The organism is [Flexibacter] sp. ATCC 35208 (assembly GCF_001975825.1).
Taxonomy (GTDB): domain Bacteria; phylum Bacteroidota; class Bacteroidia; order Chitinophagales; family Chitinophagaceae; genus Chitinophaga.
In genome coordinates, this window is the sequence record NZ_MTKN01000069.1 from 1 (window position 1) to 43,725 (window position 43,725).

Genomic DNA, 43,725 nt, shown 5'->3' on the forward strand with positions numbered 1-43,725 from the left:
CTTTCTTCCTACTCGATTTTTGGCTTATTTCAGTAATGGCTTACTACAAAATTTTTACGGGCATAATGGGATGGATACATATATTTCAAAAGCCTGCAAATTAACAGCCTGATTCAAAACTCCCCAAATCCAACCTTCTCATTTCAATATCAGCACCGGCACCTTCGCATTCCTGCATATCGCCTCACTAATACTCTTATTCGTCAAATAATACAGGAAACTGTGTTTCCCCGGCAATGAAATGATCAACTGAAAATCATTTACATTCGTATACTTTATAATCCCATCAATAATATTCTTCTCATTACTATAATTAATGTCATGCTTAAAGTTCTGCAGATAACTATGCAGATGCGCCTCCAGGTTTTTAAAATTCTCATCCGGATTTATATATCGCTCTTTCGCATCCACATTCAGCACATGTAACTGTATTTCCTTCGCCATCGCAGAATCCTTTGGGTCATTCAGTTTCGCCAGATTTCCCATCATCCTGTAATCACAAGGCAGCAACACATCATTGATTGGACGGAAACTATAATGAGAAGGAACCACCAATACCCGAACAGGAGAGATCTTTGCTATACTGATAATATTCCCCGCTATAAAACTGTTACTATTTGACTGGCAACTATCACTACCCAGCAGCACCATATCCACACTTTCCTCCCTGATCGTTTCATTAATAGCCCTTAACAAAGGCGCCTCACTCACCGCCGTCAGAACCGCCATATCATCTTCCATCCTGGCACTGAGCTCATCCGCCATATGATCCAGTTTCTCCGTACTCTCTTTCCGTTCCTGCCACCTGAAATCCTGGCTTACTGGCGCATATTCCGCAGATACTGCGATATTGTCAAAAACTGTATCATAAAAGGTCTTTAACAAAATAATCCGATCGTATCCAAACCGGTGTGCCCACTCACTTGCAAAACGAATCGTATTTTCATTTGTAGCCGTGAAATCAACAGGAATAAGCATCGTTTTCATAATACAAAATTTTGATCATTCAATTAAGGCTTCAGCCTTATACGTTGTAATAAATTTAAGCAAAAAGCGTGCGGAGGAATATGATTTTAATCGTTAAAACAGCTGTAAACAATCAGTGGAATCTTCTATCTAAATTTACATTATTTTTAGCCTGCCTCAACAATTTTTTCATGTGAAAAAAGTTAAACATTGTTTAACTTAACAACCGTTTAAACTGTAGCCCGTTATGAAAATATGCCATTTATTATGCTGGCTGTTGCCCATTGCCACCCAGGCCCAGGTAGATACTACCCAGCGTCCTGCCTACCACTTTACTGCTGCGAAAAACTGGATCAATGATCCTAACGGCCTGATATATATCAACGGTCAATATCATCTTTATTACCAGTACAATCCATATGATACCAAATGGGGACATATGAGCTGGGGGCATGCCGTGAGCAAAGACCTCCTGCACTGGAATCACCTGCCTTTAGCCATTCCGGAAATGGTAAAACCTGATACCACCACCTGGATCTTCTCCGGTTCTGCTGTGCTGGACAAAACCAATACCAGCGGTTTTGGCAAAAACGCCATCGTGGCAATTTACACCGCCGATCAGCCTACCCAGCAAAAGGAATCCCAGTTCATTGCCTATAGCAATGACGGCGGATTAACCTACCAGCAGTATGTGGGCAACCCGGTGATCGACCTGCATAAAAAGGACTTCCGTGACCCGAATGTCATCTGGCTGGAAAAGGAAAAACACTGGTTGATGACAGTCGCGCTACCCCATGAGAAAAAGGTACAGTTTTATACATCCACTGACCTGAAACATTGGACATTGCTCAGTGAATTTGGGAATCAGGGCGATACCCGCAAGATATGGGAGTGCCCGTCTCTGACTCCGATGTATGTGGATGGAGACCCTAAAAAAACTAAATGGTTACTGATGGTTTCCTCCGGCAATCAGGACGGGGAAACCGGGCTACAGTATTTCACCGGGGACTTTGACGGAAAGGAATTCAAAAATGATAATGATGCAGCGCATCAACAATTTGTAGACTACGGCCCTACATTTTATGCCGCCATTCCATATAATAATCTGCCTGATGGTAGAAAGACGATGATAGGATGGCTCATGCCTTCCAACCAGCCGGCTTATCCATGGACAGGGCAGATGTCTATACCAAGAGATCTTGCATTGAAAACAACCTCTCAGGGCGTGCGGTTATTCCAGCAACCTGCGAATGTGATCAAATTACCTGCAGGTAAGTTGGAAAAACAGGATCTGGTAGTCAATGACCAGCCTTTTAAATTACGGCAGTTTGAAAATAACACGAACTGGATAGATGTTACTTTTGGAGAAGGTACCGCTACTGCTTATGGCGTAAAATTGCCGCAGGCAGAAATCACTTACCAGCAAGGGGAATTAGTAATAGCCTGGAAAGATGGAAAGAAGACACTATCTGTACCAAAGGGAGATGTGAGATTACAGGTTTTACAGGATAAATCTTCGGTAGAAGTATTTGTAAATGGAGGTGCACAGGTGATTACGTTTCTGGTGTACCCTCCTAAAGAGGAACATGAAGTATCCTTATTTGCAAAAGGGGGAAATATAAAAGTAAAAACACTTAAAGTGTGGCAATTATGATCATCAACAAGAAACGCTTATGTCGAAAAAGACGTAAGCGTTTTTTGTTGATGAGTTCAATATTATTTTATTTACGATTTCAGGTTCTCATTCATTTTCTGCACCATTGCCAGTGCCATATCTATCGCCCCGGCGTCAATCCCCTCCACTGACTTATCATACAACCCCGCTACCCACTTACCAGCGTACTTCTGTGCAGATCTGTCTGCCGCGTCACAAAGGTCGAGATCAATGCCACCCCAAAGGCCCCCCAGCTGTCGCAACATTCCGGAGAAGGCAGCACCCTGAGCTACTCGGTGTTCTTCACGACGATATTGTAGGTGATATAATCATCAATTACATAAGTTCCGTCGGCAGCAGCGGTTTTAGTGATAGTCAGGTTTCCTTTTGACGCTCTGACAGGCACGCTCGTTACCGTATCGCAGGTACCATATTGCGGATCACATCCGTAAGTAGGTATATTGTTGATACCGTCAGATACATATGCCGTGTTGTTGATCCAATCAACGCCATCCAGATTTTCATAAGTTTTAACCTGGAAGGTCACTTCTGTTACGCCGCCAGGAGACAGCTTAGCGATAGGGAAGCTCACGATACCGCCAGAGAGTATCCAGCCACTTTCCCAGTTGGTATTGGTTGGGATTTTGTCAGTGATGGTCAATGGTCCGATGGTGGTAGTGCTGGTATTCCTTACGTAGATCTTTTAGGTGATGATATCACCAGGTTGAACATAACCATCTACATTGTTCGCTGGCAGACTTGCTACTTTCCATGCCTGGAAGGTAGCTAGGTCATTATCCTTGATGTTGGCAGTAGTGGTGTAGTCAGCGCTCAGCTGGAAGGTGTTTGTACCTCATCGGGTAGTGGTGATGCCGTCTGTGGCATAATACGCGTAATTGTTTGCAGTTACGCCGGAAGAATTCACCGCCTTTCCCAAAGCTAAGTCTGTAGTACATTGAGCAAATGAGACATCAGTTACGAAAAATAGCAAAAAAACAACCTTCGATATGCCGGCTAATAACTTGTTTACCAGCAACTTGTTTTGTTCACGCATTCTAAAATGTTATGGTACAAAAAGGAAACACACGGGCGTTTCAGCTCCAATTTTATCCGAACCTGGTTGTAAGGTATAGGGATGTTAGCCTGCGTATTACATTAATTTATAATGTAAAGTTATTGAATAAATCCGCTATTTATGACCGATGTGCTGAATTTACCTGGCATTAACAAATGGTACATGATTATCAATGGTATAACAAAGCATTCATGAAAAGCGGGGATTCACCAACGGGAATGAAACCATTTTCAAAGAAAAAAGCCTCTGCGAATGCAGAAGCTTTCAAAAAAAACAATATGTAAATCTATATCACTCTACTTTCAAACTTTTCACCGGATTTGCTACTGCCACCCTCAATGTCTGCAAGATAATCATCACACTGGTAAGTATACCTAATGAAAGGATGATCATCATGATTGGTAAAGCAGTGATTTCCACATGGTATTCGTAACTATTCAACCAATATTGCATCAGGTAATATGCTACGGGACAAGCCACTACGCTCGCCACTATCATTACCGCTATAAAATCTTTTATAAACAAACTAATGATACTATTTACTGAAGCCCCCAGTACTTTGCGGATCCCCATTTCCCTCGTACGCTTCTGTACCGTCAGAGACACCAAACCGATCACGCCTAGCAACACAATTACCAAAGCCAGCACGGTTGCTGTATACGCTGTCTTCTTCAACTGTAATTCCGTCTGGTACATCTTCGCTAAACTATCATCCATGAATTTATATTCAAACGGTGCTCCCGGCATGAGTGCTGCCCATTGCTGGTGTAGCGTTTCAATAGCCTGTGGCACATTTCCGCCTTTCAGTTTGATCGCAAAATATCTGAAAATATTAAACACCTCTATAGGGAAAAATACCATTGGTTGTATAGATTGCTGCATGGATCCAAAATGAAAATCCTTTGTCACTCCGGCAATGGTATACGTATCCTGTAGCTCTGTAAATTTCACCTGTTTCCCTACTGCATCTGCGGGATCTTTGTATCCCAATGCCGCTGCCAGTCTGGTATTGATCACCATTTTATGTACGTCAGTTGGCATTCCTTCCCTGGCTAAAAAAACACCTGCCGCCATGGGTACCTGGAACGTTTTTGCAAAGTGCATATCCGTACTCAATTGAAAAGCGGTGATCGCCGAAGTAGCATCGGCACCCAGCGGGAATATACTCAAACTCCCACCATTGTTGCCATTCATGATCTCGTAAGTTAGCGTCACATCCTTTACGACTGGGCTTTCTGCCAGTTGTTTCCTGATGCCTTCCATCTTTGCCACACCTGCCGGTGACCAGTCTCTCGGTACCTGTGCACTAACTACAAATTCTTTGTCATACCCAATTCCTTTACTAAAAAAGAACTGTACCTGCTTTGTCACAATAAACGCTCCGATCAGGACTACTAACGCTGTGAAGAACTGAAACGCTACCAGCGACTTTCTTAATAGTATATTTTCCTTAACAGACTTTAAACTCCCTTTCAAACTGCTCAATGATGGCAGGGCAGATAATACAAACGCCGGATATAATCCAGCAGCCAATCCTATCAGCACGACAAATAATAGCGGATATCCTACAAAATAGACAGGGAACTCACTCAGCGCAGGCAATGGTTTACCGACCAACTGTGCAAACAAGGGGCCTAGCAACAAATAACAGCCAAATGCCAGCAGGGTTGCGATACAAACAATAATCGTTGACTCAATTAAAAACTGCCATACCAGCTGATGCTTTCTTCCGCCCATTACCTTTCTCATACCAATCTCCTTCATCCTTGATCCGGCGCGGCTTACAGATATATTGATAAAATTGATCACTGCCATTAATAATATAAACAGCCCAATACCTGACAGGGTAAACAACATCCTTTTCACTAATCCATTATTTTGTTCCAGGTAATTGTCCCGTAAATTGATGACCTGTGGTGTTAGGTTTGCATATACATTCGGAGGGATATTCTCTTTTAATAGTTTTGAAATAGGGCCGTTTAACTGACTGGGATTTATGCCTGGCTGCAATTCCACATACCCTACGATGAACATATTTTTCCAGTTATCGATCGTTCGTCCAAAGTAGCTAATGGAACTTTCGGGCAAAATAATTCCGTTACTGTAGTTGTTAATCAGGTCCGTCACCCCATTATCGCGCGCTACCCTGATCACGGCCGTCAGCATAAAGGGCTGTCTTTGTCCAGCCATATTTTCGATCTCCACCGTTTGGCCAATGGCATTGACCGTACCGAAATATTTCTTTGCCACGGGCTCTGTCATGATCATGGAGTTTGGTGTAGACAACGCATTGGTGGGATTACCGGCCAACACCTTGAATCCAAACATATCCAGCAGGGTACTATCGCCAATCTGCACCTCTTCCTTAAAGTCTTTTTCCTTTCCATGAACGGTGAGCGTCAACCCATCCCACCTGTAAAAGTTCTTTACCAGCGTGGGATATTGTTCTTTCAGCGCTTTGGGCAAGGCCCCGGAGGTCGCCAGGTCAAACCCCATATTCTTGTCCTTCCACTTGCTTTTGATCACATACTGCCGGTCTGCATTTTTGAGTTCCGTATTTACCTGCAGCTCATTCCACACATGTGCCATGATCATACCGGTAAAAGCAATGCCTATGGCAAGCCCGGCAATGTTGAGGATTGCATGAAATCGGTTCTTTTTCATATTCCGCCAGGCAATCAGGATGTAGTTCAATAGCATAAAAGTGGGTTTGGGCACCCAGGTTCAGACAAAGAAAATGCCGTATACCTGCCTTATTGAAAACTAAGCAATTATACTAAGATAAGGGTCGGATATGTTCGCTAATGGTACATTATATGTCCGGAAATGGGCAAATCATAGATTGATTATTAATACTTTTTAACATAAATTGCGAAGCGTTTCCGAGAGCGCCAATAAACTTAATGTGGTTATGAATGAATAATGTACAAACAGGCCTTAAACGTGTTGTTTTCCCAAACATCATCCATTTCATTAATCGAATATTAAATACCGGGGTACACGAAGCAAATGGCATTGCACGCAACCGTCAGATCAGAACTGTGAATATAGCCGGGGTTGTTGGAGGAACGGTTTCCCTGATGTTTAGTTTGATCAACACCTGCCTGGGCAATTACCTGCTTGCACTGATCAATATATGCACGATGGCCTGCCTGTACAGCATGGTGTACTTCAATGAAAAGAAGAAGTACGATCTGGGGCCGATGATCACCATGCCTGTCTGTGCATTGCAGTTGTCTGCCAGTGCATTGATCTATAACGACAACATGGAGTTGTACCTGTTGCTGGTGGTATGTCTTTCCCTGATACTTCTGAACAATAAATGGGTGATGCTGGCCCTGGGTATTTTCAGTGCCATTCTGTTGGGTGTTACGCACCGTTTGGCCCCACATACCGTCATTCACCAGGCTACTGAGGCCAGGAGGATCATGAATGCGGTGATCTGGCTCATCATGTTATTGTTCTGCTTATATTATTTTAGGTTGCAGATCATGGCGTATACAAAGGAGCTGGAAGAATCCAACCGCCAACTGAATGTAGCTAACAAGACCCGCGAGAAACTGATTTCTATTCTGGCTCATGATATGAGTTCGCCGATCAATACGCTTTTTTTTATGCTGGATCTGTTGCAGGAAGATATGTTGTCGGGTAAGGACTTTGCCGACTCCTCGCGACTGCTCATATTGCAGGCCAAGAACCTGCAGGAGAATATGGATGGTCTGTTGCAATGGTGTTATACCCAGATGAAAGGAATTGCACCGCAGCCGGTAAATTTTAATCTCGTCGTTTTGATAGAAGAAGTAATTACATTTTTACAACCCCAGTTGCAAAAGAAGCATATCCAGTTACAAAATGATATTGCACAATATACCTGTACCATTCATGCGGACCAGGAGCATGTACGCCTGATTATCCGGAATCTACTGAGCAATGCGATCAAGTTTAGTTATAATGAAGCTACGATTGTTATTAGTATGGAAGACAAGCGTGAAGAAGTGATCATTTCAGTGGAGGATTTTGGCGTTGGGATTGCGGCCAATATCCAGGAGAAGATCTTTGCAGCGGATAATATTTATTCCACACCGGGTACGGGCAATGAGAAGGGGATAGGATTGGGGTTGAGTCTTAGCCAGGAGTTTGCGCAGAAGAATAATGGTTTTCTGTCAGTATTGAGTGAAGAGGGGAAAGGGAGTACGTTTAGTTTGCACCTGCATAAATAAATTTGCCAGCTTTCTATTGGGGAGAGTGTAGGCTTCGCCAGTACACAAACGAAAATGGCAGATATCTTTAATAGGTATAGGGACCAGCTAAGACAGACCTTCATTGCTCACGCAATATCTTTTAGCTGATCCCATTATTTTTATGCATGTGCGGCAGCTTTCTTCTTGCTGGTAGCACGTTTTGCGGTAGTTCTTCCGGAGGCTGGTTTTTTAGTCGTAGTTTTTTTAGCGGCAGTCGCCTTTTTAGCCGTCGCTCTTTTTGCAGTTGCTTTTGGAGCTGTGGTCTTTTTTGCAGCAGTTGCTTTTTTAGGTGCGGCTTTTTTCGCTGTTGCTTTTTTAGCGGTAGTGGTCTTTTTCGTTGTTGTTTTCCTGGTCGTCGTAGCCTTCTTAGTAGTGCTTGCACCCGCCTTCTTCGGCACTTTCGCACCTTCCTCTCTCGCTTCTGACAATCCTATTGCTATTGCTTGTTTTGGATTCGTTACTTTTTTGCCACTTCTTCCGCTTTTCAACTTTCCTTCATGCATTTCATGCATTACTTTCTCCACTTTTTCGCCGCTTTTTCTTGAATACTTTGCCATTGTGAAAAAATTTAAGGATTAATAAATAACGTATATCGTAATAGGGACGAATACTATGCCAACAGTTATTTATGCATTACAATAAAATCCCTATACTCAATTCTATCTGTCATTTCCCCCGATGAGTTTACCAGTACTCAGTTTCTTTGTGGGATGTGTCCTTTTTTGCACACACTGTTGTAGAATTTTTATATTTTACGCCCAAACCACAACGTCATAGTGAATTTTACAGCCAACATCCGACACATCCTGCTACTAATCTTATTCTCCAACGCCGCTGGCGCCCAGGTAAAATCTCCGGTAGCATATGTCAACCCATTCATCGGTACGACCAAAAGTGCAGTGCTGACTAAATGGGGGAATGAGGGCGGCTGCTATCCCGGTGCTGTGGCTCCTCACGGTTATTACCAACTGACACCGGAGACGAGAAGGACGGGGGCTAAAGGCTATGACTACCAGGATAGCTCCATTTGTTATTTCACCTGTGAGGATCACCATAGTGGTTTTCCCGGTGGATCGGCGGGGAGCGTATTCGTAATGCCTGTCAGTAACAGCCAGTCATTTGATGCTGATCACTATAGCCGTCGTTTTTCTCACAAGGATGAATATGCGGAACCGGGTTATTATAAGGTCCTTTTCAGAGATGACCAGACTTTAGTAGAAATGACGGCCTCTTGTGATGGTGGGGTTTTTAGGTTTACATTTTCGGATAAGGGCACGCCTGAGGTCTTTCCTGATAAAGGCACTTCTAAGAATATTTCAGCTAAGGACAAGCCTGCGAACTTTTCAGCTAAGGGCACACCTCACATCTTTACAAGCACCCCACTTCAGTTTAACATAAAGCCCATTGAACAGCAAGTCTTAACCAATGGCACCGTCTATACATTTCCAAAAGGTACAACTATTGTTGAAGCACGGATCGGCAATGAACAGCGTTTCTTTGATGCTGTCAGAGCAGCTACTTATAAGCAATGGAACGACCTTTTATCAGTCGTAGAGATCAATGATGACAATGAAAAAGGCAAAGCCATTTTTTACACCGCCCTTTATCATTCCCTCTTATTACCATGGCTGAATGAAGGTAAATACAGTGGTTTTTCCCCATGGGATACTTTCCGCACTTTGCACCCGTTGCTCAGTCTACTATATCCTGATCTACAGGCAGCCATGATCCGCTCTATGCTGGACGTTTATCACAGCACCGGTCATTTGCCTACAGAGAGTATGACGGGCAATCATTCCATCCCTATCATTACCGATGCTTATTTCAAAGGCATCCCGATGGATAAGGAAGAAGTATACAAGGCGATGCAAAAAAGCATCAATGACACGCCTTACCTGCAAGCAGATATGCCTGCTTATCACGAACTGGGTTATGTACCATCTACCTATCCTGAATCTGTGACCCGTACCGTAGAGTATGCCTACGATGACTGGGCGCTGAACCTGTTTGCAAAAGAAGCAATGCATGAAAAAGTGAGTGACGACAGGAGCTTAGCCTTCCAACAATTATTGCACATCCCTTCGTTATTCCTGTTGCCACGCAATAAGGATGTGTTCAAACTCAATCCCGGTAATACCGGTTATAAAGAAGGTGATCAATGGGTGTATTCTTTCTTCGTACCGCAGCACCCCCGTGAATTGATCAATAGGATGGGGGGAGATGAGTTATTTTCTCTCAGGTTGGATACGGCCCTTGAAAAGCAACATATCATCTTTGACAATGAAACCGTTTTCCATGTTCCTTACCTTTTCAATGATGCCAACAGGCCAGACCTGACCCAGTTGTGGGTAAGGAAGATCATGAAGGATCGTTTTTCAAATACACCGGGTGGGTTGCCAGGGAATGATGATCTGGGTTCAACTTCCAGCTGGTACATTTTCAGTGCGATGGGATTGTATCCTGTGGCACCCGGTAAACCCCTGTATGCATTGGGTATCCCTGCTTTCCGTGAAATGAAGATCCACCTGAAAGAGGGGAAGGTACTGACCATCAAAAGCAATGATACGCATGCGCCTTATGTACAACAGGTGCGACTGAATGGTGTGGCGTACAAGGGGTTGAATATGGCCCATGAGTTCATCAAACGGGGTGGTACTTTGGAATTTGAAACAGGTGTTGTACCGGTAGTAACCCGCGACAATGTCAACCGTACTGTCATCAGACTGACGGAGATAAGTATGGATTCGGTTGCTACGCCTGATCAACCTTTTCCAATTGGGTTTACATTAATAAACAATGGGGATGCCGGGGTATACAGGATCAAAGTGACCCTTAATGGTAAACTATATGGATCAAAGAATTGCCTGATCGGCAAAGGGGCGAGGCTCCGTGATTCGATTCAGGTATACCTGTACAAAGCAGGGGAGAACATATTGCAGTTGAATGAACAGGCGGAACGTACCGTACAGCTCAAAGTGCCTTTGGCGAATGTAGCGCCGGTTATTTCTGACCTGGTATTAAAACCATTGATTAAGAAGGATAGCGTGCAACATATTGTCTTTGCTGTGATGAATAAGCAAGGGGCTAAAAAGGCTTTTACAATTCCCGTGAATCTGAATGGGAAAGCATTTTATACAGCTAAGCTGATATTGGAGCCAGGAGAGCAAAAGGTAGTGACATGTCAGGTAAAGGCGGTAGTGACTGGGTGGCAGACGGTGAGTATTGGAGGGATCAGCGAAAGATTTAAGGTGTATAAGGATCCAATGGAGTCTTTGTTATTGTCTTTGGAAGGGACGAAGGATGTGTCTGGGTTTGAGAATGATGGTCAGGTAATTAGATCTGAAAATTCGAAGGAAGGGACAGGCAATGGTCAGATTATTATTGCTGAAAAATCACAGCATGTTACTGCCACTGGCAATACTGTCGCTTCTGACAACTCTCAAAGTATTTCTGCCTCCGGCAATTCTCCCAAAGCTGCAAATCCCCTCTTTGGCCCGGACTATTACATCGAGGTCCCTAACGCCCGCTCTCTCGATGAATTAGGCACCACTCTCACCATGATGGCCTGGATCTACCCAACTGAACAACCCCCCGGTCTTGTCGATGTATTCTCCAAAGGAGACACCCATGTTCTCCAGATTACTAACGGCAGAATGTTAAGTTTTTTTGCCGGGGGTTGGGGCAGGGGAGATATTACCGTACCTTTGCCGGAACATTGGTTGAACCACTGGCATCATATTGCCGGAGTATGTGATAAACAGGGGCTTAAGTTATATATCGACGGCGTTTTGAAAGGAGAGACAGAACTGGACACGCCAGTTAACCTGTCCGTAGGGAATAAATGGACGTTAGGACGTAATGAAGAATTTCCCGGAACCCGTATTTTCAAAGGTTATATTCAACAAGCGAAAGTTTTTTCTGATCCTATTGAAATAACTGATTGTAAATGTATTGGAGAAATTCCTATGCGATAAATCAAAGTTTTACTGAATCCTGTTGAAAAACTAATTTTATATGCATGGGAGATACTCCTGTGGCTATAAGCCAAAGTTTTACTGAATCCTGTTGAAAAACTAATTTTATATGCATGGGAGATACTCCTGTGGCTATAAACCAAAGTTTTACCGAATCCAATTGAAAAACTAAGTGTTCATGCATTGGATACTGCTATGCCATAAGTCAAAATTTTACTGAATCCAATTGAAAAACTAATTTTATATGCATGGGGGATACTCCCGTGCCATAAGCCAAAATTTTACTAAATCCTGTTGAAAAACTAAGTGTTCATGCATGGGATACTCCTATGTCATAAACCCAAATGTCTAACCTGATGAAATAATTACTTAATAATATATAGGGAATATTCCCGTGCTATAAAACCAAAAATGACACCCTATGCCAAAGGCAAAATTCCTGTTATTAGCAGCTATTATCACCTGTCTGATAGGGACAGGATGCGGTAGTAGCTGTACGAAAACTACCGCCATTTCCACCGGCGAGCTTTCCAGTCACTTCGATGGTAACTGGAAGTATGAAAACAAAGAACTGGGTTTCTCCTTAAACCTGCCCAACGGATGGTACTTACAAACTTCCTTAGGAAGGATCCAGTACTACGTACCCCTGAGTAAAAATGCACCCGAAGACATGGTCCGTCAAAAGACCCTGACCCTTGCAGATGCTCAGGCCAACAAAGGTGCTCTCTTCACCATCCGTGACGTAATGCCCGAAGAAGGTGCCGGTGCTGCCATCAGCTTCGCACTGACCGATTTACAACCTAAAGGAGAAGAAAACGGAGAACTCACCATCGGCTCCGAACACCTGAAAGGCGCTTCTGCCAAAACAGCCAGAGGTACAACTACTATAACTGTCTTTAAAAACTACGGTTGTTTTGACCTGAAGATTTTTGTAGAGTACACCACACCAGAACAGTTAGAAAAAATAAAATCATTACTGGCTACTGGAAAGATATAGGGCTAAAAGAATCGCTACTTTAATCACATAAGTGCTTTATCTGAAGTGCTTTCTTTAAAGCCTGAAGTACTTTCTTTCAAAGCCGGCCGCAGGCCTCGCTCAAATAAAAAAGCTTTTGCCTTTGGCAAAAGCTTTTTTATTTGCTGGTATATTTTTATTTGCTAGTATATTTTTTTAAGGATTTCCCGATACTTATGATGTATCTCCTTCGCCACTCCAACCGCATCACCCCTCGTCACCACAGGGTATACTTCCTTCGCATTCACCCAATTCCATTCCCAATCCTGCATCTTCTCCTCAAACCCTTTCAAATCCATTTGCTGACCTGTCTTCAAACTCTCTCCCGCATAATCAAAGAATTGCTTCCACCTTGCCGCATAAAAATTCTTCACCAACCCTGACCACTGTCTTGAGCTATACTCATGCAATGGGCTCTTCTTATCTCCCCACAACGTAATCAAATCCCTCGCATTCATCTCATACAGTGCTTTTTCCTGCTGATTCGTTCCCCAACTCTTCGCATCCGCCAGCCATCTGCCCAACAGGAAATCTTTCCTCGTCGCCAGCAAACGATCCATATCATCCAGCAATACCAAAAACTCCGCACTATATTTCTTAAAGTGTTCGCCATCCTTTGCCTTATAAGCCTTTGCCACCTGCTGTTGCAAAGAATCCGCATAGTTCGCCAACACCTGTCTTGTCACATCCACAATATCATATCTAAATCCATCACTTCCTTTCAACACATCTGCGGCTGTAATCAAATGATCCCATGCCGGCAACAAATTGCCCGGTGCATAATTCAAATGTGTCAATGTACGATGTGCCACTGTATCAAATGTAGGTCTGCCAGTCAGAATACTCTCTGGCGTACCTTCCGTCAATCCACCATCATACACTGTTTTGTGTAAGATCGCCCATGCCGCATCTGCATCTGCATTCTGCCTGCCATAACGGCGCCATGCATATGCTTTTAACCAGCTATCCAGCTCAATCGGCTGATCATTCCATACATTATCCATCATCAATGCATACATGGCAGGATTCTGTTCTATCGCTTCCGGTGTACAACCAATACCTACCAGGTTCCCCGCTGTAGAGTCATGCAGGGCATTTGCCGGATCGTGCGCTACATGATCCATCCTGCCATACATCCCAATATTACCACCAAAGTTCTGCAGCATACACCAGATCCATTGCTTACCATAATAAGCATTCGTTCTGTTCCACACAGGGAAGTTATCACTAAACAGATCGAGCACGATCATCCTGTCATCCGGCGCTGCCGTGAGCAAAGCCCTGATCTGAGCCGGATGCCAGAAATCTTTTTGATAATGGAACATCCATCCCTGCATCACCCAGATAGCCTTAGAATCTGCATCTATCATGGCCTGGAAGATCTTCTTACTGATTGTATGCAGGTAAGTAGAATCGTTGGTAGGAGGTAAGTTCTCATTAAAAGTATCAGAAGAGTAAAAATGGTCAGTACCAAAAGTCTTTGTCTCTTCTTCAATAAATTCCTGCCCGATCTTTGAGAACATCGGATCTTCCGGTTCTAAGATATATACATCATCAAAACCCGCATCCCAGTTGGTTTTCTTCACCTTTGCATTTGGGAATTTTTTCTTGAATGCCGGTGGCACATGCCCTGTAAATGCAGGGAGTACAGGCTTCATACCTAATGATCTTTCGCGTGCAAGAATTTTTTTCTGCAGGTCTTCCTGGTCTTTCATAAACTGCTGTGGCAGTGGACCGCCCCATCCATCCAGGTTTCCCATCCAGAACCAGTTAAAGAAACAAGGTCCGCTAAAGAAACTATTCAGGTCATTATCCGTGAATCCCATTTTCTTGTACACCCGGCTCCACACCGAGTTCTGGCCTGTCAGTGCCAGTGGCATATTCACGCCATTCAGCGCCATCCAGTCAATCTCCCATTGCCAGCGCTCCCAGTTCCACCAGCTGATGGTATAGTTGAACGTACAATAGTTCAGGTAGTAACGATATTGATAAGGTGTTCGTTTATGCACTTTTGTTGGCACCTTTGGCAATGGATCTGGCAGGTCCATATTGGTCCCGTTCCAACTGATATCGCAATGCGCATAATTTTTCAGATAGTAATTGAGCGCACTTGCTATACTCAGCCCATTGCTACCTCTTATGAGGATGGTATTGCCCTGCGATTCCAGTTCAAACACATCGTGCCCCTTTTCCTGTGGGATAAAGCGGGTTTGAAAATGCATAGCCTGTGATCGCATGATCCTTTTCACCAGGTCGTCAATGGCTTGCTTGTCCTGACCTACCGTCGGGATGGCCTTGAAGCCAAGAAAAATGAATGTAAAAAGCAGGGATGTACGAAAAGATAGTTGCATAGGAGATAAAGATAAAAAAAATCCCGGCCACATTGCTGTAGCCGGGATCAAAATGTGTTATTCTCTATTATTGATTAGCCGCTTTTTTCTTCTTGGCGTGATCCACGATCGCACCTGTACCAGCACCTACACCAGCACCAATGATTGTACCGATGGCAGCACCTTTCACGTGATCCGGGTTAACGATTGCACCAGTGATGGCACCCGCACCCGCACCTACTACAGCACCTTTTGCGGTATGACTCCAACCTTTTTTCTTAGTGGTAGTCGTTGTCGTAGCGGAGCTGGTAGTAGCAGACGAGCTGCTATTGTTCTGAGCTGCTACGGCGGCATGATGTTCACGTGCGGCAGCCTTTGCATCATTCACAGAGTCAATGACCTGTTGTTTGATGGCGTTTGCCATATTTACTGAATCCACAGCCTCTTGTTTGGCTGCTTCTATTGCCGCTTGATCTGCTGAGTTGTGACATGCGAATAAGACGGCTGATGTTGCTAAAGCTAGAAATATCTGTTTCATGGTCGTAATTTTTTATTCATCTGGCTATAGACCTGTAAAATTGTGCCAGATTAATAGATGAATCCGGTTATTGGAACGAATTTAAATAATATCACAATATATAAACTCACTGTAAACAGGGATTTTATTACGAAAAAAAGACCCGTTTGCCAATATTGCAAACGGGTCTGTCAATCAATTATTTACAGGCAATTAAGCCGTGAGTGAAAACGTAAATCTGTGATTAGCAGCAAGGAACTTTGTCACATCTTCCGCATTTCCCCTAAATGGTCCTGATCCTTCGATCTTCAAAGTCGCCATGGCGGCAGCAAATTCTCCTGCATCCTGCGGATTTGCGTTTTTCGCGCGCTGGTACAGGTAACCTGCCATGTAAGTATCGCCACATCCGGTGGCATCTACTACCGAAGTAGTTGGGATATAAGCGGGAATATCGTAGAAAGTCTGGTCTTTGTACACCACAGAACCACGGCTACCGAGGGTAATAATCACCTCTTTCACGCCCCAGGAAGCTAACGTGATCGCGCCTTTGCGTACATCGTTTGTACCGGTCAGCACTTCCATTTCGGATTCATTGGCTTTCAGGATGTATACATATTGTAGTGCTTCTTTTTTCGCTGGCCAGTCAATATGGATCACCTGCTCATTTTCGACCTTCCGCAGGTACCCTTGCACATCCAGGGAAACTTTCCCCTTCTTTGCCAGTTCCCTGATCACAGATACCGGAATATCATCTGCTACCAGTGGGCCGAGGTGAAAGAAACGCGCATCCATATCAGACAGTTGTTCCGGGGTGAACGGATCTGCCAGCTGACTTACACGTTGTGTTCTATGATCCTGATTTTCAGAGTAAATGTTCTCGAAGTAGAGGGTGTTGGTACTGGTCAGTACCACGATTTCAGTGCCTTTTGCTCTCAGTTCGTCCGCAATGTACATCTCTTTGGTAGCGAGTGCGGTTACTATTGCATATTTCACATCCATATTCCGGATGGCACTGGAAAAATAAAAGGAAGTCCCACCTGGCATATGTACTACCGAGCGGGTCGTTACTACTTTGTCTAATGTAATATGTCCTATACAACAAATGTCATACATGCTTAGTCCGGTTTATAGCGTTGATCCTAACAGGGTGCAAATGTAAATATAACCCCGTCTATTGCCAAGAATTTTCAGGATGACTGGTATTGAATTTTACTGTTCGGCCTGCAATAGGGAACGTACAGCTGGCACCACTTTTCTGCCAAATAACTCAATGGATTTCAGTATCTTATTGTGTGGCATATCTCCTTTGAGAATTTGGGCCAGGAAGCGGGTATGATTAAACAGTTTGCTTTGATATACAATCTTGTCTACTACTTCCTGCACGCTGCCCACAAAAAGGGGGCCTTCGGGAGAGCGCAAGTACTCAAACTGACCACGGGTGATAGGGGGCCAGCCTCTTTCTTCCCCAACACGGTTCATAATTTTTTCGTACACAGGCCAGAACTCATTGGCAGCGGTTTCGCCGTCTTCCCCGATATACATGTGGCAATTGATGGCCAGTGGCAAAGTGGTCAGGTCATGACCGGCTTCGGCTGCGGACTGGCGGAACAATTTTACGATATTGACGAACTGTTTGGGTAAGCCTCCCAGAATGGCTACAGTCATTCCAAGTCCCATTTTACCAGCTCTGGCAGCAGAAGCGGGGGTACCCCCGATCGCGAGCCAGATAGGCAGTTTTTCCTGATAAGGACGGGGATATATTCCTCTTTCCCGGATAGGTGCCCGGAACTTGCCTTGCCAGCTGATAATTTCGTTATTGTTTATTTTGGTGAGCATATCCAGTTTTTCAATGAATAGCTCATCATAGTCATTCAAATGGTAGCCAAACAAGGGGAATGATTCAATAAAAGAACCCCTGCCAGCCATAATTTCGGCCCTGCCATTGGAAATTAGATCCAGCGTGGCAAAGTTCTGGAAAGTACGCACCGGATCGGCAGAACTCAATACCGTTACCGAACTGGATAGACGGATATTTTTGGTTACCGCGGCAATAGCTCCCAGTGCAACCTCTGGTGCAGATATAATGTAGTCAGGCCGGTGGTGTTCGCCAACGGCAAATACATCCAATCCGATTTCGTCGGATAGTCTGGCTTCTGCCAGTAATTCCTGCATCCGGGTATGAGCGTTTATCGCCTTGCCAGGTAAATTGTCTGGTGTAACTTCTCCAAAAGTGCTGATACCGAATTCCATTGTTTACTCCTTTTTTTTCGTGGCGCAAAGATCGGACAATAAAAGGTAATGGAAAACGGACACCTGGTTTCCCGGGGGAAACTATGGCGTTGCAATAAATTGGCTACAGGATTACTGTAGCTTCAAATTCAATGAAATTACCTATTTCAAATCAAAACTAAGAGGAGCCGGATTACAGTAAAAGATCTTCTTCACATGGTTACACAGTTCCGTGTAAGTGCCGGGTTTTGTTAAGAATAAATGAGCACCAAGTTTGAGTGCATCGTCAATATCACGTTTCATATCTGATGTACTCATAATAATAATCCTGGTGAGGGTCTGACGCAGGAGCTTTTTTAATTCCACGAGACATTCTTTTCCATTCATCTTTGGCATGTTCAGGTCAAGGAAAATAAAATCAGGTAAGGCGATCTTCTTTTTACTCAACAGGTCCAGGGCTTCAATACCGCTGTTACAGCTGTGCGTGCGTGATCCGGGTACAACGTCTGTGATTGCTTCTGTCAAAAAAAGCCTGTCATCTGCATCGTCATCAATGATTAAAACTGTCTGCTGCTGTATCATATGGTTAAAAATTTAAGGTGAGCAGAAGAGTGGTGTATGTAAGAAAGAAGCATCTAAAGTACTCAAAAAATGACTAATAAGATGTTAATTATTATTAACGGTGCCTATATTGCTTAGGCATGATTAGTGAGTAGGTATTGTAAAAGACACGCATGGACCCTAAAGAATTATTTGTTAATGGTGGGGAGACCGGACAATTGATGCACATCTATCAATGGGAAAACAATATCATCGGTACTCCTGATACATGGCCACCTCATTTACGCACTGCTGTACGTATTATGCTCACTTCGGTGCAACCTATGTTTATCTGGTGGGGAGAGCAATTCATACATCTTTACAACGATGCATTCATTCCATTTGCGGGCAAGGGACATCCTTCTGTACTAGGGCGTCCTGCATCTGAAATATGGGCGGATGAATGGATGCGGTTAGCGCCTGTGGCCACAGCTGCGGTGGCGGAAAATGCGGGATCCTTCATAAAAAGTAGTTTTTTCATCATGAAAAAAGAAGAGGATGTCGAAGACATTTCCTACGCTTTTTCCTATAGTCCGATTTTAGGACCTGACAATGTGGTGGATGGATTACTCAGCATATACAACAATTACATGAACCCCATTATGGGGCATTCTGTAGACCGCGAAGTGCCGGTTGTGGAGAATCCTGATGATGTGGATTTGGATACCCGGTTGGATAAATAACATGTTCTACCATGGAAACGATATTGACGGTTAATTGTGGATCTTCCAGTCTGAAGTTTGCACTGTATTCTTTAAAACTGGAACAGCTTTTATTGGGCAATGTAATAGATGGTTATACCAAGATTGGCGAGGAAAGACATGAGCATGGTGCGGTGACGATGAAGGAGGCGGCAGAAGAGGTGGTGAGAGTGTTGCGTGCCCGTTCATATGATGTGCGTATTATCGGGCATCGCATTGTACAGGGTGGTGAGAAACATTTTGAACCGGTTATACTGGATGACGGTGTTTTACAATCTTTGAAAGAGCTGGTTCCTTTGGCGCCTTTGCATATACCGCCTTCGCTGGATGTGATACATGCATTGCAGGAGGCATTTCCAGCTCTAAAGCAGGTAGGATGTTTTGATACGGCTTTTCATCAGCATATGCCATTTGAAGCACGACACTATCCATTGCCAAGAGCATTGTGGAAGGAGGGGGTGATCCACTATGGATTTCATGGCTTGTCTTATGAATCCATTATGCAGCAGTTACAACCGTTATCACCGGGCAGTAGGGTCATCGTTGCGCATCTGGGCAATGGGGCCAGTTGTGCCGCCATACAGGAGGGCAGTAGTCTGGATACGACTATGGGCATGACACCTATAGGAGGATTGATGATGAGTACAAGGGCGGGCGATCTGGATCCCGGGGTACTGCTGTACCTGTTAGAAGAAAAAGGTATGACGGGGAGTGAGCTGTCGCGTATGCTGAACAAATCATCGGGATTAAAAGCGGTGTCAGAAGAAAGTGGGGATGTGCAGCAGTTACTGGAGCAGGAAGGTACGCATCCGCAGGCAGCAGAAGCGATTCTCATGTTCTGCTATCATGTGCGTAAAACGATTGGTGCGCTGGCGGCGGTATTAGGAGGCGTAGATACATTGGTATTTACAGGAGGGATCGGCGAACATGCAGCAACGATCAGAAGTCGTATCTGTAAAGGACTTGAATTTTTAGGTATAGTCATCAATGAAAAGGCCAACGAAGAGAAAGCAAATATGATATCAGCGAATGATAGCAAGGTTACCGTTCGGGTAATGAAAACCAATGAAGAGTTAATGATTGCACAACACACGCAAACCTTCTTATAATATGTTAGAATTACTGCATCGTTATTGGGAAGCGACGAATTATCTGGCAGCCTGCCAGATATATTTACAGGCGAACCCGTTATTGAAAGAACCATTAAAGGCCGAACATATAAAGCCTAGGTTATTGGGGCATTGGGGCACTTCGCCGGGACTGAATTTTATTTATGTACATCTGAATAGATTGATCCGGCAAACACAGGCGAGTATTATTTATATCTGTGGTCCGGGACATGGGGCGCCGGCAATGCTGGCCAATACATACCTGGAAGGTACTTATTCGGAGATCTATCCGCATATTACACAGGATGAGGCAGGGTTGAATTTATTCTTCAGACAGTTCTCTACACCGGGAGGTATACCCAGTCACGTGAGCGCACATACACCCGGGTCTATACATGAGGGGGGCGAGCTGGGATATTCACTGGCACATGCTTTTGGGGCAGTGTTCGATCATCCTGATCTGATAGCCGCCTGTGTAGTGGGAGATGGAGAAGCAGAGACAGGGCCATTGGCAGGTAGCTGGAAGTCGATAGAATTTCTGAATCCAAAAAGAGATGGTGCGGTGTTGCCTATTCTGCACCTGAATGGATATAAGATTTCAGGACCTACAGTGATGGCAAGGATGTCTGATGGTGCATTGGCGGATTTATTTGCAGGGCATGGATATGAGACTTTGTTTGTGGAGGGAGATGATCCGATGGAGATGCATACTTTGATGGCAGGTGCGTTAGATCTGGCATATGCACAGATCAGGGCGATACAAAATTCTTCACGTGAGAAGCATTGGCCAATGATCATTTTGCGTACACCAAAGGGGTGGACCGGACCAAAGGAGTGGAAAGGGAAAGCAATAGAAGGTACGTTCAGAGCGCACCAGGTGCCATTGACGGATGTGAAAAAAGACCCTGCGCAACTGGCATTATTAGAAGCATGGTTACGAAGCTATGATCCATCAACATTATTCGATGCGAATGGCAAATTGATTGCTTCATTAGCGGAATTACCTCCATCAGGAGAGAAGCGCATGAGTGCGATACCATATGCAAATGGAGGCAAATTATTAGAGGATTTACATTTGCCTGATTTTCGCAGGTATGCCTTGCTTGTAGTAAAGCCGGGGGAGACTACGGCAGAGACGACAGTAGAGGCAGGGAAGTTAATAAGAGATGTTTTTTTAGCGAATAATAACTTCCGGTTATTTTGTCCGGATGAAACGAATTCAAACAGGTTGGGAGCGGTGTTTGAAGTAACAAACCGGATGACGGCAGAGACGATCCTGCCGGATGATGATCATCTTTCTCATGATGGAAAAGTGATGGAAGTATTGAGCGAACATCTGTGTCAAGGATGGCTGGAGGGGTATCTGCTCTCAGGCAGACATGGGATATTCCCCTGTTATGAAGCGTTCGTAACGATCATTGATTCCATGTTCAATCAGCATGCAAAGTGGCTGAAGACCTGCCGGGAATTGCCGTGGCGGCAACCGGTGTCATCATTGAATTATTTACTGACATCACATAGCTGGCGGCAGGATCATAATGGGTATAGTCATCAGGGCCCAGGGTTTATAGATACTGTGGTGAATAAGAAGAGCAATGTGATCAGGATTTATTTACCACCGGATGCAAATTGTTTATTGTCAGTATTGGATCATTGTCTGCGTAGCCGTGATTATGTAAACCTGATCGTAGCTGGTAAGCAACCAGAGTTGCAATGGCTGGATATGGATTCGGCTATACAGCATTGTGCGCATGGTGCTTCGGTGTGGGAGTGGGCGGGGAATGGTGATGATGGAGCGCCGGATGTTGTTTTGGGTTGTGCGGGAGATGTACCTACATTGGAAACGGTGGCGGCAGCGTGGTTATTGAGAAAACATTTACCATCGTTGAAAGTGAGGGTGGTGAATGTCGTAGACCTGATGGCATTGTCTCCTAAGGAGAGTCATCCGCATGGTATGGAGCCGGAGCGGTTTACTGATTTATTTACAGATACACAGCCTGTGATATTTGCATTCCATGGATATGTGAGGATCATACATGATCTGGTGCATGGAAGGCCGGATCCGGTGAGGTTTCATGTGAGAGGGTTTATGGAAGAGGGAACAACGACAACGCCGTTTGATATGGTGGTGTTGAATAATATGAGCAGGTATCATTTGGCGATGGAGGCGATCAGGCGGGTGCCCGGTTTGGAAGCTTCAACTGTGCTTGATTTATTTAAAAATAAATTAGCGGAGCATGATGCATATATAAGAGCGCATTTAGAAGATATGCCAGAGATAACTAATTGGAAATGGAGTGATTAGTGTTCTTTTAAGGTTTTACCATCTGGTGCAGTGAGTATTTTTTGTTTGGTGCTGCGCAGGTACCCCGGGGTGGACTTCCGATTGGCTACTCAACTTTTATAAATATAGATTTTCTTTTATTAATTTTGTTTCTTTAATCACTCACTGTAGTAGCCTAATCTATGAAAACCAATGCTCTTCTCATTCTTTCCCTCACCCTGCTATTCGCCTGCAGCAAGAAAGATGACACAACAACAACCAGTACGAACAACGGTAAAAAAGGTGCCTGCTTTAGCACCTATACCACAGACGGTACCTGGAACGGAAACATTGTAAAATTGAAAGCCAACTGGTTCTACACCTGGGGTACAGATGCGCCCCTGGATATTGCACCACAAAATGCTGAATTTGTCACCATGTTCTGGGGCTCAGGCAATGTCACAGACGCAAATATCGCTTATGTCAACAACTTGAAGGCGCAGGGAAAAGTAAAGTACATTCTTGGTTTCAATGAACCGGATCTTTCTGATCAATCCAACATGACAGTGGCAAAAGCCCTGGAACTCTGGCCTAAATTGGAAAGCATCGGTTTACCACTGGGTAGTCCTGCGGTTGCATGGCCTACACAGCAATGGATATACGATTTTCTCGATTCCTGTATTGTGAAGAATTATCGTGTAGATTTCATTTGCGTACATATGTATGTGGGATTGGATGATACGCATTTTGTATCGGTATTGTCTGATTTGTACAACAAGTACCATAAGCCAATCTGGATCACCGAGTTCGCTACAGTAGATAACAATGCAAGTACTGTAGAAGGGAATATGTATACACCTGATCAGGTGCTGGGCTTTATGCAGCGTTTATTACCCAAGCTGGATTCATTGCCTTATGTACAGCGTTATTCATGGTTCTCCAGTTCACCGACGAGTGCGCGGTTATGGCCTTCTTCATTGATAGATGCGAGTGGGAATTTGACGACGTTGGGGAAATGGTATGCGGATCATGAACCGAATAATAACATTAAAGCAGCACAATAGTATATTTTCATTTCCAGGAAGGGCGTCATCAAAAAGGTGGCGCCTTTTTTTGTGTTGATTTTGAGTAATGTACTTTTAGCTACCAGCCCTACACATCACATCCTGCAATTGCCAATACACCTGCGGCGACATGCCTACATAATGTGTAAAATCTTTAATCAGGTGGCTTTGATCATAATACCCGCATTCCTCCATCACCTCAAACCAATCCGGTGTCTTTCCGGGTTCCAACATCCCGATGGCTTTTTGAAACCGCTGATACCTGTTTACCTCTTTCGAGCTGAACCCTAAATACTTTTTATAATTCAGCTGTACCGTCCTTTCACTTTGCGCGGTCTTCTCCGCAATTTGTTTTGGGTTATCATTAAACCCATTCTCAATAATATTCGCTGCCGCCGGATCCCGCTCACAAAGATACAACCCCGAAAAATCCAATAGTTTCTCCACCTGCAAAGCAGGATCTTCAATTCCATTCAACTCCTGCCAAAGATCAGCAAAACAATGCGTCTGAATTAACTTATCCGGATCAGTTAAATAATGTTGTAAAGGTTTTCCAAAAAAACGATAAAAAGCATCGTCCTTAAAGTTCGCCACCAAAATCCTGCTCCCAGCAGGCATGGTATATTTCATAGACTTTTTAACCGGCCCCAGTACCAGTGTTTTCTCAATAGGCAGGAACTGCTCATTCCCATATTCCAACGGTACCGGCGGCCCAAAATTGAATGCCATGATAGACTGAAAAGCAGGTAACAAATGCTTCTCCACAGGAACCCTGCTAAGATTCGCAGCATAGTAAAAGTGAGAGAAAACCTGTTCCCATGTGGGCGGAACGGCGATGCGCATGCTGATATATTCCTGCATAATTTTTTTAAAGACCCGCTTATGTTTTAGTATAAGCGGGTCTTTAAATTTACAAATTTATTTTGAAGGACTCCCAGCCTCCAACGGTTGCTCTGTTACACGTCATTGGTTGTAACCCATCCTCACTGGAAATATACATTCCATTATTCCCTTTCAATGAAATGCTTCCATCTGCGTTCGTCACCCAGTCAAACTGTTCCCACAAGCCAATCGCGGTGCGATTACAGGTAATAGGCTGTAATCCATTTTCAGAAGAGACATACAGATTACCATACTTCAAAGCAATCTTTCCATTCCCTGCATCAACCACCACAAACTGCTCCCAGCCTCCGGCATTCGTGCGATTACAATTCATAGCCTGTGTGCCGTTTTCGCTACTTACATACAGGTTGTTAGATCCTTTCAAAGTAATCGTCATTCCCACCGGGTTATTCGCTGAACCACCAGGTACAGTTGGCGTTTGCCTGATGGCCGTCAGAGTGATCAGGCCTTTCAGCATCTTACCACCATCACCCGTCAATCGTAAATAATAATCAGCGGAGCAGGCTACACCATCTTCATCCAGCGTAACAAAACCGGATCCAGCAGGAATAAAAGCCGCACTTTCTGCTGTCTTAGCAATCTGGTTACCTTCATTGTATTCGTCAAACATGGAGATATAAATTCCCTGACAACCTACACGGATCATATTGTAAAACTGTCTCCACATAAAGTCACCATGCGCGCGTTGTTTTTCCTGCAGATCGCCGGGCAATACACAGGGTTGATAATCTATACCATTTGCATTGCAATATGCCTGATCCGGCGTATTTACAGTGGTGAAGAAATTGTCGGATTCTCCTGCATTTCCAATTCTTCCTACCATCCATGGAGAAAGCATATTGAATGCTTTGTAAGTGTTCAGGAACGCAGGTCTTGAATCACTATTCTCTTCCCGCCAGTGAGTAGGCACGCCGCCAATGACGTAACATCCCTGGGTCTTAAACCAGTTGATCACTTCCAGGCATACATCAGCAGACCATGGATGGTTGTCATCATTAAATCCAAATCCCCATATACAAACAACTGGTTTATCATTCTGTCTGGCATAAGCGGAAGACGTAGTGTAGGCAGACATCTTCGCCAGCCAGTCAGCTTTGATTTCAGTCTGCATATTTGTCCAGCCGCTTACATCGTACATAATGTAAAACTTTCGTCCATAGGCTTCAGCAGCGCGTTTTACCTTTGCAGTGACAGAATCGCGGATAGGGCCTTCCTGTCCGTTCGGGTTGAAACGTTGCAGGGCGGCAGCATCGATGTTATTTTCCTGCATCCACCGAAAATGAGTATTCACGGTCTGATCGGTGTAGGAAGAAAACAGGGTTGCCGGCGAACCATTGCCCAATGCGGGCCATCCGGTTTTAAAGGTGCTGGTATAATCTCTGACATCCGGCCAGGACTTAATACCGTTGTTGGAAGAGGAGGGTGTTTTGGCCCAGTCCTGCGTCCAGTGCCACCATGCATTGATAGGAGAGCCATCTCCGGTACAGGCGAACCAGCCCTGGTACCCCACTACAATTTTACCTACTACATCTCCGGCAGGAGAGGCATTGGTGACGGATAATCCACTGGTTTTTAAAGTAATGGAGGATTCTCGTTTGTTACAACCGAAGCATAGCAGTAACAGTGCTGCCCATAGCAGCATAGGCATGGTTTTCATGGTTTTTCAGGTTTTTATGGTGAGGGAAATTCTGCTACATGGGTATTTAAACGGAGAATCGGGGATATTATTTTGCTTTCAATAACCAGGTTTCATGAAACATAAGTGCTTCCAGAGATGTTGAAATTGTTGGAATGCGAGTTGGAGCTGGTGGTTCAAGATGGAAAGGTAAGGCGGTTTTCGTGATTAATTGGGTAAGGTTTTTTTGAATTTTTATGTGATTTTTCTTTAAATAATTTTTTATTTCCAATACATTCGTATATTCGTAATAACCACTGCAGCATTAATGTTAACCACTATCCGTGCTGCATTACAGACCATATTCTTTATAAAGAATATCAACCAAAACAGTAACAATTAAGCCTATATCATGAAGTTTGTTACCACGGTAATAATATTATTATTACATCTGTCGGGCTTAGCACAAATAAATGTAAATGTTTATGCTCACCTGACGCAATTTAGCTCAATCGGCGCATTGTCACTTGACAAAACGATGTCATTGGGTTCATCCTTATTTTCTGTAACAGGTGGCGTTGTATACAAGGCAACAGTCAATCATATACCACCATTTGCGCTATATCGGGATGATGTAAGAATAGGAAATATAAGTAGCAGTAGTATATATCCCATAAGTCCTGTCAGGGGGGAATTACAATTCTATGGAGATGTAAGTAGTTCAGGGTATTTCTCCATAAGATATGTGTATGAGATGGCAGCGCCACAGCAGGTAAGCGCAAGTGTATCGTCAACTACACAAACTTGTGCTAATACTGTCATCACACTTCGTTCTATTGATAACTGGCCTTTATTTAGTGATAATATTCTGAGTACAAGAGTGATATGGGAATATAATCTGAATGGCTCGCCTGTGTGGGTAGGATTAGATTCAGCATCAGCAGGGTTTAGTTTCTCTTTTATACCGTCGTTGTATATGCCGGTTACGGGAATACTAAATGCCCGTTTTCGTTGTCGTGTCAAAGCAAAATATACTGATCAGGTATATTATTCTCCGTATAGTACACCTTCAGATTTTTATACGATCATACCGGCTCCACCTGTATTAAACAAGGCCGGTGCAATAGTGATAACGCCAGCATGTGCAGGTATAGCAAATGGTAAGATTTACCTTCCCGGAAGTGCGCTTACCAGTATAGATCCTTTCATGTATTGGTTATTGCGCCCCGGCAATGTTACTACTCCCTGTACTACAAATTGTGGTGATCTGGTGGATTGGAGTAATGGTGTAGACAGTGTAGCAAAAGGCGTGTTGATAAAAGGTATATCGGCTGGTACATATACTTTATGGTTAATAAATTCCGGGGGAAGTTCGGGTAATTGTTTGACTCCGATAAATATAGCAGTACCTGAGATACCGGCACTTTCATTAGCCGTAAGCTCAGTCACGCAACTTGCCTGCCATGGTGCAAAGGATGGTATCATCAGTGTACAGGCCACAGGGGGCGGTGGTTATACTTATTCCTTAAAAGGGCCTGCAGGAGAAGTGATAAATAATACAACGGGTTACTGGGGGAATTTGTCCGCTGGTAACTATCAGGCAATGGTCAGTGATACATTTTGTAATGATGTAAGGGTTGTAAGTATTACGCTTATGGAGCCACCTGCAATAGTAAGTACCATCAATGTGTCTGGCGCTTCCTGTAATCTTCCCGCTGATGGTCTGGTAGACATTACTGCACCCGGGGGGATAATTGGTCTGTACAATGAGGCCGGCGTAATACAACCTTCCTTTTCCGGATTGGCGGCAGGCAACTATACAATCAGGGTATCTGACAGTAGCCACCCTACCTGTCCTTCGTGGGATACGAGTATAGCATTGACAGCACCTCCACCGCTTTCATTACAATTAATAAAAATTGATTCCGTCAGTTGCCAGGGGGCTAATGATGGTCATCTACAGGTAACAGGCAATGGGAATCGTTTCCAACTTATAGGCCCGGTACAAATGACGAATACTACAGGAGACTTTAATCACCTTCCTGCGGGAGAATACATAGTGCAGGTAAGGAAAAATAATACCTCCTGTGATGATGTCCTGTCCCGTCAATATACAATTTATGAGCGTCCACCATTACAGGTCAGCATACAAGCAACTCCGATTACCTGCTACAATGCTGCCAATGGGTACATGGAAGCCCGCGTAACAGGTGGAACAGGGGCTTATAATTACACGTGGGAAAAGGTAGGGCAACCGAACTGGTTTGCCATCGGGTCGTTGGTAGAAGAGGTCACACCTGGTGCTTACAATGTAACGATTACAGATAATGGATGTAGCATGACTTCGGATACAGTCGTATTGACGAATCCTTTGCCACTCGCTATATCTGAAGTACATATCAGAGAAGCAATCTGTCTTGAAGACGGTGCCTCATTTGACATCACGGCTTCCGGCGGAGATGGTCAATATACATATGATTACTCCTGGGATCATGGGGAAATATATTCACCGTTAGAACAGATCCATACGCCGGGAGAATATGATATAAGAGTAAGCGATGGAAATGGATGTATGGCCTGGGCAGCGGATACCTATACGATCAATTTACCTGATAGCCTGTATTTTAAGGCTGCATTGACCAATATTACCTGTAGGGGGAATGATGAAGGACGGATCGATATTGCTGCTTCCGGGAATGCGTATTCGCTTTCCTATAGCCTTGATAATATTGATTGGCAGGAATCACCGGTCTTTGACAGGTTATTAGCAGGTGAATACACGGTTTATGTAATGGATGATCGAGGGTGTACCAAATCCTTATCAGTCGAATTGCTGGAAGACAACGTTCGTCCGCCGCTTGATATTAAAGTTACGGGTATTCAAAACGTTTATTGCGGAGCAGATACAACTGGCAGCATCAGTTTTATCACCTCCGGCGGCGAGGCGCCTTACCAATATTCCCTGGATAATACCAGCTGGGAGGGCGCTCCTTATTTTTCCGGATTATCAACCGGAACCTATACAATTTATGCAAAGGATGCGTATGGCTGTCCGGCAAAATATCCTGCTGTAATAACAGCCGAAGATCCTGCTATACAAGTAGCAGCGGTCATCAAACCTGTTCAGTGTTATGGTTCACTCTCCGGTGAATTGAATGTAGCAGTCACAGGAGGTGATGGTGTATATCAATATGCATGGCTGGAGTCTTCTTTATCCACAAATAACCTGACCCATTTAAGAGCAGGGGAGTATCACTTTTCTGTATCCGATGGGAGAGGTTGTCATCAATCAGGATCGTATGTAGTGCCACAGCCTTTCCCGTTAACGATGCAGGTAAGCGCTGTTCCTGTTTGTGACGGTCTTCGGGATGGTATAATAAAAATTCTTGCTGATGGCGGTGTTCGCAACTATGCCTATTCCCTTGGAGATGCTAACTGGACAGACGATTCAGTATTCACTCAACTCGGACCAGGAGGTTATCCGGTTGTTGTAAAAGATGCCAATGACTGCCTGTTGGAAGAAAAAATAACATTATCTAAAAAGAACACGCAGCCAACGGTCAATTTTCTCGTCGTCTCCCAGGACAACGTATCAGATACGCTTGCGGTTCGGGAAATCTGTCTTCCTGCCCCTGACGCTGTCAACTGGGAATTCTCTCCTGCAGCAGAATGGCTGGGCAACGATCTCTATGACGCACCATTGATCCGGTTTAACCAACAGGGAGACTATTGGATAAGAATGTACGCCACCTTCGGTAGTTGTACTTACACCTTACAAAAAGATGTAAACATCCTGCCGTTCGATCCGCTGGTCATTCCTGTATATCAACTACCAGCCAACATCATTGATACGGTTATCATTTCTCCCAATCCCAATAACGGCTACTTTAAATTTAAAGTGCTGCTAAATAAAAAGCAATCAGCCACCATCACTGTATATGATCTGAATGGCCGGTTAATAGACAGAAAAAAATATTCACCTGTACTCATCATAGAAGACAACTTTGACCTGAAAAATGTTCTTGCCGGTATGTACCTGCTAAGGGTGCTAACCGAAAATGACAGCAAAGATGTGCCATTCATAATCAGCCAATTCTAGTAAGGGAATATGGAATATTGGCCGGTAACTGCCGGCCACCATAACCCAAAAATTCCAGCAGATGAAAAGCCTACAGTATTTAATCATCTTATTGTTTTCCTATACATGCACCTTGCAGGCGCAGGACTATCCTGTTACTGCCAGTACACAAATCATACCTCCCTACAGTTTATTTCTTCCGGATTATTATTCCGGGGGAAGCGAAAAATTGCGTGTCATACTTTTACAACGCGATCTCACCCAACCGGGTTATGAAATCAGTCTGCAACTGACGATAGAGAGGAATGGTACAATGATCATGCGTTCCTCACCATCTTTTCATTCCCCATCCATCACTTTAAATGCCGGTGTTCCCATTATTATCAGCAGTGCTGCGCTGGCAGATTATTTTTTAGCGGACAATATTCTCTTCAGTGGGGGCTACAGCCGTGAAGAATATGAACGTACCAGGTCATTGCCAGAAGGCTCTTACCGCCTTACCTTTCAGGCTTATGATTCCCATCGTCCTGGCATACAAATAAGTAATGCGATTGCCAGTGTATTTTTCTTACAAAAGAGCGATCCGCCATTATTGAATCTGCCCATTTGCGGTAGTCGTGTAGAAAGACGGGATCCTCAATTTTTAACATTCAACTGGTCAAACCGAAATACCAGTCAGGCAAACACGTCCTATATTTTCTCCCTGTATGAAATAAAACCCGCTGGCAGTACCCCGGATTATATTATTCGCAGTACCCGGCCGCTTTACACGATTACTACGGACAATACGACTATGCTGTATGGCCCTTCAGAACCTGCACTAACAGACAGCATGCAATATGTGTGGATCGTGCAGGCAATAGACAAAGAAGGGAAAGACCTGTACAGCAACCAGGGATATAGCCAAAGTTGTACATTCACCTACCTTGGTACCAATCCATTCGAACAATTTGAAAAGCCAGTCTTATACGGAACTGTTCAGGGTGAACGGCAGCTCCGCTACCATTGGCCACTCAATGCAGTAGATGCATACCGGCTTCAATACAGGGCTGTGGCAAAAGATAACATCACCTACGATTGGCAAACGGTAGAATTCACGGCTGATAGTACTACTCTCATCAACAGTCTTGAGCCAGACAGGGAATACGAGGCGCATCTTCAATGGAAACTATCCGGTGTTTATAGCAGCTTTAGTGACCTCCTAACACTCAAAACCGCAGCATTACAGCATATTGCCTGCGGAGATGCAGGGTTATTGTCCCCGTCCTCCAATAAACAGTTGCAGGCTACCCTAATGGTAGGAAATATCATTCGCATTGGCCATTACGACGTAATCCTGACCTCCCTGACAAATGGGCGTATCATAACTCCTGGTTTAGGTTTTGGTCTGGAAGTATATTTAAACAATGTAGTTGTCAATACCGATTTTGTAGCCATCAGTGGAGAAATGCATGCCGTTACAAAAGGTATAGATCAATTTATCCAAGCAGCTGTGGATGCTCAGCATGGTGGTGATGACATGGGCAAGGTAAAAACAGGTGATCTGTTAGCAGATATCACTACCCGCTTACATCTCTTTACCAAAGAAGCTATCGCCGTAGATACCACTTCCCATACTATCACCTTAACCGACAGTGAAAACGGCACCACACAAATCATTCACTACACGACTCTTCCATTGCTAATTGAAGATGCGAATGGAAATATCTACCAGATCACCCAGCAGGGAGCCGTCAACTATGTGGGCAAGCGGGATATCGCCTTAGCGGCCAATCTTGCTAACCTCCAACTCAGTACCGGCCGGATCGATTTCGCTGCGGGCAATGATAACAAATACGCTTTCGATACCTATCACGCTGATTATCCATCCAGCTATGAATCATTAGCAAATGGGCAATACCATGTCAGTGCCAAAGCCATCATACCTGGTGCGCAGGAAACAATCATAGCTTCTCGCTCAGATACCTCGTCAGTTGTATTTATAACCAGAAAAGGAATTATCTACCCGTCTACCTGCACAGACGGTACCTGCAAGGTCACAATTACGGGTGGCCCTGCAGGAGATGCACAGGAGTTATTTGCTATCCATCCCGATGGCACCAGTATTGGGAAGTTACTAATAGCCAGCTATCCTTCCTTACAAAAAAGGGTGGTTTTGATTCCCATCGGGGAAAACATTCTCATCCCCGAAAAGGCCATTTCTCAAACCCTTGCAGCAGTGTACGGAAATGTAGGAATATCGTACGCGCTTGAAACAGACAATAGTTTTAAAAATAACATTTCGTGGGACCAGAACAAAGATGGCGTATTGCAGGATAGCAAAAGTGCATTGCTCAGCAATAGTTTCACGGGCGAAGAAAAGGCCATGAAAAGGGCCTATATCCAATCTCACAGGATAACAGACGACGCAGTTTACCTATTCATGGTCAATGAAGTGGCCCGCGAAGATGCGGGTCTGCTTGGTAAAATGCCCCGCCAGAGTCAGTTCGGGTTTGTATTCATAAAGAATGGCACTGACGCTGAAATCGCCCGCACAGTGGCCCATGAAATAGGGCATGGCGATTATACCTTAGAGCACGCTGTCAGTCCATCTACTAACCTGATGACAACAGGTACGGGGCTGGCATTATATAAATTCCAATGGGACATTGTGCATGATCCGGGCAGTGTATGGGGCATCTTTGAGGATGATGCAGGCAGTGAATTAACAAAAGGGCTATCCTTATACAAATGTTTGCAAAAAGATGCCCAGGCTGGCTGTACATCTTCATTCTATTATGCGCCGGATAGCACGGTCGTAAATTTACCTGCTGGCGCAGTACCACTCTCTGTTTTTTACCAGGACTTCAGCAAGGGGAGTCCTGCGATGGCAGGTTCACTCAATAGTTTTGAATATGGGGGAAAAGAATATAACGCCATCTATTTTGTCAGCACGGGGAAGTTTAAAGGATATAGTTATGATAAATACGATACATCGACTTATATCTATAGCCGTTCTAAACAGGCGGGTGACGATGTCAATATTATCGAGGCTGGCAAAGAAATTTATACCTGTACAGTAAAGGTTAACAACGTTCCTTATGCAAACGATGGTTGTTTGTGCCAGGATAATAAATATACGCAGCAGTACAACCGCCTGATGTTGCAGGTAATTGGTTCAGATCAACCGGAAGTACAGGCAGAAATAGCGGCAATCTGTAAAACTATCATCTCTCTTCCCGGGGATGTATTAGCAACAAGTGATGAATTATTCAATTGCTATTATGACAATCCAGAACTCTATTATATAGATTGGAATGAATCTCCGGATGTGCTCTCATTTGAGCAACTGAAGCAGATGCATCAGCAATTGAAGGAGCTGGATAGTAGTATTCAATTATTGAAGCGGTGTGAATTTACGAGTGGGAGTGATATAGTGAAGTTCATAAACGCTCATTTTGTGATTGCTGGCACCAAGACTTCGTATCTAACTCATGCGCAATTCTCGGATCTTACACCCGAAGTTCGGGCATGTTTAATCACGAAATTACTGAAAGACGATTACGGGCAGCGGTGGTCAGTAAGCAGTGGAGGCTTCGGCGGGCAGAATATCATGCTTGAAATAATAAGAAACTGTGCTGGTACAGCAGCGTTACATGAGGTTATTAAACGTTTACAACAGGAGCGAGTATTGTATACGCTCTTATCAGATACTTATGATTATCTCTATTTCTCCAAAGGCAATTTCACTCAGCTATGTAATGCGATAACAGTTGCCTGGTTGAATGAAGAGAAGCCTGGCAATGATATGGAATTGATCCAACAATTAGCCACTGAAAAAAGGTGGTTGGTATTTGACAATGGCTACCTTACTGCCAGTAATCAGGAAGATTTTAAAGATAGAGAGCAAAAGATTAGTTTGGAAACCAGGGAAGGGGTAGGGGCGTATCTGAAAGTCATATTATCGGGATTGGATGCGGGGGGGGTATTTTCGGATTATGCAGAAGGGAATCCGTTTACAGGGAAGTTTAATCCGTTGGATTATCTGATAGTTATTCCAAGACGGGATGTCAGTGCATTTGGTACAACTTTGGAGCAGGGGGTGCCTTATATATTCCCGGCGATATCAGTATATGTATTATTTAAGCAGGATACAAAGGCAGCGGCAGAAACCTTTGGTGCATTGGTATTGAATACGGGGTTGTGTGCTATAGGGATGGAGGGGTTGATGGGGGCGGGGGCAGTGAAGACGGGTGTGGAGATGTTGAATGTGAGTCTGGCTAGTTTTGTTACTTATGCGAATGTTGCTCCGGAGATGTATCAGGATCATCCGGAATTGGTGAAGTATACGAATTATTTGGCGATGGCATATATGGTGGGGAGTTTGACGGTGGGGAGTGTAAAGGCTATAAGGAATGCGAGGGTGAATGTTCCGGCGGAGATGATGGCGGGGAGGTATGTGGGGGATGCGGGGGAGATTGAGAAACTGGCAGTTGTTGTAGCAAAAGAGGAGGAGAAGACGTTAGAAACGTATTTGGGAAATCTGAATGATGATAAAATCTATATAGTAGTAAAAAGTGAAGGGAATGCCTATAGTGTAATTAATAATGGTGTAAAAATCACTTTAAATAATAATTCATTAGTAAAGTATTTTGATGAAATGGGTATTTCTTCTGATAAAGAGATCGTGATACTTTCCAGCAGTGAATTAAATGCTGCGCAGCAATTTTGTACTGTTTTCGATATGTCTATCATTGTGAATGATGGATGGGTGAAAATTTATGATAATGGAGTGATTGAAGCGGAGGCAGGATTTAGGAGGTTGTTTCCAGATGGCAGAGCATCGCAGGCGGTGAGAATAGGAAAAGAAGGAACTCCGGGGAATTTGGTATTATTACTAGGGAATGATGTGAATTTGGAGGGGTTGATAAAGGATATTATTTCTAAAATAAAGAAAAGAATAGCAGGTTCGTCCATCAAAGACCATGAATTTAATTTTCCGATGGAAGATGTCGAATCAATGGTAAAAAGAGGGGCAAGAATAGGACTTAATGATGAAGAGATAGCGGATATTATTTATAATGGTTGTAGAATGGATAAGCTTTATACAGCAGATGAGCTTATTGAGCAAATGATGGTATGGAACCAAATTAAAATAAAAGGGTATCCTGATTTATTTCATAGTAAAAGGGATTTGGATGAATTCGGTGATTTATTGAAGGAACTAGCGAGAGAGTGGGGACTTCCGGCAGAGGATGTTTATTTGGAGGGAAGTGTATTGCGGATCAAAGACAAAAAGCAAATTGGAGATTTGGATGTTAACATAATTGTGGGGGAGGAAGCGTTTACGGAATTAGTCAGAAGATTTAAAGCGAAGGTAAATACTGATAATGTAATTAATCAGATAGGGAAAAATGGTAAAATCGGAGGACTAATAATGTTTAAAAATATAAATGGAATATCGTTTACTAGAGATTTTTATTATCGGTTTCAATTGAAATATAGTCAGGCACTTGCTGATAGAATTGGAAAACAGATTCAAATCGCAATTATAAAAAAAGGTAGTAACCTTGATATTAGTCCAAAAATAAAATTTTAATAAATGAAGTATAAATATTTTCGCACTTGGTTCGCCCTGAATGAGGATACGGAATTGAATGAGGATTCACTTGAGAAAATCGATTTTTATTATAGATTTTTCTATGAAAGTCAATTGAATTGTATGGTGGGCCAAAGATTTTTGAATGAGAATTTTGATTTAGTATTTTATACAGGAGAGAATCTTGAAAAGATTAATGTTTATCATAATGAAAACTTTAAAGGTATTAGCCTATTTCAAGTCCTTAAAAATTTGTCGGATTCCTCAATTTCGACAAAGTTTTATGTTAATAATCAATTCCAAGGAATGGAGTTATATAATTATGATTCTAAATATCAATATGTCCGCAATCATAAATTCGATCTAAATTACCAATTAACAGAATACCGCGAAGCTATCTACAGTTCTGACCAAACCCTCCAAAAAGAAAAAATCTTTATCCCTTCCCTCTGGCAAACCTTTGAAGAGGATTACTAAAAAAAATCCCCTCCCGCCTGTAACATTCCCCCTTCCCCCCACACTAACTAAAAAAAACAATCACCTAAAAACCAAACTTTGCCCACCGAAAATGACTTCCTCACACTCCTGGATACCCACAAAGGCATCCTCCACAAGATCTCCAAAATGTACATGGAATCTCCTGAAGACCAACAGGACCTTTTTCAGGAAATCATTTACCAACTTTGGAAAAGCTACTCCTCCTTTTCCCACCAAAGCAAATTTTCCACCTGGATGTACCGCGTTGCCGTAAACACCGCCATCACCTTCTTCAAAAAAGAAAAGAGAAAACCGCTTACCACCTCTTCAATCCCGGAAAACCTCCCAACTGAAGAAAGCGAAGCGATCTCCCAGGAACTAAAGCTATCTCACTTCTACAAAGCAGTACAGCAATTGGAAAAGATAGAAAAGGCCTTAATCTTTTATCATCTTGAAAACTACACCCATAAGGAAATAAGCCTCCAGCTAGGTATCAGTGAAGTAAACGCCAGAGTTAAGTTAAACAGAGCAAAAAATAAATTAAAAGAACTCATAAAAAATCAAGGATATGAATTTTGACGACATCCAGGCTGCCTGGAATCAGGAAGGCAATGAAAACATCCAATTACCAGCCGCCCTCAGCGATCTCAAGGGCAAGAATTCCCCTGTAAAGAAAATAAGAAGTGCCATGCGTACAGAGTTGATCTTTCAATTATTTGGAATGATCGTAGTGGGCTTTTCCCCTCAAATATTGGGTTTGCATAGCAACTTTCAGCTGGCTTTTTATATGACTTATGGTTTCCTGATCATCATTTCAATCTATTATTTAATCCGGTTTTACTTCTTTTACAACCGTCTTTATAATTACACCCTCAACTCAAAAGAGAGTCTTTACAGCTTGTATTACGATATAAAAGTAAATATTGAAATGTATAGGTCCTTCAATTATGCCCTGATACCAATTTTAGTGATAATGACTTCCCTCTATTTGGTAGCGAAAATTTCTTTAGCTTCCCTGATGGATCAAAGCCACCTGCTTACTTTAGGCGTTATCATTCTGGCGATATCTACAATAATAATATATGGATTTCTGGAATTTGGAATAAAACTTAGTTATGGGAGGTATCTTAAGGAGATCGGTTCTATCCTGGATCAGTTAAAGGAATAATGGAAGCTGTCCCTGAAGGGGTCAGCCCCTAGCAGGAAAGCAGGGTGTGTAAATGGAGGTTTAGTGCTTCTATCTCAACTAAATATTTATCAATAGGTTAAAACTCACGGACCCATGCAAGCATTCATTACCGATAGATATACCTTCAACTGGTTGTTTGCCAGTGAATTATGTCTAAAAGATACTTTTTCCCTCAGCCTTCCTAAAACAAACTCTGCTGCGTCCTCGCATTCAGCGGCGTATCATTTCCCAACGGCGGCAACGCCTGCCATTCCCAATGCGTATCCTTCTCCTTATGATCTGGCCGCAGCTTCGCTCCACGAATCGTATATACCGTATTATATCTCAACTCATCCACCGGTATCTCATAATTCAACACTTCCCGCACCCCAGCCTCTGACAACTCCGGATCAATCCACTGTTTCGCCATCTCATGATGTACAAAAAGCGGCATCCGGTGTTTATTCTCCCCACTATTATGTATCTGCGCCATCAACTCATTCGCCGGACGCGTAATCAGGGTGTACGTACCTGCCTGAAGTAACTCACCTGTGGCCGTATCAACCTCCGTACTCTCCTGGTACAATCCAGGCAAAAAGAACAAAGGCGTCTCCTTCATTTGCACCAGATAAGGCACCTTATTCTTCCACCCATTTATCTGCCGGTGCTCAAAAATCCCGCTCACCGGAATCAGACAACGGTTATTCCGGATCCTGTACCAATAAGACTTATGGTCATCCAGTATCCGCTCACTTCTGGCATTTATCATCCCGGACCGCCTCGCCTTCCTTTCCTTCGGATCTTTTACATACAAAGGCGTCACACCCCATTCCATATTGGTCAGCTGTGGCGCCCCATCCTTCGTATTAATAACATAATACAATGGAAGCGCATGCCCCTCCACATGAATAAGCGCATCACTGTTCAATTCCATTTGCCTGTTATCCTGAAGATTAGGAAAGATATCAAGCGTAAGTTGAATATTCGTATGAAAAGAGACATCGTAACACATAAAGGATCATTTGATAATATCATAAAAAGGCACTTCCAGCCGTTGTTTGCCTGTATTAATAATAGCCATCACACGGCCATAGCGGAGGTTAAAGTCAATATCCACACCCGTATCTCTGTCAGGTTTTAGCTGTGTCTGGCTACGGATATATTTCCGAACATCTTCAGCATAAACCTGTTGCATCTGCTTCGCCCAGTTCTTGTTTTTCAGAGAGTCGATATAAACCTGATAAGTTGAACCAGGTGCCAACAACGCCAACAGCTTATCCCGTTGTGCAGGTATTGACAAATCTACCGATTTACCTTCATTAGGCAATAGATGTGCTAAATGATCTGCGGCATCTTCGGGATAACTATATCTTGTCGCCATAAAACCGGCTCCATTGATGATCCCTGTCCATTGAAACCGCTGTACGACCAAAATTGGTTCCCCCATCAGCAGCAATTGCTGAATTCTTTCTACAGTGAGTGGTTCAAAAGGATTGTATTGCTGTATGAGTGCCATTGCACAAAATTGCGCATTTTAAGGATAAAATCAATTGAAGGTGTTTTAGGGGGAAAAAGATTGAACGTATCATTTCCAAAAAAACGACTGGAAGATTATAACTGGCAGACGATTTTTATTGTAAATCACGCGGATTAAATTAATCGGTCACTTGTAAGAACAAACAATTTCAATGTTAAATATTCATCTGTGAAATGTATTGGAATAGAAATTGACTATGTTTACCAAATCAACGTAAATACCTTTTCTATGCCCGTTCATAGCGGATTCTATCAGTTTTATATTGTGTTTCTTCAGATGAAGAATGAGAATATATCTTTCAAAGAAATAGTGGCAAGATTGAAACTCGTGCCAGCGGATATTCTTGATGATTGGAATAATAAATATGAAATTGAACACCCTTGTATTGATCTGGAACATTGCATGAGTGTAGAGATTTCACCGGAGGATAACCATGTTGGTCATTATCAAAAGTTCAATTTTGATAATACACTGGATGCCCTAAGATATGAACTCGATGAGTTGCTGAATGAAACGGCGCAAGGTATGCATGATACGAATGCCGGTGCTGATGATGAAGTTTTTTTGATTATGTTAGAGGAGACGACTTTGTTCTTTCATCGCTATTTGACAAGTATCACCATTACGCCTATATCAGCGAATAACTACTGGATAGGTTTTTCGCTTAGTGAATCGTCTGGGAATCTTGTCAAGCAAGCGAAGAAAGTTATTCATTTTTATATGAAATGGATATTTACTAAGAAAATGCAGGTTGCGTTTAGCTGGAATTAAGGGGTAGAAACTCATAACGACTATATAACAGAATTGCGCATATTTTCAAAATACTCGCCTTATTGATCTGAGGAAGATCAATAAGGCGATTTTCTTTTTATCAGAATAATTCTTAAATTCAATCACAATCCATTGTTATGAAATTTGATCTTAGTCATTAGCGGTTTCCACGAACCTTTGCTCTGCTGCCTGGTCAAAAGATAGCATCGCCACCGTAATAGAAATTGAATAGTGAGAAGGGTTGTGGCAGGGTAAATAATTAAATCCGCCGGCCTGCTACCGAAACGAAATAATATTAGAACCCACTATAGACGATAGCGGTTTGTACACATATATTTCAGCCTGGTCAAAAGATAGCATCGCCACCTTAATAGAAGTTGAATAGTGAGAAGGGTTGTGGCAGGGTAAATAATTAAATCCGCCGGCCTGCTACCGAAACGAAATAATATTAGAACCCGCTATAGACGATAGCGGTTTGTACACATATATTCCTGCACAGTCAAAAGCCACCATCACCACTATTTATAGAAGAAGTGGCAGGAGAATTGCAGCAGGGTCATTAATTGAATAGAACAGTATGAGAACAATACCTGTCATTTGCCTGATCGTACTCTTTGCAGCCTGTAGACCAACTGCCAAAGAGGAGTCTCCTGTCCAGCTATTTCCAGGGCTTTTTGAAGACGTACAATCAGCACATATTTTCCCGGATAGCAAAACCTTTGCAGATGCTATCCCGAAAAAGACACCCGGCGAGATAATGACTTCTTACAGAAGACAAAAACAACAGTCCTCCTTCCAGCTGGCGGATTTTGTAAATGACCATTTTACAATTCCTGTACCCGCTGCGGCTAATTATGTGACTGATACCACACAGGATGTATCTGCCCATATCCGTTCATTATGGAAGGTGTTGCAACGAACGCCTGATAAGCAGGAGACGGGCGGCTCGCTCATCCCTTTGCCACATCCGTACATTGTACCCGGTGGAAGATTCAGGGAAGTGTATTACTGGGATAGTTACTTCACCATGCTCGGTCTGAAAGAGGACGGTGATACAGCACAAATTGATAATATCATCCAAAACTTTGTATGGCTAATTGAGAACCATGGTAGTATTCCCAATGGCAATCGTACCTATTACCTGACACGTTCACAGCCACCTTTCTTCTCATTGATGCTGGAACTGGATAATCGTCCCGTTTCATTTTACCTGGATGCTTTGCAGAAAGAATATGATTTCTGGATGCATTCCGCACAAAAGGAAACTGATGAACATGTGGTATATCTTCCAGACGGGCATAGGTTGAACAGGTATTTTGACAAAGGAACATGGCCACGGGAAGAAGCATGGACGGAGGATATCCAGACTGCACAACGACCATTCAATAATAAATCCAAAGAAACGGTTTACAGGGAGCTGCGCTCCGGTGCTGAAACCGGCTGGGATTTTAGTAGCCGATGGTTTGAAGATGGACATTCGTTGAAAACGATTCATGTGACGGATATTGTGCCTGTGGATCTGAATTGTTTAATGTATCACCTGGAAATGACATTGGCAGCAGCTTATCGTGAAAAAGGGAATACTTCAAAAGCTGCAGAATTTGAAAAAGCGGCGAAACAAAGAGCAGATGATATCATTAAATATTGCTGGGATGATAACAAGGGATGGTTCATGGATTATGATTTCAGGAAGAATGCTCAGACGGGCATCCCAAGTTTGGCGGGCATATATCCATTGTTTTTTGGAATTGCTTCGCAGGCTCAGGCGGATAAGATGATGAGGGAATTGCAGGAGGAATTTTTGCAACCTGGTGGATTGGTGGCAACGCCTATAGAAACAGGGCAGCAATGGGATGCGCCGAATGGATGGGCACCATTGCACTGGATGGCGATTGCAGGTTTACTGAAATATAATAAGGATTCATTGGCGGGAGAGATTGCTTCAAGATGGTCGCATTTGAATATAAAGACTTTTAGGGCGACCGGAAAATTGTTAGAGAAGTATAATGTAGTGGATACGACGCTTGCTGGTGGGGGAGGAGAGTATCCGAACCAGGATGGGTTTGGTTGGACGAATGGCGTGTTGTTGAAGATTTTGCATATGCAGGAGAGGGGGGAGTTGAAGTATCCTTGAAAGGGGATGTAGACAAAAAATGAAATTGGTATTTATAACGATCACCATAAAAATATAAATTCTGATAGAGGGCAATACCAGCATCGACCTGTTATTGCCCTCAAATAATACCAGCCCCAACATCCGCCATCGTTGCCGGGAACGATTGCGTAAATAAATCCCCGCTCTCTTATTCATTTATCCTGTATTTAATTGTAAAATTGACATAGTTGCGCAGCTAAGATACCCTCATTTCTTAACCTCTTATTTCCTAGTTATGAAGATCAATCTGATGATTGCCCTATTGGTATTAGCATGTACCAGCTGTAGCAAAAACGAAGATCAGGTGAAGCTGCCATCTCCTGTTTCCACTGCCGCAATCGGCGAAGTAACCGCTGCTGCTACCACTACTGTCACAACCGAAGCGGCTTTGAAAACAGCTGTAGCCAATGCTAAAGCAGGTGACGTCATCGCCATCAGCGGCACTATTAACCTGACCAGTACCCTACAATTACTCAATAGCGGTACTTCCAGTTCCAAGATCAATATTTATGGTGGAACACTTAATGCTGCCGGCGCTGGTAGTTGGGCTGTGAAAGTAAATGGTAGCTATTGGAATATCCAGAACATGCGCATTACCGGCGGCCCCTCTTCCGGTATCGTATTCCAGTCAGGAGGAAATAATTACGTGAACAACATCACTTCTGATTACAATGGGAATACTGGTATCCAGGTGTACAATGGCGCCTATAATGTAAGTATTAATAATAGTTATTCTAATCAGAACTATGATGTATCTGCAGGCGGTGAAGATGCGGATGGCTTTGCATGTAAGCTGTCAAGTGGTACTGGTAATTCATTTACTGGTTGCTATGCTTCTTACAATTCAGATGATGGATGGGATCTGTATGGTAATCCAGCTCCTGTAAAGATCAGCGGTTGTACTGCGGAGCATAATGGTAAAGGTTCTAATGGTGATGGTAATGGGTTTAAGTTAGGTAGCTCTGGTCAGAGCATTGCACATACTATTACAAACTGTGTGGCGAATTATAACTCTCCGGGTTGGGGTTTTACAAGGAATGGTAATGCGAAGGGAGTGATTATTTATAGCGGTTTGAGTGGGACAGGTAATGCTGCCGGGTTAAGTGATTTGTAATGTCTTAGTGAATTGTTGATTGATAATAAATAAGAAACTCGCTTTTNNAAAAGCGAGTTTCTTATTTAGTGAATTGTCTAAGAACATGTTTGAAATTCCATTTATAATATTTGCAGCAGTATCACTGAATTCGCCTCTTATGGTATGGGGATCTGCATTAGTAATCATTAACAATGTCACTACTGTAGATACTGAAAAGTTTCCGCAGGAACCAGGTATTCAAAAATTCGAGGTCATTGGCGAAGAACCATATAAGGTATCTATCTATAGATCCATCCTGAAAAAATCAAATATCCACTGGTATTTATCAACAAAACCTCATCGTAGGAGAAAATTTTTTATCATAAATATGGAGCTGGTATACAGGTCAGCCTCTATTTGGATATGACGGGATCTTTGAATTCACTCCGGTGATTTAAAATCCTAAAACCTAAACCAACATCCCCCTGGTGGTGGAAGGTCTGGCAGTCAGAGGGGAAAATACTATATCAGCATAGCACACTTATTCTATCTGCATGACTCGCATACTCAAGGCGTATTTCCCGGCATTCATCCATAAAAATAGCCTTTCCATATTTTTCTACATTTATT

General features: G+C 43.3%; 31 protein-coding genes. 16 read left to right on the plus strand and 15 right to left on the minus strand.

Features of this window, described 5'->3' with window-relative positions:
* Positions 1-138: 138 nt before the first annotated feature.
* Entirely contained in the window at positions 139-987 is an 849-nt protein-coding gene (locus BW716_RS29440) for a universal stress protein (protein WP_083729653.1), read from the minus strand.
* A 226-nt stretch (positions 988-1,213) separates the two neighbouring features.
* On the opposite strand from BW716_RS29440, the gene BW716_RS29445 reads away from it, so the two are divergent.
* The gene (locus BW716_RS29445; RefSeq protein WP_083729654.1) at positions 1,214-2,620 is read left to right on the plus strand and encodes a glycoside hydrolase family 32 protein; all 1,407 of its coding nucleotides are present in this window, start codon (positions 1,214-1,216) and stop codon (positions 2,618-2,620) included.
* 71 nt (positions 2,621-2,691) lie between these two features.
* On the opposite strand, the gene BW716_RS37140 is transcribed toward BW716_RS29445, so the two are convergent.
* From BW716_RS37140 to BW716_RS29465, 4 genes are all read right to left on the minus strand, one after another.
* A complete protein-coding gene (locus BW716_RS37140; protein WP_083729655.1) occupies positions 2,692-2,886 on the minus strand; it encodes a hypothetical protein in 195 nt (64 codons plus the stop codon).
* 23 nt (positions 2,887-2,909) lie between these two features.
* Positions 2,910-3,281 carry a hypothetical protein gene (locus tag BW716_RS29455; protein ID WP_083729656.1) on the minus strand — a complete coding sequence of 124 codons (372 nt, stop codon included), beginning with the start codon at positions 3,279-3,281 and terminating at the stop codon, positions 2,910-2,912.
* A gap of 192 nt (positions 3,282-3,473) precedes the next feature.
* The gene (locus BW716_RS29460) at positions 3,474-3,674 is read right to left on the minus strand and encodes a hypothetical protein (RefSeq protein ID WP_083729657.1); all 201 of its coding nucleotides are present in this window, start codon (positions 3,672-3,674) and stop codon (positions 3,474-3,476) included.
* Positions 3,675-3,986: 312 nt separating this feature from the next.
* Positions 3,987-6,395 carry an ABC transporter permease gene (locus BW716_RS29465; protein ID WP_083729658.1) on the minus strand — a complete coding sequence of 803 codons (2,409 nt, stop codon included), beginning with the start codon at positions 6,393-6,395 and terminating at the stop codon, positions 3,987-3,989.
* A gap of 215 nt (positions 6,396-6,610) precedes the next feature.
* Between BW716_RS29465 and BW716_RS29470 the strand changes: the two genes are divergently transcribed.
* Entirely contained in the window at positions 6,611-7,915 is a 1,305-nt protein-coding gene (locus BW716_RS29470) for a sensor histidine kinase KdpD (protein WP_083729659.1), read from the plus strand.
* 140 nt (positions 7,916-8,055) lie between these two features.
* Here BW716_RS29470 and BW716_RS29475 read toward each other — a convergent pair whose 3' ends face one another.
* A complete protein-coding gene (locus BW716_RS29475; protein WP_083729660.1) occupies positions 8,056-8,493 on the minus strand; it encodes a DUF6496 domain-containing protein in 438 nt (145 codons plus the stop codon).
* Positions 8,494-8,712: 219 nt separating this feature from the next.
* Here BW716_RS29475 and BW716_RS29480 point away from each other — a divergent pair, with 219 nt between their 5' ends.
* Positions 8,713-11,910 (plus strand): GH92 family glycosyl hydrolase, encoded by a 3,198-nt coding sequence (locus BW716_RS29480; RefSeq protein WP_083729661.1) that lies wholly within the window; start codon positions 8,713-8,715, stop codon positions 11,908-11,910.
* 421 nt (positions 11,911-12,331) lie between these two features.
* Positions 12,332-12,907, plus strand: coding sequence for a hypothetical protein (locus BW716_RS29490; protein ID WP_083729663.1), 576 nt, complete (start codon positions 12,332-12,334; stop codon positions 12,905-12,907).
* Positions 12,908-13,068: 161 nt separating this feature from the next.
* Here BW716_RS29490 and BW716_RS29495 read toward each other — a convergent pair whose 3' ends face one another.
* The 5 genes from BW716_RS29495 to BW716_RS29515 all read right to left on the minus strand — a co-directional run bounded on the left by BW716_RS29495 (position 13,069) and on the right by BW716_RS29515 (position 18,583).
* A complete protein-coding gene (locus BW716_RS29495; protein ID WP_083729664.1) occupies positions 13,069-15,276 on the minus strand; it encodes an alpha-N-acetylglucosaminidase in 2,208 nt (735 codons plus the stop codon).
* Between the two features lie 67 nt (positions 15,277-15,343).
* The gene (locus tag BW716_RS29500; RefSeq protein WP_083729665.1) at positions 15,344-15,793 is read right to left on the minus strand and encodes a glycine zipper domain-containing protein; all 450 of its coding nucleotides are present in this window, start codon (positions 15,791-15,793) and stop codon (positions 15,344-15,346) included.
* A gap of 192 nt (positions 15,794-15,985) precedes the next feature.
* The gene (locus BW716_RS29505; protein WP_083729666.1) at positions 15,986-16,885 is read right to left on the minus strand and encodes a PfkB family carbohydrate kinase; all 900 of its coding nucleotides are present in this window, start codon (positions 16,883-16,885) and stop codon (positions 15,986-15,988) included.
* A gap of 96 nt (positions 16,886-16,981) precedes the next feature.
* Positions 16,982-18,022, minus strand: coding sequence for an Atu2307/SP_0267 family LLM class monooxygenase (locus BW716_RS29510; protein WP_083729667.1), 1,041 nt, complete (start codon positions 18,020-18,022; stop codon positions 16,982-16,984).
* A gap of 141 nt (positions 18,023-18,163) precedes the next feature.
* Positions 18,164-18,583, minus strand: a complete 420-nt coding sequence (locus BW716_RS29515) for a response regulator (protein ID WP_083729668.1) — start codon at positions 18,581-18,583, stop codon at positions 18,164-18,166.
* Between the two features lie 152 nt (positions 18,584-18,735).
* Between BW716_RS29515 and BW716_RS29520 the strand changes: the two genes are divergently transcribed.
* From BW716_RS29520 to BW716_RS29535, 4 genes are all read left to right on the plus strand, one after another.
* Entirely contained in the window at positions 18,736-19,284 is a 549-nt protein-coding gene (locus tag BW716_RS29520) for a hypothetical protein (RefSeq protein WP_083729669.1), read from the plus strand.
* An 11-nt stretch (positions 19,285-19,295) separates the two neighbouring features.
* Positions 19,296-20,411 (plus strand): acetate/propionate family kinase, encoded by a 1,116-nt coding sequence (locus BW716_RS29525; protein WP_083729670.1) that lies wholly within the window; start codon positions 19,296-19,298, stop codon positions 20,409-20,411.
* Between the two features lies 1 nt (position 20,412).
* Positions 20,413-22,716 carry a phosphoketolase gene (locus BW716_RS29530; protein ID WP_083729671.1) on the plus strand — a complete coding sequence of 768 codons (2,304 nt, stop codon included), beginning with the start codon at positions 20,413-20,415 and terminating at the stop codon, positions 22,714-22,716.
* A 161-nt stretch (positions 22,717-22,877) separates the two neighbouring features.
* Positions 22,878-23,738: a glycoside hydrolase family protein gene (locus tag BW716_RS29535; RefSeq protein ID WP_083729672.1), complete on the plus strand. Its 861-nt coding sequence runs from the start codon at positions 22,878-22,880 to the stop codon at positions 23,736-23,738.
* Between the two features lie 75 nt (positions 23,739-23,813).
* Here the strand turns inward: BW716_RS29535 and BW716_RS29540 are convergent, their stop codons facing one another.
* Together BW716_RS29540 and BW716_RS29545 are read right to left on the minus strand one after the other, a co-directional pair.
* Positions 23,814-24,599, minus strand: coding sequence for an AraC family transcriptional regulator (locus BW716_RS29540; protein WP_083729673.1), 786 nt, complete (start codon positions 24,597-24,599; stop codon positions 23,814-23,816).
* 49 nt (positions 24,600-24,648) lie between these two features.
* Complete coding sequence (locus BW716_RS29545; RefSeq protein ID WP_083729674.1) at positions 24,649-26,298, minus strand: lectin; 1,650 nt, start codon at positions 26,296-26,298, stop codon at positions 24,649-24,651.
* A 370-nt stretch (positions 26,299-26,668) separates the two neighbouring features.
* On the opposite strand from BW716_RS29545, the gene BW716_RS29550 reads away from it, so the two are divergent.
* The 5 genes from BW716_RS29550 (at position 26,669) to BW716_RS29570 (ending at position 37,557) form a co-directional block, all read left to right on the plus strand.
* Complete coding sequence (locus BW716_RS29550; RefSeq protein WP_083729675.1) at positions 26,669-30,355, plus strand: T9SS type A sorting domain-containing protein; 3,687 nt, start codon at positions 26,669-26,671, stop codon at positions 30,353-30,355.
* A 61-nt stretch (positions 30,356-30,416) separates the two neighbouring features.
* Complete coding sequence (locus tag BW716_RS29555) at positions 30,417-35,912, plus strand: fibronectin type III domain-containing protein (RefSeq protein ID WP_143709109.1); 5,496 nt, start codon at positions 30,417-30,419, stop codon at positions 35,910-35,912.
* 3 nt (positions 35,913-35,915) lie between these two features.
* Positions 35,916-36,389, plus strand: a complete 474-nt coding sequence (locus tag BW716_RS29560) for a hypothetical protein (RefSeq protein WP_083729677.1) — start codon at positions 35,916-35,918, stop codon at positions 36,387-36,389.
* A gap of 78 nt (positions 36,390-36,467) precedes the next feature.
* Positions 36,468-36,968: an RNA polymerase sigma factor gene (locus BW716_RS29565; RefSeq protein WP_220388862.1), complete on the plus strand. Its 501-nt coding sequence runs from the start codon at positions 36,468-36,470 to the stop codon at positions 36,966-36,968.
* Positions 36,958-37,557 (plus strand): hypothetical protein, encoded by a 600-nt coding sequence (locus BW716_RS29570; protein WP_083729678.1) that lies wholly within the window; start codon positions 36,958-36,960, stop codon positions 37,555-37,557. Before BW716_RS29565 ends, BW716_RS29570 begins: the two co-directional genes overlap by 11 nt.
* A gap of 202 nt (positions 37,558-37,759) precedes the next feature.
* Here the strand turns inward: BW716_RS29570 and BW716_RS29575 are convergent, their stop codons facing one another.
* Together BW716_RS29575 and BW716_RS29580 are read right to left on the minus strand one after the other, a co-directional pair.
* Positions 37,760-38,569: an SOS response-associated peptidase gene (locus tag BW716_RS29575; RefSeq protein WP_083729679.1), complete on the minus strand. Its 810-nt coding sequence runs from the start codon at positions 38,567-38,569 to the stop codon at positions 37,760-37,762.
* 6 nt (positions 38,570-38,575) lie between these two features.
* A complete protein-coding gene (locus BW716_RS29580; RefSeq protein ID WP_083729680.1) occupies positions 38,576-39,073 on the minus strand; it encodes a hypothetical protein in 498 nt (165 codons plus the stop codon).
* Positions 39,074-39,262: 189 nt separating this feature from the next.
* On the opposite strand from BW716_RS29580, the gene BW716_RS29585 reads away from it, so the two are divergent.
* The 3 genes from BW716_RS29585 (at position 39,263) to BW716_RS29595 (ending at position 43,134) form a co-directional block, all read left to right on the plus strand.
* On the plus strand, positions 39,263-39,865 hold the full coding sequence (locus BW716_RS29585; RefSeq protein ID WP_143709110.1) for a hypothetical protein: 603 nt from the start codon (positions 39,263-39,265) through the stop codon (positions 39,863-39,865).
* A 577-nt stretch (positions 39,866-40,442) separates the two neighbouring features.
* The gene (gene treF, locus BW716_RS29590) at positions 40,443-41,999 is read left to right on the plus strand and encodes an alpha,alpha-trehalase TreF (protein WP_083729682.1); all 1,557 of its coding nucleotides are present in this window, start codon (positions 40,443-40,445) and stop codon (positions 41,997-41,999) included.
* Between the two features lie 256 nt (positions 42,000-42,255).
* Positions 42,256-43,134, plus strand: a complete 879-nt coding sequence (locus BW716_RS29595; protein WP_083729683.1) for a right-handed parallel beta-helix repeat-containing protein — start codon at positions 42,256-42,258, stop codon at positions 43,132-43,134.
* Positions 43,135-43,725 lie beyond the last annotated feature (591 nt).

Coding starts and splice junctions, on each gene's coding strand:
- BW716_RS29570 (WP_083729678.1), top strand. CDS start 36,958: ATGAATTTTGACGACATCCAGGCTGCCTGGAATCAGGAAGGCAATGAA.
- BW716_RS29465 (WP_083729658.1), bottom strand. CDS start 6,395: ATGCTATTGAACTACATCCTGATTGCCTGGCGGAATATGAAAAAGAAC.
- BW716_RS37140 (WP_083729655.1), bottom strand. CDS start 2,886: ATGTTGCGACAGCTGGGGGGCCTTTGGGGTGGCATTGATCTCGACCTT.
- BW716_RS29535 (WP_083729672.1), top strand. CDS start 22,878: ATGAAAACCAATGCTCTTCTCATTCTTTCCCTCACCCTGCTATTCGCC.
- treF (WP_083729682.1), top strand. CDS start 40,443: ATGAGAACAATACCTGTCATTTGCCTGATCGTACTCTTTGCAGCCTGT.
- BW716_RS29520 (WP_083729669.1), top strand. CDS start 18,736: ATGGACCCTAAAGAATTATTTGTTAATGGTGGGGAGACCGGACAATTG.
- BW716_RS29515 (WP_083729668.1), bottom strand. CDS start 18,583: ATGATACAGCAGCAGACAGTTTTAATCATTGATGACGATGCAGATGAC.
- BW716_RS29470 (WP_083729659.1), top strand. CDS start 6,611: ATGAATAATGTACAAACAGGCCTTAAACGTGTTGTTTTCCCAAACATC.
- BW716_RS29440 (WP_083729653.1), bottom strand. CDS start 987: ATGAAAACGATGCTTATTCCTGTTGATTTCACGGCTACAAATGAAAAT.
- BW716_RS29490 (WP_083729663.1), top strand. CDS start 12,332: ATGCCAAAGGCAAAATTCCTGTTATTAGCAGCTATTATCACCTGTCTG.
- BW716_RS29555 (WP_143709109.1), top strand. CDS start 30,417: ATGAAAAGCCTACAGTATTTAATCATCTTATTGTTTTCCTATACATGC.
- BW716_RS29525 (WP_083729670.1), top strand. CDS start 19,296: ATGGAAACGATATTGACGGTTAATTGTGGATCTTCCAGTCTGAAGTTT.
- BW716_RS29580 (WP_083729680.1), bottom strand. CDS start 39,073: ATGGCACTCATACAGCAATACAATCCTTTTGAACCACTCACTGTAGAA.
- BW716_RS29495 (WP_083729664.1), bottom strand. CDS start 15,276: ATGCAACTATCTTTTCGTACATCCCTGCTTTTTACATTCATTTTTCTT.
- BW716_RS29560 (WP_083729677.1), top strand. CDS start 35,916: ATGAAGTATAAATATTTTCGCACTTGGTTCGCCCTGAATGAGGATACG.
- BW716_RS29475 (WP_083729660.1), bottom strand. CDS start 8,493: ATGGCAAAGTATTCAAGAAAAAGCGGCGAAAAAGTGGAGAAAGTAATG.
- BW716_RS29540 (WP_083729673.1), bottom strand. CDS start 24,599: ATGCAGGAATATATCAGCATGCGCATCGCCGTTCCGCCCACATGGGAA.
- BW716_RS29550 (WP_083729675.1), top strand. CDS start 26,669: ATGAAGTTTGTTACCACGGTAATAATATTATTATTACATCTGTCGGGC.
- BW716_RS29445 (WP_083729654.1), top strand. CDS start 1,214: ATGAAAATATGCCATTTATTATGCTGGCTGTTGCCCATTGCCACCCAG.
- BW716_RS29530 (WP_083729671.1), top strand. CDS start 20,413: ATGTTAGAATTACTGCATCGTTATTGGGAAGCGACGAATTATCTGGCA.
- BW716_RS29595 (WP_083729683.1), top strand. CDS start 42,256: ATGAAGATCAATCTGATGATTGCCCTATTGGTATTAGCATGTACCAGC.
- BW716_RS29460 (WP_083729657.1), bottom strand. CDS start 3,674: ATGCGTGAACAAAACAAGTTGCTGGTAAACAAGTTATTAGCCGGCATA.
- BW716_RS29545 (WP_083729674.1), bottom strand. CDS start 26,298: ATGAAAACCATGCCTATGCTGCTATGGGCAGCACTGTTACTGCTATGC.
- BW716_RS29575 (WP_083729679.1), bottom strand. CDS start 38,569: ATGTGTTACGATGTCTCTTTTCATACGAATATTCAACTTACGCTTGAT.
- BW716_RS29505 (WP_083729666.1), bottom strand. CDS start 16,885: ATGTATGACATTTGTTGTATAGGACATATTACATTAGACAAAGTAGTA.
- BW716_RS29510 (WP_083729667.1), bottom strand. CDS start 18,022: ATGGAATTCGGTATCAGCACTTTTGGAGAAGTTACACCAGACAATTTA.
- BW716_RS29500 (WP_083729665.1), bottom strand. CDS start 15,793: ATGAAACAGATATTTCTAGCTTTAGCAACATCAGCCGTCTTATTCGCA.